General features: G+C 40.8%; 40 protein-coding genes, 2 tRNA genes, 2 rRNA genes and 1 pseudogene (2 of these 45 cut by a window edge). 36 read left to right on the forward strand and 9 right to left on the reverse strand.

From position 1 onward, the window contains the following. The 10 genes and pseudogenes from M594_RS00540 to M594_RS00585 all read left to right on the forward strand — a co-directional run. On the forward strand, positions 1-196 hold the 3' portion of the coding sequence (locus M594_RS00540; RefSeq protein ID WP_173875687.1) for a helix-turn-helix transcriptional regulator. It extends 11 nt beyond the left edge of the window; only the last 196 of its 207 coding nucleotides appear in the window; its start codon lies off the left edge, out of view; its stop codon occupies positions 194-196. Beyond that, a complete protein-coding gene (locus M594_RS00545; protein WP_173875688.1) occupies positions 196-384 on the forward strand; it encodes a hypothetical protein in 189 nt (62 codons plus the stop codon). Before M594_RS00540 ends, M594_RS00545 begins: the two co-directional genes overlap by 1 nt. After that, positions 371-568 carry a hypothetical protein gene (locus M594_RS00550; RefSeq protein WP_173875689.1) on the forward strand — a complete coding sequence of 66 codons (198 nt, stop codon included), beginning with the start codon at positions 371-373 and terminating at the stop codon, positions 566-568. The genes M594_RS00545 and M594_RS00550 overlap by 14 nt, the downstream gene beginning before the upstream one ends. Before the next feature lie 2 nt (positions 569-570). After that, entirely contained in the window at positions 571-1,305 is a 735-nt protein-coding gene (locus tag M594_RS00555; protein WP_302478531.1) for a DUF3169 family protein, read from the forward strand. A 10-nt stretch (positions 1,306-1,315) separates the two neighbouring features. Then, on the forward strand, positions 1,316-2,140 hold the full coding sequence (locus tag M594_RS00560; protein WP_173875691.1) for an ABC transporter ATP-binding protein: 825 nt from the start codon (positions 1,316-1,318) through the stop codon (positions 2,138-2,140). After that, a complete protein-coding gene (locus M594_RS00565) occupies positions 2,133-2,831 on the forward strand; it encodes an ABC transporter permease (RefSeq protein ID WP_173875692.1) in 699 nt (232 codons plus the stop codon). Before M594_RS00560 ends, M594_RS00565 begins: the two co-directional genes overlap by 8 nt. 9 nt (positions 2,832-2,840) lie before the next feature. Next, entirely contained in the window at positions 2,841-3,482 is a 642-nt protein-coding gene (locus tag M594_RS00570) for a CPBP family intramembrane glutamic endopeptidase (RefSeq protein WP_173875693.1), read from the forward strand. A 17-nt stretch (positions 3,483-3,499) separates the two neighbouring features. Next, entirely contained in the window at positions 3,500-3,730 is a 231-nt protein-coding gene (locus M594_RS00575; RefSeq protein WP_000832184.1) for a hypothetical protein, read from the forward strand. A gap of 154 nt (positions 3,731-3,884) precedes the next feature. Continuing rightward, entirely contained in the window at positions 3,885-5,648 is a 1,764-nt protein-coding gene (aspS, locus tag M594_RS00580; RefSeq protein WP_173875694.1) for an aspartate--tRNA ligase, read from the forward strand. After that, positions 5,626-6,567, forward strand: a pseudogene (locus tag M594_RS00585) (YitT family protein). The gene aspS and the pseudogene M594_RS00585 overlap by 23 nt, the downstream one beginning before the upstream one ends. 29 nt (positions 6,568-6,596) lie before the next feature. Here the strand turns inward: M594_RS00585 and M594_RS00590 are convergent. The 5 genes from M594_RS00590 to M594_RS00610 form a co-directional block, all read right to left on the reverse strand. Continuing rightward, on the reverse strand, positions 6,597-7,583 hold the full coding sequence (locus M594_RS00590; RefSeq protein ID WP_173875695.1) for a LacI family DNA-binding transcriptional regulator: 987 nt from the start codon (positions 7,581-7,583) through the stop codon (positions 6,597-6,599). Positions 7,584-7,592: 9 nt separating this feature from the next. After that, complete coding sequence (locus M594_RS00595) at positions 7,593-8,393, reverse strand: DUF1189 domain-containing protein (protein WP_173875696.1); 801 nt, start codon at positions 8,391-8,393, stop codon at positions 7,593-7,595. Positions 8,394-8,653: 260 nt separating this feature from the next. Continuing rightward, positions 8,654-9,496, reverse strand: a complete 843-nt coding sequence (locus M594_RS00600) for a sugar ABC transporter permease (RefSeq protein WP_001065658.1) — start codon at positions 9,494-9,496, stop codon at positions 8,654-8,656. 1 nt (position 9,497) lies between these two features. After that, on the reverse strand, positions 9,498-10,790 hold the full coding sequence (locus tag M594_RS00605; RefSeq protein ID WP_173875697.1) for a carbohydrate ABC transporter permease: 1,293 nt from the start codon (positions 10,788-10,790) through the stop codon (positions 9,498-9,500). A 109-nt stretch (positions 10,791-10,899) separates the two neighbouring features. Then, positions 10,900-12,171, reverse strand: a complete 1,272-nt coding sequence (locus tag M594_RS00610) for an extracellular solute-binding protein (RefSeq protein ID WP_173875698.1) — start codon at positions 12,169-12,171, stop codon at positions 10,900-10,902. 478 nt (positions 12,172-12,649) lie between these two features. Between M594_RS00610 and malQ the strand changes: the two genes are divergently transcribed. The 7 genes from malQ to M594_RS10080 all read left to right on the forward strand — a co-directional run bounded on the left by malQ (position 12,650) and on the right by M594_RS10080 (position 20,482). Next, positions 12,650-14,167, forward strand: coding sequence for a 4-alpha-glucanotransferase (gene malQ / locus M594_RS00615; protein ID WP_173875699.1), 1,518 nt, complete (start codon positions 12,650-12,652; stop codon positions 14,165-14,167). Positions 14,168-14,192: 25 nt separating this feature from the next. Then, entirely contained in the window at positions 14,193-16,451 is a 2,259-nt protein-coding gene (gene glgP, locus M594_RS00620) for a glycogen/starch/alpha-glucan family phosphorylase (RefSeq protein ID WP_173875700.1), read from the forward strand. A gap of 348 nt (positions 16,452-16,799) precedes the next feature. Continuing rightward, positions 16,800-17,696 (forward strand): helix-turn-helix domain-containing protein, encoded by an 897-nt coding sequence (locus tag M594_RS00625; RefSeq protein ID WP_173875701.1) that lies wholly within the window; start codon positions 16,800-16,802, stop codon positions 17,694-17,696. A 159-nt stretch (positions 17,697-17,855) separates the two neighbouring features. Next, positions 17,856-18,077, forward strand: coding sequence for a hypothetical protein (locus tag M594_RS00630; protein WP_173875702.1), 222 nt, complete (start codon positions 17,856-17,858; stop codon positions 18,075-18,077). A 41-nt stretch (positions 18,078-18,118) separates the two neighbouring features. Continuing rightward, positions 18,119-18,943 (forward strand): ABC transporter ATP-binding protein, encoded by an 825-nt coding sequence (locus M594_RS00635; protein WP_173875703.1) that lies wholly within the window; start codon positions 18,119-18,121, stop codon positions 18,941-18,943. Next, complete coding sequence (locus tag M594_RS00640; RefSeq protein WP_173875704.1) at positions 18,936-19,685, forward strand: ABC transporter permease; 750 nt, start codon at positions 18,936-18,938, stop codon at positions 19,683-19,685. The genes M594_RS00635 and M594_RS00640 overlap by 8 nt, the downstream gene beginning before the upstream one ends. A gap of 590 nt (positions 19,686-20,275) precedes the next feature. Beyond that, positions 20,276-20,482: a hypothetical protein gene (locus M594_RS10080; protein ID WP_254597165.1), complete on the forward strand. Its 207-nt coding sequence runs from the start codon at positions 20,276-20,278 to the stop codon at positions 20,480-20,482. A gap of 353 nt (positions 20,483-20,835) precedes the next feature. Here the strand turns inward: M594_RS10080 and M594_RS00645 are convergent, their stop codons facing one another. Continuing rightward, positions 20,836-21,684, reverse strand: a complete 849-nt coding sequence (locus M594_RS00645) for a putative RNA methyltransferase (RefSeq protein ID WP_173875705.1) — start codon at positions 21,682-21,684, stop codon at positions 20,836-20,838. Positions 21,685-21,941: 257 nt separating this feature from the next. Here M594_RS00645 and M594_RS00650 point away from each other — a divergent pair, with 257 nt between their 5' ends. Next, positions 21,942-22,220 (forward strand): DUF6110 family protein, encoded by a 279-nt coding sequence (locus M594_RS00650; protein ID WP_000910910.1) that lies wholly within the window; start codon positions 21,942-21,944, stop codon positions 22,218-22,220. 1 nt (position 22,221) lies between these two features. Then, positions 22,222-24,285, forward strand: a complete 2,064-nt coding sequence (locus M594_RS00655; RefSeq protein WP_173875706.1) for a heavy metal translocating P-type ATPase — start codon at positions 22,222-22,224, stop codon at positions 24,283-24,285. Positions 24,286-24,360: 75 nt separating this feature from the next. On the opposite strand, the gene tyrS is transcribed toward M594_RS00655, so the two are convergent. Next, positions 24,361-25,617 carry a tyrosine--tRNA ligase gene (tyrS, locus tag M594_RS00660; RefSeq protein WP_061590130.1) on the reverse strand — a complete coding sequence of 419 codons (1,257 nt, stop codon included), beginning with the start codon at positions 25,615-25,617 and terminating at the stop codon, positions 24,361-24,363. 140 nt (positions 25,618-25,757) lie between these two features. Between tyrS and pbp1b the strand changes: the two genes are divergently transcribed. The 7 genes from pbp1b to M594_RS00695 all read left to right on the forward strand — a co-directional run bounded on the left by pbp1b (position 25,758) and on the right by M594_RS00695 (position 33,247). Beyond that, on the forward strand, positions 25,758-28,202 hold the full coding sequence (gene pbp1b / locus M594_RS00665; protein WP_173875707.1) for a penicillin-binding protein PBP1B: 2,445 nt from the start codon (positions 25,758-25,760) through the stop codon (positions 28,200-28,202). A 77-nt stretch (positions 28,203-28,279) separates the two neighbouring features. Beyond that, positions 28,280-29,191: a DMT family transporter gene (locus tag M594_RS00670; RefSeq protein ID WP_173875708.1), complete on the forward strand. Its 912-nt coding sequence runs from the start codon at positions 28,280-28,282 to the stop codon at positions 29,189-29,191. Between the two features lie 85 nt (positions 29,192-29,276). Next, positions 29,277-29,975: a 2,3,4,5-tetrahydropyridine-2,6-dicarboxylate N-acetyltransferase gene (gene dapD, locus M594_RS00675; RefSeq protein ID WP_173875709.1), complete on the forward strand. Its 699-nt coding sequence runs from the start codon at positions 29,277-29,279 to the stop codon at positions 29,973-29,975. 66 nt (positions 29,976-30,041) lie between these two features. Then, on the forward strand, positions 30,042-31,172 hold the full coding sequence (locus tag M594_RS00680; RefSeq protein WP_173875710.1) for an N-acetyldiaminopimelate deacetylase: 1,131 nt from the start codon (positions 30,042-30,044) through the stop codon (positions 31,170-31,172). A gap of 11 nt (positions 31,173-31,183) precedes the next feature. Next, positions 31,184-31,723, forward strand: coding sequence for a 5-formyltetrahydrofolate cyclo-ligase (locus M594_RS00685; protein ID WP_173875711.1), 540 nt, complete (start codon positions 31,184-31,186; stop codon positions 31,721-31,723). Beyond that, complete coding sequence (locus M594_RS00690; protein ID WP_124788380.1) at positions 31,707-32,384, forward strand: rhomboid family intramembrane serine protease; 678 nt, start codon at positions 31,707-31,709, stop codon at positions 32,382-32,384. The genes M594_RS00685 and M594_RS00690 overlap by 17 nt, the downstream gene beginning before the upstream one ends. Before the next feature lie 332 nt (positions 32,385-32,716). Further along, entirely contained in the window at positions 32,717-33,247 is a 531-nt protein-coding gene (locus tag M594_RS00695) for an ATPase AAA (protein ID WP_042749927.1), read from the forward strand. Between the two features lie 140 nt (positions 33,248-33,387). On the opposite strand, the gene galU is transcribed toward M594_RS00695, so the two are convergent. Further along, complete coding sequence (galU, locus tag M594_RS00700) at positions 33,388-34,287, reverse strand: UTP--glucose-1-phosphate uridylyltransferase GalU (protein WP_173875712.1); 900 nt, start codon at positions 34,285-34,287, stop codon at positions 33,388-33,390. Positions 34,288-34,308: 21 nt separating this feature from the next. Next, entirely contained in the window at positions 34,309-35,325 is a 1,017-nt protein-coding gene (locus M594_RS00705; RefSeq protein WP_173875713.1) for an NAD(P)H-dependent glycerol-3-phosphate dehydrogenase, read from the reverse strand. A 204-nt stretch (positions 35,326-35,529) separates the two neighbouring features. On the opposite strand from M594_RS00705, the gene patA reads away from it, so the two are divergent. The 10 genes from patA to M594_RS00755 form a co-directional block, all read left to right on the forward strand. Next, complete coding sequence (gene patA / locus M594_RS00710) at positions 35,530-37,236, forward strand: multidrug efflux ABC transporter subunit PatA (RefSeq protein ID WP_173875714.1); 1,707 nt, start codon at positions 35,530-35,532, stop codon at positions 37,234-37,236. 1 nt (position 37,237) lies between these two features. Next, complete coding sequence (gene patB / locus M594_RS00715) at positions 37,238-39,004, forward strand: multidrug efflux ABC transporter subunit PatB (protein ID WP_173875715.1); 1,767 nt, start codon at positions 37,238-37,240, stop codon at positions 39,002-39,004. Positions 39,005-39,247: 243 nt separating this feature from the next. Continuing rightward, a complete protein-coding gene (locus M594_RS00720) occupies positions 39,248-39,937 on the forward strand; it encodes a gamma-glutamyl-gamma-aminobutyrate hydrolase family protein (protein ID WP_001138351.1) in 690 nt (229 codons plus the stop codon). 170 nt (positions 39,938-40,107) lie between these two features. Continuing rightward, positions 40,108-41,457 (forward strand): glucose-6-phosphate isomerase, encoded by a 1,350-nt coding sequence (locus tag M594_RS00725; protein ID WP_000018268.1) that lies wholly within the window; start codon positions 40,108-40,110, stop codon positions 41,455-41,457. A gap of 127 nt (positions 41,458-41,584) precedes the next feature. Continuing rightward, a complete protein-coding gene (gene gltX / locus M594_RS00730) occupies positions 41,585-43,045 on the forward strand; it encodes a glutamate--tRNA ligase (protein WP_173875716.1) in 1,461 nt (486 codons plus the stop codon). A 13-nt stretch (positions 43,046-43,058) separates the two neighbouring features. Beyond that, positions 43,059-43,493: a cytidine deaminase family protein gene (locus M594_RS00735; protein WP_049544510.1), complete on the forward strand. Its 435-nt coding sequence runs from the start codon at positions 43,059-43,061 to the stop codon at positions 43,491-43,493. A 110-nt stretch (positions 43,494-43,603) separates the two neighbouring features. Continuing rightward, positions 43,604-43,675: transfer RNA gene (locus tag M594_RS00740), tRNA-Glu, on the forward strand. Positions 43,676-43,916: 241 nt separating this feature from the next. After that, positions 43,917-45,462 (forward strand): 16S ribosomal RNA (locus tag M594_RS00745). 51 nt (positions 45,463-45,513) lie between these two features. Then, positions 45,514-45,586: transfer RNA gene (locus M594_RS00750), tRNA-Ala, on the forward strand. Positions 45,587-45,710: 124 nt separating this feature from the next. Continuing rightward, positions 45,711-47,158: ribosomal RNA gene (locus M594_RS00755) — 23S ribosomal RNA — on the forward strand; it runs 1,454 nt beyond the window's last position. Together the 16S and 23S rRNA genes with 2 tRNA genes alongside form the textbook arrangement of a ribosomal RNA operon.

Below are 47,158 nucleotides of genomic sequence, written 5' to 3' on the forward strand. Positions count from 1 at the left end.
AAACCGTCTAAAAGAGCTTCGGGCTCGCGATGGTCTCAACCAAACCGACCTAGCCAAGCTGGCAGGGGTTTCCAGACAGACCGTTAGCCTACTAGAACGGGACGAATACACCCCGTCCATTGTGATCGCCTTGAGAATATCTCAGATTTTCAATGAAACAGTCGAATCGGTATTTCGCTTAGAGGAGGATGAGTGATGAACATGTATAAAGTGATTTATTACATGAGTGTTCTTGCCCTCATTGTGAATGCTTTTGCTATGATTGGAACATTACTAGGTTGGTTCTATTTTGTTGAAAGTAAGTATTTGTTTTGGCTTAATTTATCCCTCGTGTCCATTTTCAATTGGTTGAAGAAAAAGGAGAAAAATGATGAACAAGTATAAAGTGATCTATTATGTAGTTGCCATAGCTCTATTAGTCAGCGTGTGTCTACTAATTGGAGCAAATCTAGGATGGTTTGATCTCTATTACAGTGATCAATTTATTTGGGCCTACTTTGCCCTCATCCCAGTAATTGATTGGATTGAAAAGAAATCCAAAAATCTAGCAAGTGAAAAAGGAGAATGAATATGAAAAAGAAACATGGCTTGTTATTTTTAATTCCTTTTGTCTTGGGAGTTTTTTTGTACATGTTTGTAGATATGTTGAAGGCTGGTGCCGAATTCCACGGAATTATGTTAGATGTAAAAATCTTGATACCATGGATATCAGCTATTTGTTTACTATTAGGTTTCGTTGGCATTGTTTTGACGTTCAATTTCTTAAAGAAAAGCAGAAAATTTCACTCCTTGTATCAAGAGGAAATGGATGATGATCTGAATGAGACCTATTATGTGCAAATGTATCGGAATATTGAGTTTGGAACCATTACTTCTAATATTACAAGTGTAGCGATTTTATTGGCTCTTGTCATCTCAAGTAGTGAAGTAATTGTACTCGATGTAAGTCGTATAACATTTTCCCTTTCCTTTTTGGCATTAGTGCTGTTCTTGCAGAGTCAAAAATATCTTTCTAAAACAATTGCGATTGTTCGTCAGTTTGATTTAGTATTTTTCTCTACACCAAAGGATATCTTGGACCATTTCGATTCTTATGATGAAGGGGAGCGCAAGGCTAATTTGGAACAGAGTTTTCGGATTTTATTCCAATTAAATAACTATGTCTTGCCAGCTTTGTACTTTCTGATTGCTCTCTTTTCCTTACTGACAGGAGAGATTCAGTTACTAGCCTTCTTGCTTGTAGGAGCAATCCATATTTATATCAATGTGATGCAGTTACCTATGGTAAAACGTTATTTCAAATAAAGGAGTTTCTATGATTCGTGTTGAAAATGTAAGCAAAAGTTTTGGGAGCAAAAAGGCTCTTAATCAGATTTCTTTTGAGATTAAGGAGGGTGAAATCTTTGGTTTTCTTGGCCCTTCTGGCTCAGGTAAAACAACCATGATTAACGTCTTAACAGGTCAGTTGGCTGCAGATCAAGGTAAAACAGTTTTGTTAGGTAAGAATTCTCAAGATTTAACCTCAAATGATTTGGAACAAATCGGTATTGTTAGTGATGGCAGTGGTTTTTATGAAAAGATGAGTCTTTACAAAAATCTGCTCATTTACGCTAAGTTATATGGTCTCAAGTCAGATAGAGTAGTTCAGGTGCTTCAACAGGTTGGATTGGCAGATGCTAAAGATATTATCGCAGAAAAGTTATCTACAGGAATGAAACAACGAATGTTCTTGGCTCGTGCCCTTCTGAATGCTCCTAAGATTCTCTTTCTAGATGAGCCAACCAGTGGCTTAGACCCTACAACATCTAAGATGATTCATACCCTACTTCAAGAATTAAAGCAGGCGGGGACAACTATCTTTCTGACCACGCATGATATGAATGAAGCAACTCTGCTTTGTGATCGCTTATCTCTTTTGAATAAGGGTAACCTAATAGAGTATGGAAGTCCGCAAGATATCATCCAGAAGTACCATGTGGATAAGAAAGTACGTGTGGTTTATAACGACGGACGAGAACAGATAGTTCCATTTGATGAATTACCACATTTAGACACGACAGATTTGATGGTGGTTCACTCTTGTGAGCCAACTTTAGAAGAAATCTTTATCAGATTGACAGGAGAAAAGTTAGATGTTTAGAAAATTAAATGCCCTACTATGGTTAAGATTACAAGTTCTTATCAGCAATTCAACTTTGTTGGCGACTCTATTGTTGCCTTTTGGACTGGCTGTTCTATATAATGAGTTCTTAAACAAGAGTGGAGAATTGAGTACGTATTTCCTTTCTATGAGTTTGACGATGGTCTTGAGCATGGGAAGTGGTTATATGGTATCGATTATGATGGCAGAAGATAAGGAAAAACGAAATCTTAAATCACTCATCCTAAGTGGTGTGACAGCAACAGAATATACTTTCAGTATGCTTGTTCTCCCTATTCTGATAATGTTACTTGCTATGATTGTACTTCCCATCTATCTTAGAGTAGATGTATCTGGTTATTTATTTGCTTACGTTATCTATTTGCTCCTAGCAACTATTAGTATTATTTTTCTCAACCTTCTAATCGGTGCGGTGTCAGATACTCAATCTAAAGCGCAAGTTTATAGTATCTTCCCTATGTTAATTGTCTCTTTTTTACCTATAATTGCTCTTCAAAATGATACGGCTCAGAAAGTGTTAGATTACTCGTTCGTCGGTCCTATTGTAAATCTTTTAAATCAAAAGGGTGGAGAAATATCCTTTTCTAATATCGGCATGTTACTTGCCTGGGTACTTGTGTTAGGAATAGCGAACCTCTTTGTATTGAAAAATAGCTATAAAGCAAGATAGGAGATTTATATGAAACTACTTAAAAACCTTGGCTGGTTTCTTCTAGCCATTCTATCCTTTTACTTTATCTATGGTCTGGTTCAGAGCATGGCGCTGTCAGCTCTTGGACTAGGGGCTTCAATCTTTGGAGTCTTACCACTTTATGTCGTCCTGTCAGGGGCCTATGTTTATGGAGTTTACAGATGGTATCAGACAGAAAAGGTTAGCATCCAGACGACTGCTTTTAATCGTCATATCTGGTTGCCTACTCTGGTTTTGCTAGTGGCGATTACAGCCCAGTTCTTTTTACCAGAAGATCCGTCGGTCAGTCAACAAATCGTATCTCAACTGACAGTGGAACAGCCTGCATTTGGTTTCTTTATGGTGGTGGTCTTTGCTCCTTTGACGGAAGAACTTATCTTTAGAGGGATGTTAGCACGCTATCTCTTTCCTAAGCAGGACAATAGTAAACAAACTCTGATTTTTCTTCTGGTATCCAGTATTCTGTTTGCCTTGATTCATTTCCCAGGTGATGTGCAACAGTTTTTAGTTTATGCTAGTCTTGGTTTTAGCTTGGGCTTGGCTTATATTAGCAGAAAAGGTCTGGTCTACAGTATTTCTCTCCACGCTTTGAATAATTTAGTCAGCTTTTTGATGATTCTCATGCTATAATAGAGTCAGGAGGTCACATGAAACGAGTAATTTTATTAGCAGTGATTCAAGCAGTCGTTCTATTTTTCATTATCGGAGCGCTAGCTTATGCCTTTAAGGGAGATTTCTTCTACAACTATCTAGCAGTTGTCTTTGCCCCTATTGCAGGTGTCTTGCGCTTTGGGACAGCTTACACAACGGAAATTGTCTTGCCTCGAAAGGCAGCTGAAATTGCTGAAAAGCGTAAAGCAGGCAAAAATTCAAAATAAAAGAGTCCGGTGAACTTCATCGGATTTTTGTATGGGCGTCAATTTTTAGAGTCTTCACTTGATTTTTAAAGACTGGCAAACTTTTCTGATGATTTTCATGAAGAGCCTGCGCTTTTATGGTAAAATAGTAACAGAATAAAAGAGGAGAGAAATAATGAAACGTAGTATGTATGCTGGTCGTGTTCGTGAGGAACACATCGGACAAGAAATAACCTTGAAAGGATGGGTTGGCCGTCGTCGTGACCTGGGTGGTTTGATCTTTATCGACCTTCGTGACCGTGAAGGAATCATGCAGTTGGTTATCAACCCTGAAAAAGTCTCTGCAGAGGTCATGACAACAGCTGAAAGCCTTCGTAGCGAATTTGTTATCGAGGTGACTGGACAGGTCGCTGCGCGTGAGCAAGCCAATGATAAGTTGCCAACTGGTGTAGTTGAGTTAAACGTGACAGCTCTGACAGTGCTTAATACAGCTAAGACAACACCATTTGAGATTAAGGATGGCATTGAGGCCAATGACGATACACGTTTGCGATACCGTTACCTTGACCTTCGTCGTCCAGAAATGTTGGAAAATCTTAAACTTCGTGCTAAGGTGACCCACTCTATCCGCAACTACTTGGATGAGTTGGAGTTTATCGACGTGGAGACACCATTCCTTTCTAAGTCAACGCCTGAAGGGGCGCGTGATTATTTGGTGCCGTCTCGTGTTAATAAAGGGCATTTTTACGCTCTTCCTCAAAGTCCACAAATCACGAAACAGCTCTTGATGAATGCTGGTTTTGATCGTTACTACCAAATCGTCAAATGTTTCCGTGATGAGGACTTGCGTGGTGACCGCCAACCTGAGTTCACACAGGTTGACTTGGAAACATCTTTCCTTACTGAGCAAGAAATCCAAGATATCACAGAAGGCTTGATTGCGCGCGTGATGAAAGAGACTAAAGGCATCGAAGTGACGCTTCCATTCCCTCGTATGAAATACGATGATGCTATAGCTCTTTATGGTTCTGATAAACCTGATACGCGTTTTGACATGTTGCTTCAGGATTTGACAGAAGTGGTCAAAGGTGTTGACTTCAAAGTCTTTTCAGAAGCACCTGCTGTAAAAGCAATTGTAGTCAAAGGCGCTGCGGATAACTACTCACGTAAAGACATCGACAAGATGACGGAAGTAGCCAAACAGTACGGTGCCAAAGGTCTTGCTTGGGTCAAGGTAGTTGATGGAGAATTAAACGGACCAGTTGCCAAGTTCTTGACGGACATCCAAGTAGATTTGACAACAGCGCTTGCTCTTGAAGATAAGGACTTGGTTCTCTTTGTGGCGGATACGCTTGAAGTGGCCAATGCAACTCTTGGTGCCCTTCGTGGACGTATTGCCAAAGAGCTTGGCTTGATTGATGGCGATAAATTCAACTTCCTTTGGGTGGTTGACTGGCCAATGTTTGAATGGTCTGAAGAAGAAGGTCGTTACATGAGCGCCCACCATCCGTTTACCCTTCCACAGGAAGAGACTGCTCACGAATTAGAAGGTGATTTGGCTAAAGTTCGTGCCATTGCTTACGATATTGTCTTGAACGGTTATGAGCTTGGTGGTGGTAGCCTTCGTATCAACCAAAAAGACCTTCAAGAACGTATGTTCAAGGCTCTTGGTTTCTCAGCCGAAGAAGCAAATGATCAGTTTGGTTTCCTTCTTGAAGCCATGGACTATGGTTTCCCACCACATGGTGGTTTGGCTATCGGGCTTGACCGTTTTGCCATGTTACTTGCTGGAGAAGAAAATATCCGTGAAGTTATTGCCTTTCCTAAGAACAACAAGGCAACTGACCCAATGACACAAGCTCCTTCAACAGTAGCTCTCAAACAACTAGAGGAACTCAGCTTACAAGTAGAAGAAGATGAAACAAGCAAAACGAATTAAGCGGTGGCGCTATTATCTGCGCCGCTTTGCTCATCAGATAAAAATTTTACGTGTCTTACAAAGCATCTCTCGCGAAAAATATGATGAGAAGATTTCGGCCTCACTGGTCTATGGTTTTTTATCAGCAGTAGCGGTCAATTTCTTTTTCCAACCAGGGCATGTGTATTCGAGTGGTGCGACAGGTCTGGCACAGATTATCTCTGCCTTGAGTAATCACTGGTTTGGTTTTCACATTCCTATTTCGCTGACCTTCTAGGCCATTAATTTTCCTTTGATGGTCTTGGCTTGGTATCAGATTGGCCATAAGTTCACCGTCTTTACCTTTATCACCGTATCCATGAGTTCCTTCTTTATCCAGTTTGTCCCTGTGGCGACCTTGACGGAGGATCCTATTATCAATGCCCTTTTTGGGGGCGTCGTCATGGGCTTGGGGATTGGTTTTGCTCTTCGAAACAATATCTCCAGTGGTGGAACGGATATCGTCAGTTTGACTATTCGCAAGAAAACAGGTAAGAATGTCGGTAGTATTTCTTTCTTGGTAAATGGGACTATCATGCTGATAGCAGGTGTGACCTTTGGTTGGAAATACGCTCTTTACTCTATGATTACCATCTTTGTCTCTAGCCGTGTGACAGATGCGGTCTTTACCAAGCAAAAACGCATGCAAGCTATGATTGTGACCAATCATCCAGACAAGGTAATTGAAAAAATCCATAAAAAATTGCACCGCGGAGCAACCATGATCCACGATGCAGAAGGAACCTATAATCACGAAAGAAAGCCAGTTTTAATCACTGTCATTACCCGTGCAGAGTTTAATGAATTTAAACAGATTATGAAACAGGTGGATCCAAGCGCCTTTGTCTCTGTCTCGGAGAATGTTCATATTTTGGGACGGTTCGTTGAAACAGATAATTAGTAACTAAAAAAACCAGCGCGAGCTGGTTTTTATTTTTCGATAATTTTGTGGGCGATTAACTGACGGTAACAAATTTGTTTATTGCTTTTAGCATCGTTGATAATCTGGAGAATAGTTTCAAGAGAAACACGACCAAGTTCTAGGCTATTGATATCAACATAGGCTGCTAAGTTGAGCTTGGGATTGACTGAGTCGAAGCTGAGAACAGGGACATCCAGTTGGTGCTTAGCGATATAGTCACAGACCCCTTCGGCTAAGAGACTATCGGTTGTAATGATAGCATCAATCTGCGGATCATGCTGAAAGAGGAGTTTACTAAACTGATACCCTTTTTCCTCTAGAAATTCATTTGCAAAGTAGGTCAGATTGTCATCAATAGGCAGTTGGTGTTGTTTGAGTGCTGACTCGTAGCCTGTTAAACGGTCTTGCGTTACGAAGAGTCGCTTAGTCCCTCCAATGAAGGCAATTCGTTTGCAGCCTTTTTTGATAAAATATTCGGTCGCATCAAAACCAGCTTGGACATTGTCGTTATCGACAAGAGGGATAAAGGGTGAAATGGATTTTCCTAGGATAAGGAAGGGGAACTGCTCATCAGCGACCAGTTTGACCAAGGGATCTTCCTCTTCGGCATAAAGGAAGATCAAACCATCCACACGTTTACCGTAAACCATCTGTGAAATAGCTTTAAGGCGCTCTTTTTCATCTTTACCTGTTGCAATCTGAATAGCATAGTGGTTTTCAGAAGCGACTTGGGCGATACCACGGAGGACAGATGGGAAGAAAGGATTTTGATAGAAGGCGTCTGAGTCGTCAGGAAGAACCAAGCCGATAACTTGGGTATAACTGCTTACCAAACTACGAGCGTTGAGGTTGGGGTGGTAATTGAGCTCCTTCATAGCCTTGCGAACGCGTTTTTTTGTTTCGTCGCTAATGGTTGATTTATTTTGAATAACACGGGTTACAGTTGAAGGCGAAACACCAGCAGCCTTGGCCACGTCTTTAATCGTAACGGGCATAAAAATCTCCTATTTATGGTAATCTGGATCACGGAAATGTGTTTTATAAAAGATAGTGACCAGATACAGAACAAAAAGAATGTTTTGTACAGTAATCAGGGTTGTCATATTTTGGCCAAATAATCCCAAAATAAGCGTAATCAGAGTTGGTAATCCTAAACAGTTCAAGATAAAATGGTAGCACTCTTTAAAGGTCCTAAATGAAAAGAGGCGTGATTTCTTAGTGATATAAAGGAGAAGACTCGCTCCTAGAGAGACGATAAAGAAATTCAAACCAAAGAGGAAGCTTGCACCGAGAACTAGGAAGAGACTGATATAGACACGATTTTGCTGGTACCAGTCTTTAGAAATGGCTTGGGTCAAGCTGTCTTTACTTTTGAAACTCTCAGTCTCAATCGCTCGGTAAGAGATACGGGTCAGCTCTTTACTTTCCTTGCTGATGACCAGTTCTTTCGTATCGAAATGCAGTTGCAAGTCCTTAGGTAATTCCTTGCTTTGACTTGGACCGATCGCAATAGAAGGCGCTTGACTAGCTGTTCCAGTATAAGTTAATTTGCCATCAACAATTGTAGCATGTTCGGAGAGATTCTGAACAACCTCATCTGTCAATGGTTCATAGACATTATCGATAAAGGTTTCTAGCGGATAAGTCTCCTGTGAGCTGTTTTGGATGGCAATGGGTACCATAGACAAGCTGATAAGGAAGATACTGGTAAAGAGAAGCTGAAACCAGTTGAGTCCGAAACGTTTGGACAGGGGCTTACGAAATCCCCAGATACTTGAAAAATATGAAAATGGATATGGAAGCATTTGTATCTTTCTAAAAGGTGTTTTCTATATGAGTATTATTATATAGAGAAATGTGCTTTATTTCAAGTCTAGGAGACAAATTGCTTGATACAAGGATATTATTTACAGTAGCAATCGCTAATACTCAATGAAAATCAAAGAGCAAACTAGGAAGCTAGCCGCAGGTTGCTCAAAGCACAGCTTTGAGGTTGCAGATAAAGCTGACGTGGTTTGAAGAGATTTTCGAAGAGTATAAAATGAAAAAGAGTGGCGGGGATAAATTATCCCTTGTCGCCACCACTTGTAAGTCCTGAAACAAAGTTCTTTTGTAGGAAGAAGAAGAGAATACAGATTGGAAGGGCGATGAGGATAGCACCTGCTGAGAAGTAGGCAATCTTCATGTTTTTCGCATTGTTAACGAAGGTTTGGAGACCAACGGCAACAGTAAAGTATTCTTTCTCACGAAGCAAGAAACTAGAGAGGATGTAGTCCCCGAAAGGTCCCATGAAGGCCCAGAGAGCTTGCACAGCAATCATTGGGCGAACAAGTGGAAGAACAATTTGCCAGAAGCGGCGGAAGTGTCCTGCACCGTCTAGTTTTGCGGATTCGTCTAGAGACATTGGGACTGTATCGAAGTAACCTTTCATCAACCAAGCATTCATCGGGATACCTCCACCAACATAAAGGAAGATGAGGAACCAGCTGTGGTTAAGGGCGTTCAACATAAGTGCCATAACGAAGAAGGCTGTCAAAGCGGCCATGGTTGGCACCATTTGGATAATCAAGAAGAAGACCAAACTTTGTTTACGAGCCAAGAAATTATAACGGCTGTAAGCATAACCAGCAAGTACGATGATACTTGTTTGGACAGCCATGGTAATCAAGGCGATAATCAAAGTGTTGAGGTACCAAGTACCGTACAAGGTTTCAGAGAAGAGCCCTTGGAAGTTAGCAAAACTAAAGTCGACGTTGCTGTCTAGTTTAAAGGCTACTACGTTACCAGTCTTGAAGGCTGACATGATAGTAATCAACAGTGGATAGATAATCACGATTGAAAGGCCAACTAAGTAGAGATAAGTAAGGGTTTGAGTCAGTCTACGTTTGAGTTTGATTGAGTTATTCATCTTAGACGTCCTCCATATCAAATGCGTGTAGTTTCTTGAATGCGATCATAGAGATTGAGATGACAATGATAGAGATAATCAAAGTAACAGCTGCCGCCATAGAGTATTGAGGAGATGTACCTGTTGTCAAACGGTAGATCCATGAGATCAAGATATCGGTTGAACCAGCTCCACCACCGACACTACCAGGTCCTCCAGCATTAAAGAGATACATGATAGAGAAGTTGTTAAAGTTGAAGGTGTATTGGCTAATCAAAGTAGGTGCCGCAACAGCCAAGATCATTGGGAAAGTGATGTTGCGGAATTTTTGCCAAGCATTGGCACCGTCAATATAAGCTGCTTCGTAAAGGTCGTTAGGAATAGATTGCAAGATACCCAAAGTCAAAACGTAGATGTATGGGAATCCAAGCCAACCTTGCATCATAATCAAGGCTATCTTAGTCCAAGTTGGATCTGTTTTCCAAGGAATAAGAGCACCATCAAGGAAAGGAAGGAATTTAGCCAAGATTGGCAATACTTGAGTGTTGATTGCTCCGACACTATCGTTAAACATGTTTGAGAATGTCAAGATAGTGATGAAGGCTGGGACAGCCCAAGGAAGAAGGAAAATAACACCAAAGATACGTTTTCCTTTGATAAATGGTTGGTTAGCAATGATGGCTGTGAAGATACCGATGACGATTTGTAAAGTTGAGGCAGCCAAAGCCCAGATGATAGTCCAAGAAAGAACAGCACCAAAGGCAGAACGGAAGGTACTCAAACTCCAGATGTTCGTAAAGTTGGTCAAACCAACCCAATCCAACAATTTGTTTGGTGGCAAGTGTTGGAAGTCATAGTTGGTAAAGGCGATCATCAAGGTTACGATAACTGGGAAGATAATCGCAAAAGTCATTGCAATATAAGATGGAATGATCAAGAGATAAGGGAAGCCATTTTCATAGATTCCTTTAATCATATCTTTTAGCGTAAGTGGTACTGGAATTCCATTGTTAATACGTTTTGCGATAGTATGTGCATCTTTAATATTTGAGAAATAAAAGAGTACATAAACGACTACAAAGATTAAATGGAAGGCACCACGAATCAGCATGAAGAGGGAATTATCACGACCTGGCTTGTCACCAAGAGTGATGAGATTGCTCAATTCAGGGGCTGCAAGTGCTAGGAAATAAAGGACGAAGACAAGGGTTACACCAAGGAAGATAAAACCTTTGGCTTTTTGCTTATTGTAAATCTGTCCTAACCCAGGAATGATAGACAGCAGGGCTGCTTTACTAGGTTGTTGCTTTTCCATAATAACTCCTTTCATAGAATACTGGTTTTTAGATAAAACCTAAACTATTTATGTTTCTATTGATAAATTCAAAGGGGGATTTGAATTCTACCCCCCTTGAACAAATTTTTTATTCACCAAATTTTTGTTTGATTGTTTCTTTGATCAATGTTACAGCATCGTTAGCAGCTGTTTTAGCATCTTTCTTACCACTTACAGAGTCAAAGAGCATGTTAGCAGCTGGTTCCCAAACTGCAGACATTTGAGAGATGTTTGGCATTGGTTGAGCGTTCTTGAACTGTTTGATAACAGCTGTTGTCAACTCATCGTTTTTACCTTCAGCGTATGAACGAGCCTCAGTGTTAGCTGGGATTTCGTTAGTCTTATCGTAGAAGGCTTTTTGTTGTTCAGTTGAAACAAGGAAGTCTACAAATTTTTGTGCGCCTTCAAGGTTCTTAGTGCTTGATGGGATGATCCAAGCTTTACCACCACCGAATGCTGCGTAATCTTTTCCGTTTGGAAGAGTTGGGATAGTAGCAACACCGTAGTTTACTTTAGCATCTTTGAAGGCTTGAGCTTTCCAAGGTCCATCAATGATAGCAGCTGTTTTACCTTCTTGGAATTGAGTTTGGATTAAGTTTCCAGCAGCTGTACCATCTTGCATACCTTTAGGCCATTTTTCATACCAAGATTTAGCGTAGTTGATACCTGCGATAGCACCTTCGTTTGCAAGACCGATGTCTTTAGGATTTTTACCGTTATCGCCAAATACATAAGCTCCGTTACCAGCAAGAAGTCCGTATGCGTAGTAGAAGTTTGTCCAGTCAGCTAGGAAAGCAGAAGTTTTTCCATCTTCTCCAGCGAAGGCATATTTGCTATCTTTAGCAAGGTTTTCTAAGTCAGCAAAAGTTTTTGGAGCTTCTTTTACCAAGTCTTTGTTGTAGTACATAACAAGTGACTCGATAACGGCAGGAGCACCGTAAACTTTACCGTCAGCAGCTGTTACAAGAGATTTAGTTTTATCATCTGTTTTAGCACCGTCGCTCAATTTAACTTCTGAAAGTTGTCCGTCAGTACCAAGGCTACCTACACGGTCGTATGGAGCCATCATAACGTCAGCAGCTTGACCTGACTGGTTGTCAAGAGAAAGTTTGTCAAGACCACCAAGTTGGTCACCAGATTTGATGTTAACTTTTGTTCCTGATTCTTTTTCATAAGCTTTAGCAACTGTTTCAGCATAAGCTTTGTATTGGTCTTCGACGTAAAGAGTGATTTCTTTCGCTTCAGATGAACCAGAATCAGCAGGCTTATCAGCAGTTTTGCTTCCGCAAGCTACCAAAAGCAAGCTAGCAAGTGTAGCAGTTCCAAGCACAGCAGCGCTCTTCATGAATTTAGATGACATAGTGTATTCCTCCTAAAGAATAACAAATTTTATAATGAGGAAACGCAAACGTTTTCCTTTATGGGACTAGTATAGCACAATCGGAAAGCGGTTGCAAGTGTTTTTTGTAAAAATTTTTAAAAAAATTGTAAAAAAAGTAAACGCTTCATCGTCATATAGATAGTAGAAAATCCCAAAAATCGGTTTTGTTTTAAATTTAAAAAAAGTTGAGAAAACGATTGCCTAATTTACAAATGGGAAGCAGAGAGGTTTTCACTTTATTTTTGCTTAATAAGATAAGTGAACCCCTTATTCCTATTTGGTTTGTTTCCTGAAAGAATATATATACGAGTAAGAAGAAAAAATTTTTAAAAAATAATCAAAAAAGTTATTTAAAACCGCTTGCATTTATTAAGAAAATGAGCTATACTAATAGTAGCGCAAACGTTTGCGTTCATAAAAATGTAATATCTAACTATAAACACATGAGGTGCTTATTATGAAAAAACGTCAAAGTGGTGTGTTGATGCACATTTCTTCTCTTCCAGGAGCATACGGAATCGGATCATTTGGTAAAAGTGCTTACGACTTCGTTGATTTCTTGGTTCGCACAAAACAACGTTACTGGCAAATCCTTCCACTAGGAACAACTAGTTACGGAGACTCTCCTTACCAATCTTTCTCAGCCTTCGCAGGGAACACTCATTTTATCGATTTAGATATCTTGGTGGAACAAGGCTTGTTGCAAGCAAGTGACCTTGAAGGGGTTGACTTTGGTAGTGATGCGTCTGAAGTTGATTATGCGAAAATCTACTATGCACGTCGTCCTCTTTTAGAAAAAGCGGTAAAACGTTTCTTGGAAGTAGGAGATGTTAAAGATTTTGAGAAATTTGCTCAAGACAACCAATCATGGCTTGAACTCTTTGCAGAATATATGGCTATCAAAGAGCATTTTGACAATCTTGCTTGGACTGAATGGCCAGATGCAGATGCTCGTGCTCGTAAAGCTTCAGCACTTGAAAGTTACCGTGAGGAATTGGCAGACAAGTTGGTTTACCACCGTGTGACTCAATACTTCTTCTTCCAACAATGGTTGAAATTGAAATCTTACGCTAACGACAACCACATCGAAATCGTTGGGGACATGCCAATCTACGTAGCGGAAGATTCAAGCGATATGTGGGCAAATCCACATCTCTTCAAGACAGATGTCAACGGTAAAGCAACTTGCATCGCAGGATGCCCACCAGATGAGTTTTCTGCAACTGGTCAGCTTTGGGGTAACCCAATCTATGACTGGGAAGCAATGGATAAAGATGGTTACAAATGGTGGATTGAACGCTTGCGTGAAAGCTTCAAAATCTACGATATCGTTCGTATCGACCACTTCCGTGGTTTTGAATCTTACTGGGAAATCCCTGCTGGTTCTGATACAGCAGCACCTGGTGAGTGGGTCAAAGGTCCTGGCTACAAGCTTTTTGCAGCCGTTAAGGAAGAACTTGGTGAGCTAAACATTATCGCTGAAGACCTTGGCTTTATGACAGATGAAGTTATCGAATTGCGTGAACGTACTGGCTTCCCAGGAATGAAAATCCTTCAATTTGCCTTCAACCCAGAAGACGAAAGCATCGATAGCCCACACTTGGCACCTGCTAACTCAGTTATGTACACAGGAACACACGATAACAATACGGTCCTTGGTTGGTACCGTAACGAGATCGATGATGCGACTCGTGAGTACATGGCTCGCTATACTAACCGTAAAGAATACGAAACAGTGCCACATGCTATGCTTCGTACAGTCTTTTCATCAGTTAGCTTCATGGCAATTGCAACTATGCAAGATTTGCTAGAATTGGATGAGGCAGCTCGTATGAACTTCCCATCTACCCTTGGTGGAAACTGGTCTTGGCGTATGACTGAAGATCAATTGACACCAGCTGTCGAGGAAGGCTTGCTTGACTTGACAACAATCTATCGCCGAATCAATGAAAATTTGGTAGAATTAAAGAAATAATACAATATCAGGAGACACCTTAAACATGTTATCACTACAAGAATTTGTACAAAATCGTTACAGTAAAACCATTGCAGAATGTAGCAATGAAGAGCTTTACCTGGCTCTTCTTAACTACAGCAAGCTTGCAAGTAGTCAAAAGCCAGTTAACACTGGTAAGAAAAAAGTTTACTACATCTCAGCTGAGTTCTTGATTGGTAAACTTTTGTCAAACAACTTGATCAACCTTGGTCTTTACGACGATGTTAAAAAAGAACTTGCAGCTGCAGGTAAAGACTTGATCGAAGTTGAAGAAGTTGAATTGGAACCATCTCTTGGTAATGGTGGTTTGGGACGTTTGGCTGCCTGCTTTATCGACTCAATTGCTACTCTTGGTTTGAACGGTGACGGTGTTGGTCTTAACTACCACTACGGTCTTTTCCAACAAGTTCTTAAAAATAACCAACAAGAAACAATTCCAAATGCATGGTTGACAGAGCAAAACTGGTTGGTTCGCTCAAGCCGTAGCTACCAAGTGCCATTTGCTCACTTCACATTGACATCAACTCTTTACGATATCGATGTACCTGGTTACAAGACAGAAACTAAGAACCGCTTGCGTTTGTTTGACTTGGATTCAGTTGATTCTTCAATTATTAAAGACGGTATCAACTTTGACAAGACAGACATCGCTCGCAACTTGACTCTTTTCCTTTACCCAGATGATAGTGACCGTCAAGGTGAATTGCTCCGTATCTTCCAACAATACTTCATGGTTTCAAACGGTGCGCAATTGATTATCGACGAAGCAATCGAAAAAGGAAGCAACTTGCATGACCTTGCTGACTATGCAGTTGTCCAAATCAACGATACTCACCCATCAATGGTTATCCCTGAGTTGATCCGTCTTTTGACTGCTCGTGGTATCGAGCTTGACGAAGCAATCTCAATCGTTCGTAGCATGACTGCCTACACTAACCACACAATCCTTGCTGAAGCCCTTGAAAAATGGCCTCTTGAATTCTTGCAAGAAGTGGTTCCTCACTTGGTACCAATCATCGAAGAATTGGACCGTCGTGTGAAAGCAGAATACAAAGATCCAGCTGTTCAAATCATCGATGAGAGCGGACGTGTTCACATGGCTCACATGGATATCCACTACGGATACAGTGTTAACGGGGTAGCAGCACTCCACACTGAAATCTTGAAGAACTCTGAATTGAAAGCCTTCTACGACCTTTACCCAGAAAAATTCAACAACAAAACAAACGGTATCACTTTCCGTCGTTGGCTCATGCATGCTAACCCAAGCTTGTCTCACTACTTGGATGAGATTCTTGGAGAAGGTTGGCACCATGAAGCAGATGAGCTTGAAAAACTCTTGTCTTATGAAGACAAAGCAGCTGTCAAAGAAAAATTGGAAAGCATCAAGGCTCACAACAAACGTAAATTGGCTCGTCACTTGAAAGAACATCAAGGTGTGGAAATCAATCCAAACTCTATCTTTGATATCCAAATCAAACGTCTTCACGAGTACAAACGCCAACAAATGAACGCTTTGTACGTGATTCACAAATACCTTGATATCAAAGCTGGTAATATCCCTGCTCGCCCAATCACAATCTTCTTTGGTGGTAAAGCAGCTCCAGCCTACACAATCGCTCAAGACATCATCCACTTGATCCTTTGCATGTCAGAAGTGATTGCTAACGATCCAGCAGTAGCTCCACACTTGCAAGTGGTTATGGTTGAAAACTACAACGTTACTGCAGCAAGCTTCCTTATCCCAGCATGTGATATCTCAGAACAAATCTCACTTGCTTCTAAAGAAGCTTCAGGTACTGGTAACATGAAATTCATGTTGAACGGAGCTTTGACTCTTGGTACTATGGACGGTGCTAACGTGGAAATCGCTGAGTTGGTTGGAGACGAAAATATCTACATCTTTGGTGAAGATTCAGAAACTGTTATCGACCTTTACGAAAAAGCAGCTTACAAATCAAGCGAATTCTACGCTCGTGAAGCTATCAAACCATTGGTTGACTTCATCGTTAGCGATGCAGTTCTTGCAGCTGGAAACAAAGAGCGCTTGGAACGCCTTTACAATGAATTGATCAACAAAGACTGGTTCATGACTCTTCTTGACTTGGAAGACTACATCAAGGTTAAAGAGCAAATGTTGGCTGACTACGAAGACCGTGACGCATGGTTGAATAAAGTTATCGTTAACATTTCTAAAGCAGGATTCTTCTCATCTGACCGTACAATCGCTCAGTATAACGAAGATATTTGGCACTTGAACTAATACTCTTCGAAAATCAAATTCAAACCACGTCAGCGTTGCCTTGCCGTACTCAAGTACAGCCTGCGGCTAGCTTCCTAGTTTGCTCTTTGATTTTCATTGAGTATAAGATACAAGATCTATACTAATACACTTTCCTATGAAGCGAATTTCGATTGAAATTCGCTTTTTTGAATACTTGAGTAGAAATAGACCTCAGATACTTTATTGAAATGGGGTACTTATATAAGATAGTTTCTTAAAACTATTCGTTATAATTATTTTTTCTGAAAATTGTAGGAAAGTGTGTTAAAATGGAAACGTATACAAGTAGTTATTTGAATGTCAAATTAGAATTTGAAGAGGCGCATTATGAGTAATTTAGAAATAGGGAAACGGATTCGTACTTTACGGACTGAAAAAGGACTGAGTAGAGAAGCCTTTTGTGGCGATGAAAAAGAACTTACTGTTCGTCAGTTGGGTCGAATTGAAACAGGAAATAACTTGCCCAGCTTAGCGAAACTAGATTATATAGCTGGAGTGCTAGGAATTCCGATGTCTCAGTTAATCGATGAAGGCATGATAATTGTTTCCAAAGAGTATTTAAAGCTAAAAACGAAGTTAATTCGTCAATCTATTCATGGAGATGAAGAAAAAGTCCGTCAGCGTGAGGCTATCTTTGAAGATATTCAGGAACATTTTTATGATCAACTCCCTGAGGATGAACAAGTAGCAGTTGAGATTTTACAAGCTATTGATGATGTGTATGTTTCTGAAAATGCCGAATTTGGAGAAGGTTTAATTGAGGAATATTTTGAACAAACAATGTTACGAACAGAATATTCGACAAATGATTTACTACTGTTGTACTTGTATTTTTTGTCTCTAGCTGTTAATTCAGAACGAGATGAAATAACTTTAAAAAAAGTTTGTCTAAATATTGTATCTCAAACAAATTACGAAGATGCCAGTTATACTCATCTATTGCAAAGGGTACTTATAGGATTAGTTCTTTATCAAATCGATATTGATTATCATGAATTTATTCCTGAAATATTGAGTATGTTAAGAGAAATTATGATTGAAATAGGAGACACTAGTTTAAAACCAACTGTAGACTTCATTGAAGCAAAATATTACTTATACGGAGAAAAAGATAAAGAAAAAGCCCTGCAATACTATGAAAAAGCTATCAATGGGGCAGAATTTTTGAATGACATGAATTTTAAAAATCGAGTAATAGAAGAAAAAAATAAGGATTTTCCATAATTTCAATTTAAAAACAGGACATAAATGTCAGTGGACATTTATGTCCTGTTTTTTTACTCTCGTAAGGTATATACTGTTATTGTAAATAAGTTAAGCAGAACGCAATGCTAGAAACATTTCTATTTAAACGGGATGTAGATTAGCAGGCGGGAGGAAAATATGGTAAAAACAATTGACTATTATATGGATGAAAAGTTTGTCAAGAAGGACTATCTGATTATCAAAAATAGTCTAGATAGCAGACGACTATGTAAAGTAACACTTGATGAGAAGTTGCTAAAATTAGTTCTCTTATTTCCAAATGAAATGAGAGAAATCAAAATGGACTCCAACTTAAAGCCTAGAATTAGAGTTGTTGACATAACTGATGGGAGTGAGTGAAGTTTCTAAAATACAATTTATCATTAGAAAGAGGTAATACAATGATTAAGGTAGAAAGAGTTATAAAGCGATTTGGAGATAATATTGCATTAAATCAAATTAGTTTTTCAATAAACGAAGGAGAAATTTTTGGATTCCTAGGTCCATCTGGTTCAGGGAAAACAACAATGATCAATATTCTGACAGGACAGCTACAGGCTAACAGCGGAAAGACAGAATTATTAGGGAAAGATTCTCAAAAATTACTTCCGTCAGATTTTGAAGAGTTAGGTTTAGTAGGTGACACAAGTGGTTATTACGAAAAATTAAGTTTGTACAATAACTTGTTGCTATTTGCAAGACTATACGGAGTTTCAAAATCTCGAATTGAAGAAATTCTAAAACAAGTTGGTCTGTATGATAGTAAAGACACTCCAGCTGAGAAACTTTCTACAGGAATGCGTCAACGAATGCTTTTAGCTCGTGCTTTAATCAATTACCCTAAAGTTCTATTTTTAGATGAACCTACAAGTGGGTTAGATCCCACCACCTCAAAGAAGATTCACAAATTACTACAGGAGTTAAAGGAAAGAGGAACAACTATTTTCTTAACTACTCATGATATGAATGAGGCGACTTTATTATGTGATAACCTAGCTCTTTTGAATAAAGGTGATCTTATTGAACAAGGAAGCCCAGGCGAAATTATCCAAAAATACAACACGGAAAAGAATGTTGCAGTAACCTATAGTGATTCTACTAAAAAGGTAGTGCGCTTTGAAGACTTGCAGCAAGAAGATTATAAAAAAATGATGACGATTCACTCATGTGAACCAACTTTAGAAGATATTTTTATTAAATTGACAGGAGAAAAATTAGATGTTTAAGAGAATTTTAGCCCTTATCTGGTTGAGGACACAAGTATTATTAACAAACAAAAATACTTTGGTACAGGTAGTATTCCCATTCTTTATGGTTCTACTCTTCCAAAATTTTATGAATACAGATGGCGCTCAAGGGAAAGCACTATTGTATAGTTCTTTAACAATGGCATTCTCATTTTCTTCTGGTTCAATGATTTCAAACTCTATTGCAGAGGAAAAAGAAAAAAGAATTTTTAAAACTCTCATTTTAAGTGGAGTTCGCCGTGGAGAATATCTTATTTCCGTTTTGTTTTATCCTATAATCTTTGCCTTGGCTGCAGTTATTTCTTTCCCTATTATGGTTGAAGTGGATTTCGCAAAAGATTATCCTGTATACCTTGTAGTAGCTTCTCTGGTAGCATTATGTACAATCCTCTTAAATCTAGTGATTGGAGCTATTTCAGAGACACAAACTCAGGCTCAGGTTTATGGTTTGATTCCAATGCTTGGTCTCTCATTCTTGCCGATGTTTTCTCAAGTTAGCTCAGAGATCAAGAAATTTATGGATACAACTTTCTTAGGAGTTTATGTAGATTTCTTTAATAAACCAGATTTCAAGTTGAATTTTGACAGTTTGGGAATCACTTTTGCTTGGGTTGTAGCATTACTTGCCCTTAGTTATTGGGGTTTGAAAAATAAAAAAAGAGTCCCGTTTGGGAAACTAACAATTAATCAGCTTCAAAAACTAACTTTTTTTAAAGCTTAGTGTTAGTAATCTTTGTAAGAAACCTCGTTTAAAACAATAAACCAGCGCTTAAAACGCTGGTTTTTACTGTCTTTCAACCTCATCTTTCTTTGTATATGATTACCTCATATTTCTTGTATTCGCTTACATAAAGTATTATAATATGATTGTAGGAAAGAAGGTGTTCTTATGATACATACACTTAAATTGGTGTTGTTTATTACCTTTCTTGTAGTAAGCTTGTTACCTGATAAGATTTTTGGAAAAAATAAAAAAATTTGGAAAATAGTTCTTGCAATATTGATGGCGGCGACAGCATTATCATTTATGTACTAAGTTATTTTAAGAATGTAGGGTTTACTTCCCTACATTCTTTTTAGTTTTTTCTGTTTTCTAGATTCTATTTATCCAAGCGCTTCAAAAACTAACTTTTTTTAAAGCTAAGTGTCAGTAAGCTTGTAAGAAATCTAGTTTAAAACAATAAACCAGCGCTTTAAATGCTGGTTTTTACTGTCTTCAGCCTTATATTTCTTCGTAGTTGATTACCTCATATCTCTTGTAGTCGCTTACATAAAGTATTATAATATGATTATAGGAAAGAAGGTGTTTTTATGTGGAAAAAATATTTTTCAAAATATAAATGGACTGATTTATTTTGGATACTATTTGTTATTTTGACCTGCCTCTATATAGGTAACAACGATTTGTTTCCTCTCAATCATCAAGAAATCTCTTTTCGTGGTAGCGTTTGGGGTCTGGTACTGGCCTTATTTCACTTGCTATTTATTGATAAGTTTGTTATCTCGAATCGAAAATAAATATTAGAACTATGCCTGACTGGCTACTTTTGTGATTGATTTTGGAGGAAGATTTTGTCTCTATTATTTATTATTTTAAATTTGTTTATCTTGTACAAGATTTATTCTTTGAGGCGGGAGAAATCGAAATACTTGATTTATACGGCCTATATCATATTTGGGGCAAATGTACTATATGGTGTTCAATGGTTATTAAAAGAACTGGTTTCAAAGATTTCCTCTTAATGTGTATAGAAACTCCAGCGATTTTTGCATAACAAAACGCATAAGATTAAGGTTTTGAGTACCTGTTCTTATGCGTTTTTGTAATATTGAAGATTTTCGGTAAGTTTTATACCTTTGGGAAGTCTAGTTTAGAATGCTTGCCCAACAAGTATCTCAGCTTCAATGGTAATCTCTGTCAGTTGGCTCCAGTCAATCTTGCTCTGGTCGATGTGAAAGAGTAGGGGTGTCATGCTGAGTAGGGCTTGGAGCTGATCTGCTGTGATAGTCTTGGTCAGAGAGGCAGTTTTACTGGATAAGATAGTGAAGTTGTTTTGGAAATGATTTTTGATATCTTGGTTGGAATACTCCTTGTTTGTCAGCTGGTCTTGTACCTTCTGACGGATTTCCTTGAGGTGATTTTCAGTTGGAATAACCTTTATCAAGATGCCGTCTTTGGATAAAACGCGACGAAATTCTCCATAGTTGGCAGGTGAGAAGATATCAAGCAGGATATCCATGCTGGCGTCTTTTATAGGAAGACGAGCCAAGTCACCAACGAACCAATTGACTGCCCAGTTTGGTTCACTCTTGGCAGCGATTTGGACGGAATCTTTGGAGATGTCAAAGGCATAGAAGGTTTTGTCAGGATGACTTTCTTGGAGTTTGCGAGAATAGAATCCTTCGCCACAACCGATATCTAAGACTGTGGTGCTAGTTTCTGAACTGGCTAGCAAGTCAGATACAGCCTCTAAAATAGCCTGATAAAAGCCGGCTTCTAGGATTTGTTGACGATTTTGAAAATTTTCCTTGTCGTAGTTAGCAGATTGCTTGATTTGAGGGGCTAGATTGACATAGCCGAATTTCGCCAAGTCAAAAGAATGGCGATTGCTACATTTGAGACTGTTCTCTACCAGAGTCAGATTGTCTTGACAGATAGGACAGGCAAAGGCAGTAGCAGAAGCAAAACGTTGAAGTTTGGGTTTGAGATTTGTATTCATAGTTTAAGTGTATCAAAAGAGGCAAATGAAAGCAACTTTAGGAATAAGTAGATGGGAGATTCAGTAGAAATAAAACTAATACTCTTCGAAAATCAAATTCAAACCACGTCAACGTCGCCTTGCCGTACTCAAGTACAGCCTGCGGCTAGTTTCCTAGTTTGCTCTTTGATTTTCATTGAGTATAATTCTCCAATTTATAAAATGAAATTGCTTTTATATCTAAATTGCTATATAATAATGATAAGGAGGAAATAAGTATGTTAAAAGAAGTATTAACCGTCGCAAAAGTTGCGAAAAAATCATCACTCTTTTTGGGTGGTGTCGCATTTGGTACCCTTGGTTTGAAAATCTTGGCAAGTAAGGAAGCTAAAAAAGGTTATTCTAAAGCTTTGGCTAAGGCTTACAAGTTGAAAGACGGGCTAGATGCATCTGTTTCTGTTGTGAAACAACATGGAGACGATGTCTTGCAAGATGCCAAATATTTGTACGAGCAAGAGAAAAAAGAAGAGCAATTAGATAGCCTTATAGGGGAATAATATGTCTTTTAAAGTGCTACATAGAGGATACCAACATATCCGACTATCATCTTCTTTTTCACTCACCTTGGATATTCAAGACTATCTTCGTTCCTTGGCGAGAGATGAAAAGGGGATTGAGTCTATCCAGTTTTACATGGATCAACAGCACTTTACTCTACGCATAAAAGAAGGCTTTTCTGTATTAGATAATGCAGAAGCCTTTTTAAAAAGAATTGATAAAGGGAAAGTTTCTGAGTTGATGACTCTTCCCATTCGTAGAGAAGAGAGTGCTTATTCTATTGTTTCAGGTGCAGCGATTAAGCGTATACTTTTTCGTAGTTTTGTACCGTCTCCTATTCGCTATATATGGACTTGTTATCAGGCTTTTGGCTATATTAGAGAAGCCTATCAAACACTAGCGCGTAAGGAACTAACGATGGAGGTCTTGGACTGTTCGGCGATTTTATTGTCCTTGTTTATGAACCAATCCAAGACAGCTAGCAATATCATGTTTATGCTTGATTTGGGGAATCATTTAGATCAGTGGTCCTTGAAAAAAACTGCAACAGATTTAGAACAAAGCCTTCTTGCAAAAGAGAGCGATGTATTTCTAGTACAGGGGGATACGGTTGTTAGTATCAAGAGTTCCGATGTTCAAATAGGAGATGTCTTGGTCCTATCTCAAGGAAATGAAATTCTGTTTGATGGACAAGTAGTTTCAGGTTTAGGTATGGTCAACGAAAGTTCCTTGACGGGAGAGAGTTTTCCAGTTGAAAAAAGAGAGTCTGATTTGGTTTGTGCAAATACAGTATTAGAAACTGGAGAGTTGCGCATTCGTGTAACCGATAATCAGATGAACAGCCGTATTTTACAGCTGATTGAGTTGATGAAGAAATCTGAAGAAAACAAGAAAACGAAACAACGCTATTTCATCAAGATGGCGGATAAGGTCGTCAAATATAATTTCTTGGGGGCTGGTCTGACTTACCTATTAACAGGTTCTTTTTCTAAGGCTATTTCTTTCCTATTGGTCGATTTCTCCTGCGCTTTGAAAATCTCTACTCCTGTAGCTTATTTAACAGCTATCAAGGAGGGGTTGAATCGTGAAATGGTGATTAAGGATGGAGATATTCTGGAGAAATATCTGGAAGTTGATACTTTCTTGTTTGATAAGACGGGAACAATCACAACTAGTTATCCTATAGTTGAAAAGGTGTTACCTTTTGGGGACTATAGTGAGGAAGATATTCTCAGAATCAGTGCCTGTCTTGAGGAACACATTTATCATCCTATTGCTAATGCCATCGTCAAGCAAGCTGAGATAGAGGGAATTGAACATGAGGAAATGCATGGGAAACTCCAATATATCGCAAGCAAGGGGATTAAATCTCATATAGATGGGCAACCAGTTCTTATTGGAAATTATGTCTTGATGCAGGATGAGCAAATTCATATCAATTCAGAACAAAATGCTTTAATTGAAGAGTACAAGAGTCACTATAATCTCTTATTCTTGGCTTATCAGAATGAATTGATTGGAATGTTCTGTATTCATACTCCGTTGAGAAAAGAAGCAAAAGCAGCCTTGGAGAAACTTAAGGCACAAGGGAAAAAATTGATTCTGGCAACAGGGGACACCTTGGTTAGAACAGAGGAATTAGTCAAAGATTTGCCCTTTGATCAGGTCTATACAGACTTGAAACCTGATGGGAAATTTGAGCTAGTAGAGGAACTGCAGAAAGCAGGTCACACTATTTTGATGGTTGGAGATGGCTTGAATGACTCAGCTGCTCTAACCCTATCAGATATCGGTGTGGTGATGAATGAGAGTGCAGATATTTCTAAGCAGATGAGCGATATCTTATTGTTAGATAATCGTTTGGATTTCTTCCAAGAGTTGGATTGGCTATCATCATCTTTGCAAACACTCATCAAGAAGAATATTCAAGATACCGTTGTAGTAAATAGTAGTTTGATTGGCTTTGGCTTATTTAATTGGCTCAGTCCTTCAAATCTCTCTATCTTACATAATCTAACAACCTTGCGCATAGTCCTGCGTAGCCTGTCTATTAAGGCTAGATAGATGTGGTTATCAACAACAAAAAGGAGTTACCTTTCTCGAGGTTAACTCCTTTTTTATAGGTAAATGTTGAACAGTTTAGTAAGTCAATACAAAATATTTCTTCTTGCCGCGACGGATAACAGTCAGTTCGTTCTCTAACTTATCAGCGTCACTCAAGACATAGTCAAGGTCTTGGATGCGGTCACCGTTGACGTAGATAGCTCCGTTTTGGACGTCTTCACGGGCTTGGCGTTTTGAGTTGACCACACCAGATGCCACGAGGAGTTCCACGATATTGTGGTTTTCGTCTGCTTGTACTTGGTAGTTTGGCACGCCACGAAGTCCTTGTTTGAGTTCTTTAACAGAAAGGTTTTTGATGTTTCCTGCAAAGAGTTGTTCAGTGATGTTGAGGGCTTCTTTGTAAGCTTCTTCTCCGTGAACAAGTGTAACGACTTCACGAGCCAAAACTTTTTGTGCCAATCGTTCGTGTGGAGCCGCTTCAAACTGTTTACGGATGTCTTCAATCTCATCAAGTGACAAGAAAGTAAAAATCTTCAAGAAGCGAACAGCGTCTGCGTCCATAACGTTCATCCAAAATTGGTACATTTCGTATGGAGAAGTCTTTTCAGGATTGAGCCAGACTGCGTTTCCTTCTGATTTACCAAATTTCTTACCAGTTGCATCTGTGATAAGCGGAACTGTGATAACGTGTCCAGTCTTGTCAGCCTTACGACGAAGTAATTCGGTACCAGCTGTCATATTTCCCCACTGGTCAGAACCACCGATTTGAAGCGTTACGTTGTGGTCTTGGTTAAGAACGAAGAAGTCGTAACCTTGCATGATTTGGTAGGCAAACTCAGTGTATGAAATTCCTGTTTCAATCCGTTTTTTCACAGACTCCTTGCTCATCATGTAGTTGACAGTAAAGTATTTTCCGATATCACGGAGGAAATCAATGAAGCTGATGCTGCCAAACCAGTCGTAGTTGTTGACCATGACAGCCTTGTTTTCACCATTTTCAAAGTCAAGAAAACGAGAAAGTTGTCCTTGGATAGACTTGACCCAGCCATCTACTGTGTCTTTTGTTTGGAGACTACGTTCAGCATCTTTGAAGGACGGATCTCCGATGAGACCTGTAGCACCGCCAACGAGCGCATAAGGTTTGTGACCTGCTAGTTGCAAGCGACGACTTGTCAAGATTGCGACAAGGTGGCCTAGGTGAAGGCTGTCAGCAGTTGGATCGTAGCCAGTATAATAAGAAACTTGACCTTCTTCTAGGGCTTTACGCAAAGCTTCTTCATCAGTCGTTTGAAAAATCAAACCACGCTCTTTTAGCTCATCAAAAATGTGCATGTGTCTTTTCTCCTTTATAAAATATTGTTTCTACCTATTGTATCACAAACTTGGGCAATAGCCTAGTAGAATAGGGAAGAAAGTGGCTATTTTATTGAAAGTTTACCTTTTATGGTATAATAGAAAGAGCGAGGATATTCATGAAAGAAAGAATCAGTGAATTAAAAACAAAAATGTTGAACATTTTTCAACAAGGTACCCTGAGAAAAAAACAAGAGGGTAAGAGACATAAAAAGTCTAGTTCAGTAAATCAGCCGATTGGAGTCGGATCTATTTTTGCGAAAATTTTGAGAGGTATTAAAGTGACCTTTAATACTCTTTTTATCCTAGGTTTTATCGGTGGGCTTTTTGGAGCTGGTGTAGCTATTGGTTATGGAGTTGCTTTGTTTGACAAGGCTAAGGTCCCTCAAGCAGAGGAGTTGTTGAAGCAAGTTAAGAATATTGCTTCCATATCAGAAATCACTTATTCTGACGGTAGTACAATCGCCTCGATTGAGGGGGATTTGCTACGTACTTCTGTCGGCTCAGATGCTATCTCTGATAACTTGAAGAGGGCTATCATTGCGACAGAGGATGAACATTTTAACGAACACCATGGAGTTGTACCTAAGGCTGTTATTCGTGCGACTCTGGGAACATTTGTTGGTCTGGGGTCGTCCAGTGGAGGTTCGACCTTAACGCAGCAGGTCATCAAACAGCAGGTTGTTGGAGACGCTCCGACATTGGCTCGTAAGGCAACAGAGATTGTCGATGCACTTGCTTTAGAAAGAGTGATGGGGAAAGATGAGATTCTAACAGCCTATCTCAATATCGCTCCTTTTGGTAGAAATAATAAAGGGCAAAACATTGCAGGTGCCCAGCAAGCAGCAGAAGGAATTTTCGGTGTAGAAGCAAGTAAATTGAGCGTACCACAAGCTGCGTTTATCGCAGGTTTGCCCCAGAGTCCTATTAGTTATTCTCCTTATGAATCTGACGGCAGTATGAAGAGTGATGAGGATATGGCTTTGGGAATCAAGCGTGCCAAGGACGTGCTGTACAATATGTATCGCACAGGTGCATTAAGCCAGGAAGATTATCAACAATATAAGGATTATGATTTTAAAAAAGATTTCCTACCATCTGGTAGTGTGAGTACTGCTTCTCGCGGTTATCTTTACTTTGCGACTCTAGCTGAAGCTGTAGATAGGATGTATGACTATTTGATTCAGCAAGATAATGTTTCTAGTCAAGAATTGAAAAATGAATCTATTCAGAAAGCTTATCGCGATTTAGCAACTAAAGAAATTGAAAATGGTGGGTATAAAGTTACTACAACTATCAATAAAAATATCCACACAGCTATGCAGAATGCTGTTGCTAGTTATGGCCGAATAGTGGATGACTCGACAGGGCAGCCTGAAGTGGGGAATGTTTTGATGGATAACAAAACTGGAGCTATCCTTGGGTTTGTTGGTGGTCGAAATTATCAAGAAAATCAGAATAATCACGCTATCGATACCAAACGATCTCCTGCTTCCACGACCAAACCTCTCTTGGCTTATGGTATCGCTATTGATCAGGGACTGATGGGGAGTGCAAGCATCTTGTCGAACTATCCGACAAATTTCTCTAACGGGAATCCGATTATGTATGTCAATAGCCCTGGTACGGCTATGATGACTCTTGGAGAAGCTCTTAATTATTCATGGAATATACCGGCTTATTGGACCTACCGCACGCTTCGAGAGAAGGGTGTTGATGTGAAAGGCTACATGGAAAAAATGGGTTATGAAATTCCAGAATATGGTATTGAAAGTTTACCTATGGGTGGAGGAATTGAGGTCACAGTTGCCCAGCATACCAACGGTTATCAGACCATAGCTAACAATGGTGTTTATCAACAGAAACACATGATTGCTAAGATAGAGTCTCCTGATGGCCGAGTGATTTATGAATATAAATCTCAACCTGTTCAGGTTTATTCTAAGGCAACAGCGACTATTATGCAGAGTTTACTCCGTGATGTCATTTCATCTCGTATTACTTCTAGTTTCCAGTCAGACTTATCGTCTATTAATCCTAGTCTAGCAAGTGCAGATTGGATTGGAAAAACGGGTACAACGAATGAAGACGAGAACATGTGGCTCATGCTTTCGACACCTAGATTGACTCTAGGAGGTTGGTTAGGTCATGATGATAATCGACCACTTGCTAAAGGTGCAGGTCACTACCGAAATGCGAATTATATGGCTCATTTGGTCAATGCTATTCAACAAGCTGAACCAGGTATTTGGGGAAATGAACGCTTTAATCTTGATTCTAGTGTAACAAAATCACAGGTGCTAAAATCAACAGGGCAAAAGCCGGGCAAGGTCTCAATCAATGGAAAGGAAGTTGATATTTCAGGGTCTACAGTAACAAGTTACTGGGCTACAAAAGAAGGAGCACCGGTCACTACTTACAGATTTGCGATTGGGGGTAGCGATGCAGACTATCAGAATGCTTGGAAGAGTATTCTAGGAAATCTCCCTAGTTTGACATTACCAAATGTAAATAATAACTCTGGAACAAGATCATCAACAGGAACTTCTAGGTCTAATAGATAATATAGAGTAGTAGCAAGGATAAAAATGTTCTATCCTTGCTACTTTTTTCTTTTTCATTTTCATGTTAAAATAAATATATGAATCAATATCAGAAAAAGATTGTTAAGGGGACAATCTATTCACTATTATCAGGTTTAATCTGGGGGATTTGCGGGATTTTAGGAGAGTATTTCTTTACTCATTATAAAGTATCTTCGGGCTGGATTACTTCTATGCGTTTACTGGTAGCCGGAAGTCTTGTTTTGATCCTATCAGCCTTTCAGTTACGTAGGAAGTTAGTCGATATTTGGCGAGATAAGAAAAATTACCTGCCCTTTTTAGCCTATGCTATTTTGGGGATTTTTTCTGTGCAGTTTTTCTTTTATCTATGCGTTGAGTACTCAAATGCGACAACTGCGACTATTTTACAATTTATCAGTCCAGTTTTTATTCTATTTTACAATCGAATGGTTTACAAAAAGAAGGCGTCTCTTAGTGCTATCCTATATGTTTTGATTGCCATGCTGGGTGTGTTTTTAATGGCTACTAGAGGAGATTTATCGCAGCTGTCTATGACTCCCTTGGCTTTGATAACGGGCTTGCTCAGTGCAGTTGGAGTCATGTTTAATGTTATCTTGCCACAATCTTTTGCCAAGCGATATGGCTTTATACCGACAGTTGGTTGGGGGATGATTATAGCGGGACTATTTAGTAACCTACTCCATCCAGTCTATCGTATTACTTTTCAGTTAGATATTGTGAGTGTGTTGATTTGTTTAACGATAGCTGTATTCGGGACTGCATTTGCTTTCTTTATTTCGATGAAGGCGGTATCTCTTGTATCTCCTTTGGTTGTATCAGTGGTGAGTGCTAGTGAGCCCCTTTCTTCAGCTTTACTGAGCGTTCTCTTTCTTGGTCTAGTTATGGATGGATTTCTAGCTTTGTCTATGGTGTTGATTATTGTTCCTATGATTTTCTTATCTGTAGAAGAAGCTAAGGAAAGACATTAAAGAGGGTTATTTTAATAGTTGAGGCTTCAAATTTGAGGCCTTTTTTGGTAGAATAGGTATCATTAAAATGAACTAGGAGGCGCCTATGACTGCTACAAAAATGAACGCTCAAGAAATTATCCAATTTATCGCCAATGCCGAAAAGAAAACCAGTGTTAAAGTAACCTTTGAGGGACAACTCGCAACTGCTGTACCAAGCTCTGTTGTTAAATTAGGGAATGTCCTATTTGGAGACTGGAAAGATGTGGCTCCGCTTCTTGATGACTTGGTAGAAAATCAAGACTATGTTGTTGAGCAAGACGCTCGTAATTCTGCAGTTCCCTTACTAGACAAACGTGATATTAACGCTCGTATCGAGCCAGGTGCTATTATTCGTGACCAGGTTGAAATTGGTGACAATGCTGTTATCATGATGGGGGCTGTTATCAATATCGGTGCTGAAATTGGTGCAGGAACTATGATTGACATGGGTGCTATCCTTGGTGGCCGTGCTATCGTTGGGAAAAACAGCCACGTTGGTGCAGGTGCAGTTTTGGCAGGTGTGATTGAGCCAGCTAGCGCAGAACCAGTCCGTGTTGGAGACAATGTTCTCATCGGTGCCAATGCAGTAGTTATCGAAGGAGTCCAAATCGGTAGTGGTTCAGTTGTCGCTGCAGGAGCTATTGTTACCCAAGATGTCCCAGAAAACGTGGTGGTAGCAGGTGTTCCAGCTCGTATTATCAAAGAGATTGATGCCCAAACCCAACAAAAAACAGCGCTAGAGGATGCGCTTCGTACCTTGTAATTGTAAAAGAAAAATAGAGGCGGAACCCTTTTCCAGCCTCTTTCTGCTATATAGGAGGAAAGATAGATGTTAGATTTGATTCAGACTAGACGGGATTTGCACCAGATTCCAGAGATTGGCTTGGAGGAGTTCAAGACTCAGGCTTATCTGCTGGATGTGATTGAGAAATTGACTGCGGGCAAGAATTTTGTTCAAGTTCGTACTTGGCGAACAGGGATTTTGGTCTATTTACAGGGAAGTCAGCCAGAGCGTACCATTGGTTGGCGGACAGATATTGATGGCCTGCCTATTGTCGAACAAACAGGCCTGCCCTTCGCTTCTCTGCATCAAGATCGTATGCATGCTTGTGGCCATGATTTCCACATGACTATTGCTTTAGGCTGTCTTGAGCGAGCCCTTGAGGAGCAACCAAAGAACAATCTGCTCTTTCTGTTTCAACCTGCTGAAGAAAATGAAGCTGGTGGCATGCTCATGTATGAGGATGGCGCTTTTGGAGACTGGTTGCCAGACCAGTTTTATGGGCTTCATGTTCGGCCAGATTTGAAGGTTGGACAGATTGCGACTAATACTCATACACTCTTTGCAGGAACTTGCGAGGTGAAGATCCGTTTCAAAGGCAAAGGAGGACACGCAGCCTTTCCACATGAAGCTAATGACGCCTTGGTGGCGGCTAGTTACTTTGTGACCCAGGTGCAGTCAGTTGTCAGCCGCAATGTCAACCCAATCGAGGGAGCAGTGGTGACCTTTGGTCTTTTCCAAGCCGGAACAACCAACAATGTCATCACAGATACAGCCTTTTTACATGGAACTATTCGGGCCTTGACGAAGGACATGAGTCTCTTGGTGCAAAAGAGGGTCAAAACAGTTGCAGAAGGCGTTGCAGCTGCCTTTGGTATGGAAGTCGAAGTGGAACTCAAACAAGGGGGTTACTTGCCTGTTGAGAACCATCCAGCCTTGGCGCGTGAACTGATGGATTTCTTTGAAGAAAAAGATGGAATTGAGTTGATTGATATCGAACCTGCTATGACAGGTGAGGACTTTGGTTATCTCCTTTCAAAAGTTGATGGCGTTATGTTCTGGTTAGGTATTGATAGTCCCTACGCCCTTCATCACCCTCAGATGAGTCCCAAGGAAGAAGCCTTAGCCATTGGGGTGGATGCGGTTTCTAGTTTCCTGAAAAAGAAGGCAGCAGAGTAGAGGAATTGTCTATGAAAGCAGAATTACGCAAGCAAGTCTTGCAAGAAATGAAGGCTATATCTCAAGAGCAAAAACAGGCTATAGACCAAGCTTTAACCGAGCGATTGTTACAACACCCCTTTTACCAAGAAGCCAAGGTCATCGCAACCTATCTCTCTTTTCCTCATGAATTTCAAACACAGGAACTGATTGAGCAGGCGCTGAAGGACGGCAAGAAGGTTTTGATACCCAAAACTTATCCCAAGGGGCGCATGGACTTTGTGATCTATGATTCGCAACAGTTGGTAAAAACTTCTTTTGGATTACTGGAGCCACAGGGAAATTTGGAAGTGGTGGATGCCTCTCAGATTGATTTGATTCATGTTCCTGGTCTGGCTTTTACGACGAAAGGATATCGGATAGGATACGGTGGAGGCTATTATGACCGCTATCTGGAACATTTTTCTGGTCATACTTTGAGTACGATATATCCTTGTCAAATTCAGGACTTTATCCCTGAAAACCATGATATTCCTGTTCAGGAGGTATTAATTGATGAAGGAAATCTTTGATAGACGTTATCCTGTGACGAGTTTCTTTCTTTTTGTGACGGCCTTGGTATTTTTACTAATGTTGATCACTGCAGGCAGAAACTTTGACAGGGCAGATACATTATTTCGATTTGGAGCCATGTATGGGCCAGCTATTCGCCTCTTTCCTGAGCAGGTTTGGCGTCTCTTCTCTGCCATTTTTGTTCATATTGGGTGGGAACATTTCATTGTCAATATGCTTTCGCTCTATTATCTTGGTAGGCAGGTAGAGGGAATTTTCGGATCCAAGAAGTTTTTCTTTCTCTATCTCTTATCAGGAATGATGGGCAATCTCTTCGTTTTTGTATTTAGTCCAAAATCCTTAGCAGCAGGAGCTTCTACTTCTCTCTATGGACTATTTGCTGCGATTATTGTTCTTCGCTATGCTACGCGTAATCCTTATATCCAGCAGTTGGGGCAATCCTATCTGACACTTTTTGTGGTTAACATTATTGGAAGTGTTCTGATTCCAGGAATTAGCCTAGCAGGACATATCGGTGGTGCAGCCGGCGGAGCATTTCTAGCAGTTATCTTTCCAGTTCGAGGTGAAAGACGGATGTATAGTACCAGCCAGAGGTTAGGAGGGGTAGTGTTGTTCGTAGGACTCGCAGTTTTGCTTTTCTACAAGGGAATGGGGCTGTGACGACTAATATGTAAACTTGAATAAGAAAAAAGCTACTTAAAAAATGAGTAGCTTTTAATGTGATTTGGAACCATTCGAAACAACACAGCAAGTTAAAATAAGGCTTTGTATGTAGATGATTTGAGAAAGTGAGCGCCCATTCTATCGCGAAGAAGTCATTTGTAAATAAGTTTTTTTGCAGAAAATTGAGAATGGTGTGCTTTTTTATTTCTTTTGTATCGTAACTTTCTAGAATATAGTGTTGTATCAGTCTTATTATATATTTTAAAAATAGAAAATGTTATAATATTAGAAATTGATTGAAGAATTATTAGAATAAAAGAGGTATAAAGTTGGAAAATTGTGTTTACATTATTTCAGGCCCCCCAGGCGTTGGGAAAAGTACTGTTAGTAAAGAGTTAGCTTATTCTTTTGATAAAAGTGCAGTTATAGAGGGGGATTTGATTTACTTAATGATTAAAGGTGGTATAGTGGCTCCCTGGGAAGATGAGGGCTATTACATGGATTTGTTTTGGGACAATATCATCAGCTTGACCAATAATTTTATAACTCGAGGCATCTCTGTCGTAATAGAGTATGTCATTTTTGAATACCAACTGAAGAAAATTGCATCTTTCTTAAAAGAAAAACAAATTGGTCTAAAATATTGTGTCTTAATGGCCGAAGAAAAAACCTTGAAAGATAGGGATGATTCTCGAAAAGAAATTGAAAGAGTGGGCAACTTATCAATACAAGCAAGAAGTGAGTTTCTAGCTAAAAATAAGGAGAAGGAAAAACATTTTCTGTATACAGATGATTTAGACGTCCCCAAAATAGCAAATATCATTAAAACTTCAAATCGATTTTTGATTGAGAATCTGTAATCCATCATTAAGGACCGAAGTTGAGTTGGTAGATTTAGAGACATATCTCATAAATCTTTAAATTATATGTAAATTTGTAAAATAATTAAGTCTCCAGAGTCAACTTGCTGGAGACTTAATTTATTAACTGGAAACTAATTCTATTCCTTCTCAGCCAATTCTTTCCCGAGTTGGATGATGTAATCTTTCAAGTCATCTTTGACTTGTGGGTGTTTGAGGGCGTAGTCGATAGATGTTTTCATAAAGCCAAACTTATCCCCAACGTCGTAACGAGATCCTGTAAATTCACGGGCGAAAACACGTTGTGTTTTATTAAGCGTATCAATAGCGTCGGTAAGCTGGATTTCATTTCCAGCACCGGGAGCTTGATTTTCGAGGATTTCAAAAATTTCTGGTGTGAGCAGATAGCGTCCGATGATTGCCAAATCGCTTGGAGCATCTTCTGGAGCTGGTTTTTCAACAAAAGTTTCGACACTGTAGAGACCATTAATCCCTTCACCCTGAGGAGCGATAACTCCATATGCTGAAACTTCTTCATGAGGGACAGGCATAACAGCAATGGTTGATGCGTGAGTCGACTCGTAATCATTCATCAATTGTTTTGTCAAAGGTACAGCGTTGTCATCTGTGATATCCATTAGGTCGTCACCCAGCATGACAACGAAGGGCTCATTCCCTACAAAAGCTTTGGCTTGTAAGACAGCATCTCCCAGACCACGAGGATGGCTTTGACGGATAAAGTGAAGGCGAATACCAGTTGTTTCGTCTACCAATTTTAGCAAGTCATGCTTGCCTTTTTCTTTGAGGTTGTACTCAAGCTCAAAGTTTGAGTCAAAGTGGTCTTCAATAGAACGTTTTGATTTACCAGTGACAACCAAAATATCTTCAATACCTGATTTAAGAGCTTCTTCTACGATAAATTGGATAGTTGGTTTGTCCACAATTGGCAACATTTCTTTAGCAAGTGCTTTGGTTGCTGGTAAAAATCGAGTCCCGAGTCCAGCGGCAGGGATGACTGCCTTTCTAACTTTTGATGTCATAAGAATCCTTTCTTTAGAGGGTTAAGACCACTCATTTTCTGCTTTAAATTCATTGTTCATGATGTCATAAATGGCATCTTTGATATTGGTTCCGTGGTAGATAACTTGGTAAATGGCCTGTGTAATGGGCATATAGACTCCAAGTTCTTGCGCTAGTTCATAGGCTGCTCGAGTTGTTGAGATTCCTTCGATTACCATGCCCATATTGGCTTCGATATCAGCTAGGGATTCTCCACGACCAAGAGCATCTCCGGCTCTCCAGTTACGAGAGTGGATGGAGGTTCCCGTTACGATCAAATCTCCCACACCAGACAAGCCACTATAGGTCAATGGACTGGCCCCGAGTGCTACTCCTAGGCGGGTAATTTCTGCCAATCCTCGAGCGATGATGGCTGCCTTGGCATTGTCACCAAATCCCAAACCATGTAAAGCTCCAGCACCGACAGCGATAATGTTTTTAAGAGCACCAGCGGTTTCGACCCCGATAACATCCGTATTGGTATAAAGTCGGAAGTAGTGATTGCTAAAGAGCTCTTGAACGTATTGAGCTGTTTGTAAATCTTTAGAAGCAGCAGTGATTAAAGTTAGGTCACGCACAATGGTTTCTTCTGCATGACTAGGGCCTGAAACAACGACAATATCACTGCGGAGATGTTCAGGAATTTCTTCTTCAAGGATGGTTGATAATCGTTTATGGCTATCAGGCTCTAATCCCTTTGATGCGTGCATGATGATAGCCTTATGGTCCAAGGTTTGTGCAACTTGCTGGGCAACAAGTCGTGTCACTTTTGTTGGGACAACAAACAAAATCGCATCCACATCTTTCAATGTTTCTGCTAAGTCAGTGTAGGCAATGATATTTTCGTCTAGAACGACATCTTTAAAGTAGTGCTTGTTAGTATGATAGGTATTAATTTCATTGATTTGCTCGGGAAGATTTCCCCAAATACGTACCTCGTGTCCATTGTCATTTAAGACTTGTGAAAGGGCAGTTCCCCAAGAACCAGGCCCCAAGACGGCGATGGTTTGTTTTTCCATATTCCCCTCCTTTATAACCTTCTTTTTACTATTTTACCATAAAAACCTTTATCATGCATTACTGTAGATGAAAGCGCACTAATTTGTATCAAGGAGACTTCTTTGACAATCCTTCACTTTTTTGCTAGAATAACATCACACAAACAGAATGAGAAGGAGCTGACGCATTGTCGCTCCCTTTTGTCTATTTTTTAAGGAGAAAGTATGCTGATTCAGAAAATAAAAACCTACAAGTGGCAGGCCTTGGCTTCGCTCCTGATGACAGGCTTGATGGTTGCTAGTTCACTTCTGCAGCCGCGTTACCTGCAGGAAGTGTTAGACGCTCTCCTTGCTGGGAAATATGAAGCTATCTATAGTATAGGGGCTTGGTTGATTGGTGTGGCCGTGGTCGGTCTGGTTGCTGGTGGGATCAATGTTGTCCTTGCAGCCTATATTGCCCAAGGAGTTTCATCTGACCTTCGAGAGGATGCCTTCCGTAAAATCCAAACCTTTTCTTATGCTAATATTGAACAATTTAATGCGGGAAATCTAGTCGTTCGAATGACAAATGATATCAACCAGATTCAGAACGTCGTCATGATGACCTTCCAAATTCTTTTCAGGCTCCCCCTCTTGTTCATCGGTTCGTTTATCTTGGCGGTTCAAACCCTACCTTCTCTGTGGTGGGTGATTGTTCTCATGGTAATCTTGATTTTTAGCTTGACTGCTGTCATGATGGGTATGATGGGGCCTCGTTTTGCCAAGTTTCAAACCCTTCTTGAGCGCATCAATGCCATTGCCAAGGAAAATCTGCGTGGCGTTCGTGTGGTCAAGTCCTTTGTCCAAGAAAAAGAGCAGTTTGCTAAGTTTACGGAGGTTTCAGACGAGCTTCTTGGTCAAAACCTTTACATTGGTTATGCCTTTTCAGTAGTGGAACCCTTTATGATGCTGGTCGGCTACGGGGCGGTTTTCCTCTCTATTTGGCTGGTTGCTGGGATGGTTCAGTCGGATCCGTCAGTTGTTGGTTCCATTGCTTCCTTTGTCAATTACCTGAGCCAGATTATCTTTACCATTGTCATGGTTGGATTTTTGGGAAATTCTGTCAGTCGTGCTATGATTTCTATGCGTCGTATTCGAGAAATTCTTGACGCAGAGCCAGCCATGACCTTCAAGGATGTCCCAGATGAAGAGTTGGTCGGCAGTCTTAGCTTTGAAAATGTGACCTTTACCTATCCAATGGATAAGGAACCGATGCTGAAAGATGTGAGCTTTACTATTGAACCTGGTCAGATGGTTGGTGTCGTTGGAGCTACTGGTGCAGGAAAATCAACCTTGGCTCAATTGATTCCACGCCTCTTTGACCCACAGGAAGGGTCTATCAAAATCGGAGGCAAGGATATTCGAGAAGTGAGTGAAGGAACCTTGCGTAAAGCTGTCTCTATCGTTCTCCAACGTGCCATTCTCTTTAGTGGAACGATTGCAGATAACCTGAGACAGGGCAAAGGAGATGCTACACTATTTGAAATGGAGCGCGCAGCCAATATTGCCCAAGCCAGTGAATTCATTCATCGTATGGAGAAAACCTTTGAAAGTCCAGTTGAGGAACGAGGAACCAACTTCTCTGGTGGGCAAAAACAAAGGATGTCGATTGCGCGTGGGATTGTCAGCAATCCACGTATTCTGATTTTTGACGATTCGACCTCAGCCTTGGATGCTAAGTCAGAGCGCCTGGTTCAAGAAGCCTTGAATGAGGAATTAAAGGGAACGACAACCATTATCATCGCTCAAAAGATTAGCTCGGTTGTCCATGCAGATAAAATCTTGGTTCTAGATCAAGGGCGATTGATTGGTCAAGGGACGCATGCAGATTTGGTTGCCAACAATGCTGTTTACCGTGAAATCTACGAAACACAGAAAGGAAAGGAGGAGTAAAATGAAGACAGTTCAATTTTTTTGGAATTATTTTAAAGTCTATAAGCTATCATTTGTAGTTGTTATCCTGATGATTGTTCTGGCAACTCTTGCCCAAGCCCTCTTTCCGGTCTTTTCTGGACAAGCGGTAACAGAGCTAGCCAATTTAGTTCAAGCTTATCAAGATGGCAATCCAGAACTTGTTTGGCAAAGCCTATCAGGAATCATGGTCAATCTTGGTCTGCTGGTTTTGGTTTTATTTATTTCTAGTGTGATATACATGTGTCTCATGACGCGCGTGATTGCAGAGTCGACCAATGAGATGCGCAAAGGCCTCTTCGGTAAGCTTGCTCGCTTGACAGTTTCTTTCTTTGACCGCCGACAAGATGGAGATATCCTGTCTCGTTTTACCAGTGATTTGGATAATATCCTCCAAGCCTTTAACGAAAGCTTGATTCAGGTCATGAGCAATATTGTTTTATACATTGGTCTGATTCTCGTCATGTTTTCGAGAAATGTGACGCTGGCCCTCATCACCATTGCCAGCACACCAGTGGCCTTCCTTATGCTGATTTTTATTGTAAAAATGGCACGCAAATACACCAACCTCCAGCAAAAAGAGGTAGGGAAACTCAACGCCTATATGGACGAGAGTATTTCAGGCCAAAAAGCCGTGATTGTGCAAGGAATTCAAAAGGATATGATGGCAGGATTTCTTGAACAAAATGAGCGCGTGCGCAAGGCAACCTTTAAAGGAAGAATGTTCTCAGGAATTCTTTTCCCTGTCATGAATGGGATGAGCCTGGTTAATACAGCTATCGTCATCTTTGCTGGTTCAGCTGTACTTTTGAATGATAAGTCTATTGAAACAAGTACAGCCCTAGGTTTGATTGTTATGTTTGCCCAATTTTCACAGCAGTACTACCAGCCTATTATTCAAGTTGCGGCTAGTTGGGGAAGCCTTCAGTTAGCCTTTACAGGTGCTGAACGGATTCAGGAAATGTTTGACGCAGAGGAAGAAATCCGACCTGAAAAGGCTCCAATCTTCACTAAGTTGCAAGAAGGTGTTGAAATCAGTCATATTGATTTTTCATACCTGCCTGATAAACCTATTTTGAAAGATGTCAGCATTTCCGCTCCGAAAGGCCAGATGACAGCGGTTGTTGGTCCGACAGGTTCAGGGAAAACGACTATTATGAACCTCATCAATCGCTTTTATGATGTTGATGCTGGTGGTATTTATTTTGACGGCAAAGACATCCGTAACTATGATTTAGATAGTCTTAGAAGCAAGGTGGGAATTGTTTTGCAGGATTCGGTCTTATTTAGTGGAACGATTCGAGACAATATCCGTTTCGGTGTGCCAGATGCTAGTCAAGAAATGGTTGAGGCAGCAGCCAAGGCAACCCACATTCACGACTATATTGAAAGTTTGCCTGATAGGTACGATACTCTTATAGATGATGATCAAAGCATCTTCTCGACAGGACAAAAGCAATTGATTTCTATCGCTCGAACCTTGATGACAGATCCAGAAGTTCTCATTCTAGATGAAGCCACTTCAAACGTAGATACGGTGACAGAAAGCAAGATTCAGCATGCCATGGAGGCGGTTGTAGCAGGCAGAACTAGTTTCGTCATTGCCCACCGCTTGAAAACCATTCTCAATGCAGACCAGATTATTGTCCTTAAAGATGGAGAAGTCATTGAACGTGGTAATCACCATGAACTCTTGAAACTAGGTGGATTCTACTCAGAACTCTATCACAATCAATTTGTCTTTGAATAAGAAAGAAGTTGTCCTATGTGGGCAGCTTTTTCTTGTTCATAAAAAATATTTATCACGGACTTTAAAAAAACATATTAGACGAAAGTCATTTTGAGTGATATGATAGGACTATCGTTTTACTCAATGAAAATCAAAGAGCAAACTAGGAAGCTATCCGCAAGCTGTACTTGAGTACGGTAAGGCGACGCTGACGTGGTTTGAAGAGATTTTCGAAGAGTATTAACATTCGAAAGGAGAGACATCATGCCTAGAACGGTTGTAGGAGTTGCTGCAAATCTATGTCCCGTAGACGCAGAAGGCAAAAACATTCATTCATCTGTATCTTGTAGATTCGCAGAGAGCATTCGTCAAGTCGGTGGTCTCCCTTTAGTCATTCCTGTTGGTGATGAGTCAGTTGTACGCGATTATGTGGAAATGATTGACAAACTCATTTTGACAGGAGGCCAAAATGTTCATCCTCAGTTTTATGGAGAGAAAAAGACCATCGAGAGCGATGATTACAATCTAGTCCGCGATGAGTTTGAATTGGCACTCTTGAAGGAAGCGCTTCGTCAGAATAAACCAATTATGGCAATCTGTCGCGGTGTCCAACTTGTCAATGTTGCCTTTGGCGGAACCCTCAATCAAGAAATTGAAGGTCACTGGCAAGGACTACCTTTCGGAACATCTCACTCTATTGAGACAGTAGAAGGAAGCGTGGTGGCTAAGCTATTTGGAAAAGAAAGTCAGGTCAACTCCGTCCATCGTCAAAGCATTAAAGATTTGGCACCTAATTTCCGTGTAACTGCTATTGATCCAAGAGACCAAACCATCGAAGCGATTGAATCTATTGACGAACACCGCATTATCGGTTTGCAGTGGCATCCAGAGTTTCTGGTTAATGAAGAAGATGGCAATTTAGAATTATTTGAGTATTTATTGAATGAACTGTAACGACTGGAACATCTAGTCGTTCTTTCTTTTATTTTTTCAAAATTTTTGAAATGTGGGATTTTTACGCAAACGTTTGAATTCTGATAAAAATTGGAGAAATTCGACAAAAAAACTTGAAAAAAACGAAGGTAAGCGTTATGATAGAAAAGAAGAAATATTGGAGGAATAACATGTCACATATTAAATTTGATTATTCAAAAGTTTTAGACAAATTTGTTGCACCACATGAAGTGGAATACATGCAATCACAAGTAACAGCAGCAGATGAATTGATCCGTAAAGGAACTGGTGCTGGTAGCGACTTCTTGGGATGGTTGGACCTTCCTGAAAACTACGATCGCGAAGAATTTGACCGCATCTTGAAAGCTGCTGAGCAAATCAAATCAGACAGCGATGTTTTGGTTGTAATCGGCATCGGTGGATCTTACCTTGGTGCCAAAGCAGCAATCGACTTCTTGAACCACCATTTTGCTAACTTGCAAACAAAAGAAGAACGCAAGGCTCCACAAATCCTTTACGCAGGAAACTCAATCTCATCTACTTACCTTGCTGACTTGGTAGAGTACGTAGCTGATAAAGATTTCTCAGTAAACGTGATTTCTAAATCAGGTACAACAACTGAACCAGCGATTGCTTTCCGTGTCTTTAAAGAACTCTTGGTTAAGAAATACGGTCAAGAAGAAGCCAACAAACGTATCTATGCAACAACTGACCGCCAAAAAGGTGCTGTTAAGGTTGAAGCAGACGCTAACGGTTGGGAAACATTTGTTGTTCCAGATGATATCGGTGGACGCTTCTCAGTATTGACAGCCGTTGGTTTGCTTCCAATCGCAGCATCAGGAGCTGACATCAAAGCCCTTATGGAAGGTGCTAACGCAGCTCGTAAAGACTACACTTCAGATAAAATCTCTGAAAACGAAGCTTACCAATACGCAGCAGTTCGTAATATTCTTTACCGTAAAGGTTATGCAACTGAAATCTTGGTAAACTACGAGCCATCACTTCAATACTTCTCAGAGTGGTGGAAACAATTGGCTGGTGAATCAGAAGGAAAAGACCAAAAGGGTATCTACCCAACTTCAGCCAACTTCTCAACTGACTTGCACTCACTTGGTCAATTTATCCAAGAAGGAACTCGTATCATGTTTGAAACAGTTGTCCGTGTTGATAAACCTCGTAAAAACGTGATTATCCCTAGCTTGGAAGAAGATCTTGATGGACTTGGTTACCTTCAAGGAAAAGACGTTGACTTTGTAAACAAAAAAGCGACTGATGGTGTTCTTCTGGCCCACACAGATGGTGATGTACCAAACATGTACGTGACTCTTCCAGAGCAAGACGCTTTCACTCTTGGTTATACAATCTACTTCTTCGAATTGGCTATCGCTCTTTCAGGTTACTTGAATGCTATCAACCCATTTGACCAACCAGGTGTTGAAGCTTACAAACGTAACATGTTTGCCCTTCTTGGAAAACCAGGATTTGAAGAATTGAGCAAAGAACTTAACGCACGTCTATAATAGAAGAAAAGAGTGGTTTGTCCACTCTTTTTACTCTCTTTATTCATAGAGATTGGACTCAGCCAAGACTTGTGATATAATATAGAGAGCAAAAAGGCAGACGCCTAGAGACTTTATAGGAGAAACTATGTCAAAAGATATCCGCGTACGTTACGCACCAAGTCCAACAGGACTACTACACATCGGGAATGCTCGTACAGCATTGTTCAACTACTTGTATGCACGTCATCATGGTGGAACTTTTATCATTCGTATCGAAGATACTGACCGTAAACGTCATGTCGAGGATGGTGAACGTTCACAGCTTGAAAATCTTCGTTGGTTGGGCATGGACTGGGATGAAAGTCCAGAAACTCATGAAAACTATCGCCAATCAGAGCGTTTGGAACTCTATCAAAAATACATCGACCAGCTGTTAGCTGAAGGAAAAGCCTACAAATCTTACGTTACAGAAGAAGAGTTGGCAGCTGAACGCGAACGCCAAGAAGCTGCTGGTGAAACACCTCGATATATCAACGAATACCTTGGTATGAGTGAAGAAGAAAAAGCAGCTTACATCGCAGAACGTGAAGCAGCAGGGATCATTCCAACTGTTCGTTTGGCTGTCAATGAGTCAGGTATCTACAAGTGGCATGATATGGTCAAAGGAGATATCGAATTTGAAGGTGGCAATATCGGCGGTGACTGGGTTATCCAAAAGAAAGACGGTTACCCAACTTACAACTTTGCCGTTGTTATCGATGACCACGATATGCAAATTTCTCACGTAATCCGTGGAGATGACCATATTGCTAATACACCAAAACAGCTTATGGTCTATGAAGCCCTTGGTTGGGAAGCCCCAGAGTTTGGTCACATGACCTTGATTATCAACTCTGAGACTGGTAAGAAACTGTCAAAGCGTGATACTAACACCCTCCAGTTTATTGAAGACTACCGTAAAAAAGGTTATTTACCAGAAGCAGTCTTTAACTTTATTGCTCTTCTTGGTTGGAACCCAGGTGGCGAAGATGAAATCTTCTCTCGTGAAGAACTCATTAAACTTTTCGATGAAAACCGCCTGAGCAAGTCTCCAGCAGCCTTTGACCAGAAAAAACTCGACTGGATGAGCAATGATTATATCAAGAATGCAGACCTAGAAACTATCTTTGAAATGGCAAAACCATTCTTAGAGGAAGCAGGCCGTTTAACTAACAAGGCTGAAAAATTGGTGGAACTCTATAAACCTCAAATGAAATCAGTAGATGAAATTATTCCATTGACAGATCTTTTCTTCTCAGATTTCCCAGAATTGACAGAAGCAGAGCACGAAGTCATGGCGGGCGAAACAGTTCCAACAGTTCTTGAAGCCTTCAAAGCAAAACTTGAAGCGATGACAGATGATGAATTTGTAACAGAAAATATCTTCCCACAAATTAAAGCAGTCCAAAAAGAAACAGGTATCAAAGGGAAAAATCTCTTCATGCCAATTCGCATCGCAGTTTCAGGTGAAATGCATGGACCAGAATTGCCAGATACTATCTTCTTGTTAGGCCGTGAAAAATCAATCCAGCATATCGAAAACATGCTAAAAGAAATCTCTAAATAAGAAGGATGCAACAATGGATATCTGGGAAAAGATGTACGAAGAAGCACAGAAATTGTATAATCCACATGAAGTATCTGATTTTGTTTATGCGAATCATGTCGTTGCCGCAGTAGAAGCAGAAGATGGGCAAATATTTACAGGATTCTGTATGGAGGGAACCTGTGGTGTTTTCCATCTCTGCGCAGAACGGGCGGCACTCTTCAATATGTACCAATTCTCGAGACAAACTAAAGTTAAAAAAGTCTTAGCTTTTCGAGACAAACCACCTTATGGTGGAAGTTCGGGTATGCCTTGTGGCGCTTGCAGAGAGTTCCTCTTAGAGTTGAACGCTGAAAATAAAGATGCAGAATTCATGATGGATTACGATACAAGAAAGACGGTGAAAGTCGCAGAACTAATCCCATATTGGTGGGGAGAAGAACGTGCTTCTAAGTTTAACAATCAATAGAAGAGTCAGTATAATTCTGGCTCTTTTTACTTAATTTGAAAAAAACAGAAAAAGTTGTTGACAAGTCTGAAAAAGTCTGTATAATAGTAAGAGTTGAAAATAACAGCTCAGGTCCGTTGGTCAAGGGGTTAAGACACCGCCTTTTCACGGCGGTAACACGGGTTCGAATCCCGTACGGACTATGGTATGTTGCGGATGGAACACTTGATGAAAAAAGATTAAAAAAGTTTCAAAAAAGTGTTGACAAGCGAAAGCACCTGTGATATACTAATATAGTTGTCGCTTGAGAGAAGCAAGTGACAAAGACCTTTGAAAACTGAACAAGACGAACCAATGTGCAGGGCACTATAACTAAGGTTGTAGTACTGAACAATGAAAAAACAATAAATCTGTCAGTGACAGAAATGAGTGAGAACTCAAACTTTTAATGAGAGTTTGATCCTGGCTCAGGACGAACGCTGGCGGCGTGCCTAATACATGCAAGTAGAACGCTGAAGGAGGAGCTTGCTTCTCCGGATGAGTTGCGAACGGGTGAGTAACGCGTAGGTAACCTGCCTGGTAGCGGGGGATAACTATTGGAAACGATAGCTAATACCGCATAAGAGTAGATGTTGCATGACATTTGCTTAAAAGGTGCAATTGCACCACTACCAGATGGACCTGCGTTGTATTAGCTAGTTGGTGGGGTAACGGCTCACCAAGGCGACGATACATAGCCGACCTGAGAGGGTGATCGGCCACACTGGGACTGAGACACGGCCCAGACTCCTACGGGAGGCAGCAGTAGGGAATCTTCGGCAATGGACGAAAGTCTGACCGAGCAACGCCGCGTGAGTGAAGAAGGTTTTCGGATCGTAAAGCTCTGTTGTAAGAGAAGAACGAGTGTGAGAGTGGAAAGTTCACACTGTGACGGTATCTTACCAGAAAGGGACGGCTAACTACGTGCCAGCAGCCGCGGTAATACGTAGGTCCCGAGCGTTGTCCGGATTTATTGGGCGTAAAGCGAGCGCAGGCGGTTAGATAAGTCTGAAGTTAAAGGCTGTGGCTTAACCATAGTACGCTTTGGAAACTGTTTAACTTGAGTGCAAGAGGGGAGAGTGGAATTCCATGTGTAGCGGTGAAATGCGTAGATATATGGAGGAACACCGGTGGCGAAAGCGGCTCTCTGGCTTGTAACTGACGCTGAGGCTCGAAAGCGTGGGGAGCAAACAGGATTAGATACCCTGGTAGTCCACGCCGTAAACGATGAGTGCTAGGTGTTAGACCCTTTCCGGGGTTTAGTGCCGTAGCTAACGCATTAAGCACTCCGCCTGGGGAGTACGACCGCAAGGTTGAAACTCAAAGGAATTGACGGGGGCCCGCACAAGCGGTGGAGCATGTGGTTTAATTCGAAGCAACGCGAAGAACCTTACCAGGTCTTGACATCCCTCTGACCGCTCTAGAGATAGAGTTTTCCTTCGGGACAGAGGTGACAGGTGGTGCATGGTTGTCGTCAGCTCGTGTCGTGAGATGTTGGGTTAAGTCCCGCAACGAGCGCAACCCCTATTGTTAGTTGCCATCATTCAGTTGGGCACTCTAGCGAGACTGCCGGTAATAAACCGGAGGAAGGTGGGGATGACGTCAAATCATCATGCCCCTTATGACCTGGGCTACACACGTGCTACAATGGCTGGTACAACGAGTCGCAAGCCGGTGACGGCAAGCTAATCTCTTAAAGCCAGTCTCAGTTCGGATTGTAGGCTGCAACTCGCCTACATGAAGTCGGAATCGCTAGTAATCGCGGATCAGCACGCCGCGGTGAATACGTTCCCGGGCCTTGTACACACCGCCCGTCACACCACGAGAGTTTGTAACACCCGAAGTCGGTGAGGTAACCGTAAGGAGCCAGCCGCCTAAGGTGGGATAGATGATTGGGGTGAAGTCGTAACAAGGTAGCCGTATCGGAAGGTGCGGCTGGATCACCTCCTTTCTAAGGATAAGGAACTGCGCATTGGTCTTGTTTAGTCTTGAGAGGTCTTGTGGGGCCTTAGCTCAGCTGGGAGAGCGCCTGCTTTGCACGCAGGAGGTCAGCGGTTCGATCCCGCTAGGCTCCATTGGTGAGAGATCACCAAGTAATGCACATTGAAAATTGAATATCTATATCAAATAGTAACAAGAAAATAAACCGAAAACGCTGTAGTATTAATAAGAGTTTATGACTGAAAGGTCAGAAAATAAGGTTAAGTTAATAAGGGCGCACGGTGGATGCCTTGGCACTAGGAGCCGAAGAAGGACGTGACAAACGACGATATGCCTTGGGTAGCTGTAAGTAAGCGATGATCCAGGGATTTCCGAATGGGGGAACCCAACAGGTACTACCTGTTACCCGCATCTGTTAAGGATGTGAGGAGGAAGACGCAGTGAACTGAAACATCTAAGTAGCTGCAGGAAGAGAAAGCAAAAGCGATTGCCTTAGTAGCGGCGAGCGAAATGGCAGAAGGGCAAACCGAAGAGTTTACTCTTCGGGGTTGTAGGACTGCAATGTGGACTCAAAGATTATAGAAGAATGATTTGGGAAGATCAGCCAAAGAGAGTAATAGCCTCGTATTTAAAATAGTCTTTGTACCTAGCAGTATCCTGAGTACGGCGGGACACGTGAAATCCCGTCGGAATCTGGGAGGACCATCTCCCAACCCTAAATACTCCCTAGTGACCGATAGTGAACCAGTACCGTGAGGGAAAGGTGAAAAGCACCCCGGGAGGGGAGTGAAATAGAACCTGAAACCGTGTGCCTACAACAAGTTCGAGCCCGTTAATGGGTGAGAGCGTGCCTTTTGTAGAATGAACCGGCGAGTTACGTTATGATGCGAGGTTAAGTTGAAGAGACGGAGCCGTAGGGAAACCGAGTCTGAATAGGGCGCCTTAGTATCATGACGTAGACCCGAAACCATGTGACCTACCCATGAGCAGGTTGAAGGTGCGGTAAGACGCACTGGAGGACCGAACCAGGGCACGTTGAAAAGTGCTTGGATGACTTGTGGGTAGCGGAGAAATTCCAAACGAACTTGGAGATAGCTGGTTCTCTCCGAAATAGCTTTAGGGCTAGCGTCGACATTAGAGATTCTTGGAGGTAGAGCACTGTTTGGGTGAGGGGTCCATCCCGGATTACCAATCTCAGATAAACTCCGAATGCCAATGAATTATGGTCGGCAGTCAGACTGCGAGTGCTAAGATCCGTAGTCGAAAGGGAAACAGCCCAGACCACCAGCTAAGGTCCCAAAATAATTGTTAAGTGGAAAAGGATGTGGGGTTGCACAGACAACTAGGATGTTAGCTTAGAAGCAGCTATTCATTCAAAGAGTGCGTAATAGCTCACTAGTCGAGTGACCCTGCGCCGAAAATGTACCGGGGCTAAAACAATTTACCGAAGCTGTGGATACCTTTATAGGTATGGTAGGAGAGCGTTCTATGTGTGATGAAGGTGTACCGTGAGGAGTGCTGGAACGCATAGAAGTGAGAATGCCGGTATGAGTAGCGAAAGACAGGTGAGAATCCTGTCCACCGTAAGACTAAGGTTTCCAGGGGAAGGCTCGTCCGCCCTGGGTTAGTCGGGACCTAAGGAGAGACCGAAAGGTGTATCCGATGGACAACAGGTTGATATTCCTGTACTAGAGTATGTAGTGATG

The sequence above is a fragment of the Streptococcus mitis genome (assembly GCF_013305725.1).
GTDB classification, from domain to species: domain Bacteria; phylum Bacillota; class Bacilli; order Lactobacillales; family Streptococcaceae; genus Streptococcus; species Streptococcus mitis_BO.

Excerpts from the sequence above, each read along its gene's own strand:
- M594_RS00650 (WP_000910910.1), top strand. The coding sequence starts at position 21,942 with ATGTTAAAAGAAGTATTAACCGTCGCAAAAGTTGCGAAAAAATCATCA.
- M594_RS00680 (WP_173875710.1), top strand. The coding sequence starts at position 30,042 with ATGTTAGATTTGATTCAGACTAGACGGGATTTGCACCAGATTCCAGAG.
- M594_RS00605 (WP_173875697.1), bottom strand. The coding sequence starts at position 10,790 with ATGGAAAAGCAACAACCTAGTAAAGCAGCCCTGCTGTCTATCATTCCT.
- M594_RS00595 (WP_173875696.1), bottom strand. The coding sequence starts at position 8,393 with ATGCTTCCATATCCATTTTCATATTTTTCAAGTATCTGGGGATTTCGT.
- galU (WP_173875712.1), bottom strand. The coding sequence starts at position 34,287 with ATGACATCAAAAGTTAGAAAGGCAGTCATCCCTGCCGCTGGACTCGGG.
- M594_RS00545 (WP_173875688.1), top strand. The coding sequence starts at position 196 with ATGAACATGTATAAAGTGATTTATTACATGAGTGTTCTTGCCCTCATT.
- M594_RS00670 (WP_173875708.1), top strand. The coding sequence starts at position 28,280 with ATGAATCAATATCAGAAAAAGATTGTTAAGGGGACAATCTATTCACTA.
- M594_RS00610 (WP_173875698.1), bottom strand. The coding sequence starts at position 12,171 with ATGTCATCTAAATTCATGAAGAGCGCTGCTGTGCTTGGAACTGCTACA.
- M594_RS00640 (WP_173875704.1), top strand. The coding sequence starts at position 18,936 with ATGTTTAAGAGAATTTTAGCCCTTATCTGGTTGAGGACACAAGTATTA.
- glgP (WP_173875700.1), top strand. The coding sequence starts at position 14,193 with ATGTTATCACTACAAGAATTTGTACAAAATCGTTACAGTAAAACCATT.
- M594_RS00600 (WP_001065658.1), bottom strand. The coding sequence starts at position 9,496 with ATGAATAACTCAATCAAACTCAAACGTAGACTGACTCAAACCCTTACT.
- M594_RS00565 (WP_173875692.1), top strand. The coding sequence starts at position 2,133 with ATGTTTAGAAAATTAAATGCCCTACTATGGTTAAGATTACAAGTTCTT.
- patA (WP_173875714.1), top strand. The coding sequence starts at position 35,530 with ATGCTGATTCAGAAAATAAAAACCTACAAGTGGCAGGCCTTGGCTTCG.
- M594_RS00685 (WP_173875711.1), top strand. The coding sequence starts at position 31,184 with ATGAAAGCAGAATTACGCAAGCAAGTCTTGCAAGAAATGAAGGCTATA.
- pbp1b (WP_173875707.1), top strand. The coding sequence starts at position 25,758 with ATGAAAGAAAGAATCAGTGAATTAAAAACAAAAATGTTGAACATTTTT.
- M594_RS00570 (WP_173875693.1), top strand. The coding sequence starts at position 2,841 with ATGAAACTACTTAAAAACCTTGGCTGGTTTCTTCTAGCCATTCTATCC.
- M594_RS00720 (WP_001138351.1), top strand. The coding sequence starts at position 39,248 with ATGCCTAGAACGGTTGTAGGAGTTGCTGCAAATCTATGTCCCGTAGAC.
- M594_RS00645 (WP_173875705.1), bottom strand. The coding sequence starts at position 21,684 with ATGAATACAAATCTCAAACCCAAACTTCAACGTTTTGCTTCTGCTACT.
- M594_RS00655 (WP_173875706.1), top strand. The coding sequence starts at position 22,222 with ATGTCTTTTAAAGTGCTACATAGAGGATACCAACATATCCGACTATCA.
- M594_RS00630 (WP_173875702.1), top strand. The coding sequence starts at position 17,856 with ATGGTAAAAACAATTGACTATTATATGGATGAAAAGTTTGTCAAGAAG.
- M594_RS00555 (WP_302478531.1), top strand. The coding sequence starts at position 571 with ATGAAAAAGAAACATGGCTTGTTATTTTTAATTCCTTTTGTCTTGGGA.
- M594_RS00560 (WP_173875691.1), top strand. The coding sequence starts at position 1,316 with ATGATTCGTGTTGAAAATGTAAGCAAAAGTTTTGGGAGCAAAAAGGCT.
- M594_RS00635 (WP_173875703.1), top strand. The coding sequence starts at position 18,119 with ATGATTAAGGTAGAAAGAGTTATAAAGCGATTTGGAGATAATATTGCA.
- M594_RS00725 (WP_000018268.1), top strand. The coding sequence starts at position 40,108 with ATGTCACATATTAAATTTGATTATTCAAAAGTTTTAGACAAATTTGTT.
- gltX (WP_173875716.1), top strand. The coding sequence starts at position 41,585 with ATGTCAAAAGATATCCGCGTACGTTACGCACCAAGTCCAACAGGACTA.
- M594_RS00590 (WP_173875695.1), bottom strand. The coding sequence starts at position 7,583 with ATGCCCGTTACGATTAAAGACGTGGCCAAGGCTGCTGGTGTTTCGCCT.
- M594_RS00690 (WP_124788380.1), top strand. The coding sequence starts at position 31,707 with ATGAAGGAAATCTTTGATAGACGTTATCCTGTGACGAGTTTCTTTCTT.
- dapD (WP_173875709.1), top strand. The coding sequence starts at position 29,277 with ATGACTGCTACAAAAATGAACGCTCAAGAAATTATCCAATTTATCGCC.
- tyrS (WP_061590130.1), bottom strand. The coding sequence starts at position 25,617 with ATGCACATTTTTGATGAGCTAAAAGAGCGTGGTTTGATTTTTCAAACG.
- M594_RS00735 (WP_049544510.1), top strand. The coding sequence starts at position 43,059 with ATGGATATCTGGGAAAAGATGTACGAAGAAGCACAGAAATTGTATAAT.
- malQ (WP_173875699.1), top strand. The coding sequence starts at position 12,650 with ATGAAAAAACGTCAAAGTGGTGTGTTGATGCACATTTCTTCTCTTCCA.
- M594_RS10080 (WP_254597165.1), top strand. The coding sequence starts at position 20,276 with ATGTGGAAAAAATATTTTTCAAAATATAAATGGACTGATTTATTTTGG.
- M594_RS00625 (WP_173875701.1), top strand. The coding sequence starts at position 16,800 with ATGAGTAATTTAGAAATAGGGAAACGGATTCGTACTTTACGGACTGAA.
- M594_RS00705 (WP_173875713.1), bottom strand. The coding sequence starts at position 35,325 with ATGGAAAAACAAACCATCGCCGTCTTGGGGCCTGGTTCTTGGGGAACT.
- patB (WP_173875715.1), top strand. The coding sequence starts at position 37,238 with ATGAAGACAGTTCAATTTTTTTGGAATTATTTTAAAGTCTATAAGCTA.
- M594_RS00575 (WP_000832184.1), top strand. The coding sequence starts at position 3,500 with ATGAAACGAGTAATTTTATTAGCAGTGATTCAAGCAGTCGTTCTATTT.
- M594_RS00550 (WP_173875689.1), top strand. The coding sequence starts at position 371 with ATGAACAAGTATAAAGTGATCTATTATGTAGTTGCCATAGCTCTATTA.
- aspS (WP_173875694.1), top strand. The coding sequence starts at position 3,885 with ATGAAACGTAGTATGTATGCTGGTCGTGTTCGTGAGGAACACATCGGA.